The sequence below is a fragment of the Pseudomonas sp. MYb2 genome (assembly GCF_002979955.1).
GTDB lineage: Bacteria > Pseudomonadota > Gammaproteobacteria > Pseudomonadales > Pseudomonadaceae > Aquipseudomonas.
Window position 1 is genome coordinate 1 of record NZ_PCQC01000030.1, and the last position, 54,527, is coordinate 54,527.

Sequence of the window (54,527 nt, forward strand, 5' to 3'; positions counted from 1 at the left end):
CCGGGGTATAGCGCAGTCCGGTAGCGCGCCTGCTTTGGGAGCAGGATGTCAGGAGTTCGAATCCCCTTACCCCGACCATATTAAAAATCCTCGTATCGAAAGATACGGGGATTTTTTTTGTCCTTCGAAAAGACAATTCCCTTCAAGTCATCGTACAACTGGCCGATAGCCCGCTAACACGAGGGGACTGCCATGGCTTCGCCCCTTGAATCTGGCCAATACAAGAATAAGGGCGTGCGTCATGTTGCTTCGTCAGTTGAATATTGCTCCCCGGGCTGCCCTGGGATTCGCCCTGATCGCGGTGTTGGTGGCTTTGCTCGGTGTGTTTGCGCTCGGGCAGATGTCGAGTATTCGCGACAGTGAAGTCGCGGTAGAAAACCAGTGGCTGCCGAGTATTCGTGGCGGCGACGAGATTCGCGAGATCATGCTGCGCATCCGCACCATCTCGCTGCGCATGGCGCTGGATCAGGATCCGGCCAACATTGCGACTTACCGCAGCCAGATGGACACCCGCGACAAGGAGCTGAGCGAGAAAATCGCCGCTTACGACAAACTGGTCAACACCCCGGAAGGCCAGCAGCTATACGACCAGTTCAAGAAAACCTTCGCCGCCTATCGCAGTGGCATCGCTCAATCTTTCACCCTCGCCGAGCAAGGCAAGCGTGATGAGCTGACCAGGTTATTGCTGGTCGACATGAAAACCGTCGTCGATGGTTCCGGCAAACAACTCAACGACCTGGCGGATCTGTTCGCCAAACAGGTCGCTGCCGAGAGCCAGAAGTCCGCTGCGCACTACGAAAACTCGCGGACCATTGTCAGTTTGTTTATTGCTTTAGCCGCGCTGGCCACGGTGGCGCTGGCGATGATGCTCACGCGCAGTATCGTCCGGCCGCTGAGCAGTGCCGTGAGCGCAGCAGAAAGTGTGGCGCAGGGTGATCTGACCCGGCCAATCGAAACCCATGGCAATGATGAAGTCAGTCGCTTGCTCAAAGCCTTGGCGACTATGCAGCAGAACCTGCGTGAGACGCTGCAAGGCATCAGCGGTTCGGCGACGCAATTGGCAACGGCTGCCGATGAGCTCAATGCGGTGACGCTCGACAGCACGCAGGGGCTGCAACAGCAGAACAATGAAATCGAACAAGCCGCCACTGCGGTCAACCAGATGACGGCAGCGGTGGAGGAGGTCGCACGCAATGCGGTATCGACGTCTGACGCAACCCGTCAATCCAGCGAGTCGGCACATCTGGGGCAAGTGCGCGTCAGTGAGACCGCCACGGCCATCAACGCGCTGGCCAGTGACGTGCAACAGACCGGTGAGTTGGTGCAATCACTGGCCAACCAGTCGCAGAACATTGGCAAAGTATTGGACGTGATTCGGGCGATTGCCGAGCAGACCAACCTGCTGGCACTCAACGCAGCGATTGAAGCGGCGCGTGCGGGTGAGAGCGGACGAGGTTTTGCCGTGGTTGCCGATGAAGTGCGGGCGTTGGCTTATCGCACGCAGCAATCGACGCAGGAGATCGAGCAGATGGTCCAGGGCATGCGCAGCGGTTCGAGCCTGGCGCTGGATTCGATGCAGGCCAGTACCGCGCGTGCCACGACCACGCTGGCGCTCGCCGAGCGCGCCGGTGAAGCGCTGCAAACCATTACCGCGTCAGTGCATCAGATCCATGAGCGCAATCTGGTGATCGCCAGTGCCGCCGAAGAGCAGGCGCAAGTAGCCCGGGAAGTGGACCGCAACCTGGTGAACATTCGTGATTTGTCAGTACGTTCTGCCGCCGGTGCCGACCAGACCAGTGCATCCAGCCATGAATTGTCGCAACTGGCCAATGCCTTGCAGGGCATGGTGCGGCGCTTCCAGTTGTAAGCGCCAGACGTGAAAAAGCCGCGTTTCTCTCAGGGGAAGCGCGGCTTGGTTTTTTCTGCTGATCAGGCGCCGTCTTGATCTTTGAGGTGCTCGAACAGTCCTTTGGGCATTTTCTTGCCGTTGGATTCAAAGTTGGCCTTCACGTTGTTGTAGGCCTCTTGTTCGTCGATAAAACCGTCATGGTTGGTGTCGATCCTGTCGAAGTCGGACTTCGGCGCGACTTTGAGGAATTCGGCGCGCGAGACCTTGCCGTCACCGTCGCTGTCAGTCTTGGCCATCGAGGCATCGCCACATTTGCCTTCACCGCATTTGCCTTCCGGCGCTTTCACCGAGGTTTCCGCCGAAGCGACCATGTAGCCCTGCGCCAGTGGTTGAGCGGCAAATACCGAACCGGACAGCATCAGGCCACCAGCCAAGGCTGCGCCGATCAGGCCAATGGAATTTTTACCGAGGGTCGAAGTACGGGACATCTGGATTCTCCTGGGCTGCGCTGTGCAACCACACGTTAAGGGCGAAAGCCTGAGCAGTTGCTGCTCGGGTGTGGCCATTTAGCGGTGGCGGTGTATCGCGACTGTGTCGCGCAGCTGGGGAGTTTGTAAGCGAAGGTTAGATATTACGGACGCAGATACATTACGAGACAGAAACACAAATCAAATGTAGGCCTTCGCCTGCTCGCGATAGCGGTGTATCAGGCAACATCGTTGTCGTTTGACACAACGCTATCGCGAGCAGGCTCACTCCTACAGGTTTTTACATCAATGCAGTTTCAGACGCGGTTCAGTGCCACGGCCAATCTTGCTGCCCAGCATCAGCATCGCCGTGCGGAACGGCCCGTACAGCGCCATCTGGTGCATACGATACAGCGACACGTAAAACATTCGCGCCAGCCAGCCTTCGAGCATCACACTGCCCGTCAGATTACCCATCAAGTTACCCACGGCGGAAAAACGCGACAGTGAGATCAGCGAGCCGTAGTCGGTGTATTTGTACTCCGGCAGGGTCTTGCCATCGATGCGCAGCTTTAGCGACTTGGCCAGCAGCGATGCCTGTTGGTGCGCTGCTTGTGCACGCGGCGGTACGTTGCGATCGGTGCCCGGTTGCGGGCAGGCCGCGCAATCGCCGAAGGCGAAGATGTTTTCATCGCGGGTGGTTTGCAGCGTCGGCAGCACTTGCAGTTGATTGATGCGGTTGGTTTCCAGGCCGTCGATGTCTTTGAGGAAACCTGGCGCGCGGATACCGGCAGCCCAGACTTTGAGGCTCGCCTTGATCTCGTTGCCGTCGGCAGTGATCAGGCTGTCCGCCGTCACTTCGCTGACCGAGGCGTTGGTCATGACATTGACCCCGAGTTTCTCCAGCGTCTTGTGCACTGGCCCGCTGATGCGTTCCGGCAGGGCAGGCAACACCCGAGGCCCGGCTTCGATCAGGGTGATGTGCATGTTTTCCGGTTTGATCCGGTCCAGGCCATACGCCGCCAGCTCATGGGCGGCATTGTGCAGTTCTGCCGCCAGCTCGACGCCCGTCGCGCCAGCACCGACGATCGCTACGCTGATCTGCTCGACGACATCGGTTTGCCCGGCGTGCGCACGCAGATAGTGGTTGAGCAGTTGCTGGTGGAAACGCTCGGCCTGTTTGCGGGTGTCGAGGAACAGGCAGTGCTGCGCCGCGCCCTGAGTGCCGAAATCATTGGTGGTGCTGCCGACGCTGATGACCAGCGAGTCGTACTGCACTTCACGCGCCGGCACCAGTTCTACGCCGTTTTCGTCGTAGGTCGCGGCCAGCTGGATTTTCTTCTGTGCGCGATCGAGCCCGCTCATGCGCCCCAGCTGGAACTCGAAGTGGTTCCATTTAGCCTGGGCAACATAGTTGAGTTCGTCTTCGGAGGAGTTCAGCGATCCGGCGGCCACTTCGTGCAGCAGTGGTTTCCAGATGTGCGTCAGGTTGGCGTCGACCAGCATCACACTGGCGGTGCCACGCTTGCCCAGAGTCTTACCCAGACGGGTAGCCAACTCCAGACCGCCGGCGCCGCCGCCGACAATAACAATACGATGGGACATGGGGATAACTCGCAAGGTTTTTAAAGGAAATCGGTGCGGTTACCCAAGCGAGCGCGAGGCAGCTCATAGCGTCAGGTAACTGATAAATCGGCTCAACAAGCCCAGACCAATGGTCACTGCCAGCACCAGCACGAGGAGCATCCACGGCCGGAAAGGTCGGCGCTCGACTCGGTGTTGGGACAGTTGCAGGTACTCTTCGACATGTTTCTGGTCTTCAGGGTTCAGGCGGCTGGTCATATTTGCCTCGTCAGGTAGACGTTGCTGAATGGGCAGAAGCTACAGCGGTTTTTATCCGGGGTTGAACGCAGCATAGCCGCTGTCCGGAACCGGTTCGACGCTCACGCTATCTTCAAGGCGGATGATCCCGCTTTGTAACACCCGCGCGGTAATTCCGCCATGCCCGCGCACGGCTTGAAAGGTGCCGGGGCCAAGGTTGTTTTGCAAACGTGCGCAAGGCTGACACCAGCCCGTGGTTTCGAATATTGCATGACCGATGCGAAAGCGCCGACCCTTCAGGCTAAACAAATTGATACCGCTGATAACGAGATTGCGCCGCAGATCTTCAGGCCTGACCGGTTGATCGTCCGGACGCCCCATCAAGGCGTTGATGACGGCCAGATGTTCCCACTGAATCAGCGTCACTTGCCGCGCATTGCGCACACCGGGGCGCGCATGATCGCCGGTCAGCCCGGCTTCGAGCCGCGCCTCGACGGCATCCAGCTCGATCATCGGCCCACGGGATTCCGGACGCACGCCGATCCAGCGCACACGGCCGGACTGCGGTACGTCGGCAATCAACTGCTGAAGCGGCGTCACAGGCTGATCCCGACGTCAAAGACGATGCTGCGTCCGAGGTTGCTGCGCAAGAAATCCGGCGCATCCGGATGGGCGAACAGCACGCGGGCGAAGGTCGGGCCGACCAGGGACAGTGAGCGCCAACCCTGACGCAAATATTCGGTGGGCGGCGGGAAGTGACTGTTCAGATCCAGCACTTCGCGCTTGAGACTGGCGAAGGCAATGATGTCCAGCTCGCCCAGATCCATGCCGCGTTCTTTGTAGTTGTGGGCTTTTTTGCGCAAGGTCGGTGCCAGTCGCATGAGGAACTCATTGGCCGGGATGCGCTTGGGCTTGGCTTCTCGGCGCACCAGTTGGCTGAGAGAAAATGCACTGCGGCGACGCTGCAGTTCATCGCGCCATTCGTCATTGAGCCGGCGCCCTTCATCGAGGACGAAGAACACTTCAAAATTGGCCTCGCGAAACAGCACGTCCGGCGGCTCACCGGCCGGTGCGAATTCGTCGACCCGGTAAGGAATGTTCAAGCCTTGCAGCAGGCGCTGGCAAACCCAACGCTCACGCTCCCATTTGCGGGCATTGGACAGGAACGCGTTGGCCTGCTCGGCCGCGATGGTCAGCAGGCGTAAATAATCTGAGTCATCCATAAGCCCAAGCTTAGCGTTCAAATGCGACAAGCAGAAAGCTTTGCTTGGCTGATGTTTACAGATCCCCGCGTCATCGTGCACTTGTAGGAGCTGCCGAAGGCTGCGATCTTTTGATCCTGTTCTTTTTAAAGTCAAAAGATCGCAGCCTGCGGCAGCTCCTACAGGGGATGTGTCGTTGGAAAGGTGAGGGTCATGATTGGAGCTGAACTGCTTTCGATAGCGAGCCTGACGCTCGGCTGGCTGATTTACCTGCCTGTGCTGCTGTGGGCGATCGCGCGTGCGCCGTGGGTCGAGTTGTTCAGCGACAGCCGCCGTCAGCATCTGCTGTTCGGCACGGTGTTCGCCTTGTTTCTGTTGTGGCTGGTGCGCAGGGATTTCGACACCGGCGTGTCGTATCACTTTATCGGCATGACCGCTGTGACCTTGCTGCTGGATTGGCCGCTGGCAATTGTCGCAGGCCTGATTGCACAGATCGGCCTGGTGCTATTGGGTCGTCAGGATCTGCTGGCGGTCGGGGTCAATGGCTCGCTGCTGATCCTGTTACCGGTGTTGATCACTGAATGTGTGGCGATCCTCGTCGAGCGCGCACAGCCACGTAATCCGTTCGTGTACATCTTCTGCTCCGGATTCTTCGCTGCGGCGTTGTCCGCGCTGTTATGTCTAATCTTGAGTCTGACGCTGCTGTGGTACGACGGTCTCTTCGCCATGCCGGAGTGGCTGGAAGACTTCATCGGTTATTTGTGGCTGCTGCTGTTTCCCGAGGCGTTCATCAACGGCATGGTCGTCAGTGCGCTGGTGGTGTTCTGCCCGGAATGGCTGGAGACGTTCAATCGCACGCGCTACCTTTCGGCGCCGTGGAAGGATGACGATCCCAAGTCTTGATCCATATCAAACCCGCCATGCGCGCGAAATTTCATGCTCGCGCAAATCCCTTCAGGAGCGGCGACATGAGTGTGTACGAGTGGGCAAGGCAGGAGACCCGGCAAAGTCTGGAAATGGCGCAGGAGGTGGGCTTTGACCCGGGGTTGAGTTTGCGCGCCTTGCTCAGTGCCGTGGTGCAACAGAGCAAGGCGGTACGCAACGCCGAAGACCTGGCCGACGAGTTGCGCTTTTTGGCGGAAAACCTCGACGACGATCAGGACTACGGCTTTATGCGGCCCTGAAGGGGATCAGTGGCGCGGATCGAAATCGCCGGAAAACAGTTCATCCTCGGCATCAGGTGCGACGGGAATCTTGTGTTCTTCCGACGCCCAGGCGCCGAGGTCGATCAGCTTGCAGCGATCAGAGCAGAACGGACGAAACTTGTTTTCAGGGGTGAATTCAACGGGCGCGCCGCAGGTTGGGCATTCAACGGTTGGGGTCTGGCTCATGCTTGGCCTCCGGATAAAGTCAGGTAAAAGTGATGCAGACGCTTGACCTCACTGTGCAGCCAGGCGAGGTCGCGGTCGTTGACCACCACGTCGTCGGCGCGGCTCACGCGGTCTTCACGGCTCGACTGGGCCTTGAGGATCGCCTGAACCTGCTGTTCGCTGGTCTGGTCACGCTGCAGGGTACGCTCGATCTGCAATTGTTGCGGGGCGTCGATCACCAGGATGCGCTGGGTCATCGCATATTGCCCGGACTCGATCAACAGCGGCGAAACCAGAATCGCGTAGGGCGATTGTGACTGCGCCAGATGATGAGCGATTTCCTCGGCGATCAGCGGATGCAGCAGGGCTTCGAGCCAGCGGCGTTGTTCCGGCACCTCGAAGATCAGTTTGCGCAGGGCGGCGCGATCCAGCGTGCCGTCGGCCTGCAAAACGCCGGGGCCGAAGTGTTCGGCTATTTTTGCCAGCGCCGGGCGACCCGGCTCGACCACCCAGCGCGCCGCATGATCTGCGTCGACCACATGGATGCCGAGGTCGATAAAGTGCTGTGCCGCCGCGCTTTTGCCGCTGCCAATGCCGCCGGTCAGGCCGAGAATCCAGGGTTTTTCCACAGGGGTATTCATTTCAAACCGACAAACTGCCAATAGAAGTCGGTTATTTGACCACCCCAGAGCAAGGCAATCCAGCCGGCAATTGCCAGATAGGGACCGAAAGGGATTGGCGTTGAGGTTTCCTGAGCGCGCAAACGCAACACAATCACCCCGATAATCGCACCCACCAGCGAGGACAGCAGAATCGTCAGCGGCAAAATCTGCCAGCCACCCCAGGCGCCGAACAACGCGAGCAGCTTGAAATCGCCATGACCCATGCCGTCCTTGCCGGTCAACAACTTGAACAGCCAGAACACCGACCACAGCGCCATGTAACCGGCGACTGCGCCCCACAGCGCGTCATGCAACGGCACGAACAGCCCGAAACTGTTGACGATCAGACCCAGCCACAGCAACGGCAGTACCAGCACATCGGGCAGCAATTGATGCTCGATGTCGATCAGGCTCATCGCCAGCAAAGCCCAACTGAGAAAGATCAACAGACCAGCCTGCCAGCCAAAACCGAAATGCCAGGCGATGAATGCCGAGAGCAGGCCGCAGGCCAGTTCGGTCAATGGATACCGTTTGCTGATCGGTGACGCACAGGCTGAGCAACGCCCCCGCAGCGCCAGATAACTGAACAGCGGAATGTTTTCCCAGGCGCGAATTCGATGCGCGCAATGCGGACATTCGGAGTGGGGCAGCATCAGGTTGTAGGTGGGCAGCGGTCGTTCCGCAGGCAAGCCCAGTACGTCGTGGGCCTGCTGGCGCCAATCGCGCTCGAGCATCTTCGGCAGACGCCAGATCAACACGTTGAGGAAGCTGCCCACCACCAGGCCCAGCAGCAGTGCGGTGCAAACGAAGGCCAGCGGATACAGGGCAAACAGTTCGTCGATAGGCATGTCAGATCGCAGAGCCGAGTTGGAAAATCGGCAGGTACATGGCCACCACCAGCCCACCGACGATCACCCCCAGCACGACCATGATGAATGGCTCCATGAGGCTGGTGAGGTTGTCGACCATGTTATCCACTTCCTCTTCGTAAAACCCTGCGACCTTGTCGAGCATTTCGTCCAGTGCGCCGGACTCTTCGCCAATCGCGGTCATCTGCACGGCCATGGTGGGAAAGACCCCGGTGCTGCGCATCGAAAAATTCAACTGCATACCCGTGGAGACGTCCTGGCGGATTCGCAGCACCGCGCGCTTGAACACTACATTGCCAGTGGCGCCGGCCACCGAGTCGAGTGCTTCCACCAGCGGTACACCGGCGGCAAACGTCGTCGACAGGGTTCGCGCGAAACGGGCGACGGCGGATTTGTACATCAGCGTGCCGACCAAGGGCAGTTTCAGCAGCCAGGTGTCGCGACGGTCTCGCAATTCCTGAGATTTTTTCAGAGCGTGGCGGGTGCCGAAAATGGCTGCCACCGATACGCCGAGGATCGCCCACCACCATTGCTGCATGAATTCGGAAAGGCTGATCACCATCAGGGTGAAGGCCGGCAGTTCGGCGCCGAAACCCGAGAAAACCGATTGGAATTGCGGCACCACTTTCACCAGCAGAATCCCAGTCACCACGGCCGCGACCAATACCACGGCAGTCGGGTAGGTCATGGCTTTCTTGATCTTGGCTTTCAGGCGTTCGCTTTTTTCCTTATAGGTCGCGACCCGTTCGAGCAGTGTGTCGAGGGCACCGGACTGCTCGCCGGCATCGACCAGGTTGCAATACAGCTCGTCGAAATATTGCGGCTTCTTGCGCAGGGCCGTGGCGAAGCTGTTACCGGCCGCGACTTCCTGTTTCACTTCGTCCACCAGTTTGCGCATGGCCGGGTTCTCAAAGCCTTCGCCAATGATGTCGAACGACTGCAACAGCGGCACGCCGGCCTTCATCATGGTCGCCATCTGCCGGGTGAACAGGGCGATGTCCTGAGCCTTGATGCGTTTGCCGAAGCTCAGCAAGGAGGCGGACTTCTTGCGCACCTTGCCGGGGTTGATCCCCTGTTTGCGCAGCTGTGCCTTGATCAGTGCGGGGTTTTGCCCGCTCAGTTCTCCCGTGACCTTGCTGCCTTTGCGGTCCATGCCTTCCCAGGTGTAGACGCTGATTTTCGCTGCCTTGACCGCCATGTTCAGTCCTTGGTGACCCGGTTGATTTCTTCAAGGCTGGTGATGCCTTGCATGGCCTTGTGCAACCCTGAGGTGCGCAGGTCGTCGAAGCCGTCGCGGCGCATCTGGCTGTCGATTTCCAGCGAGTTGCCCTCGGCCATGATCAGCCGTTGCAGCTGCGCAGTGTTTTTCACCACTTCATAAATCCCCACGCGTCCCTTATAGCCGCCGTTGCAGTGATCGCAACCGACCGGCTCGTAGATCGTGAAATGACCGATGCGTTCCTCGGGGAAACCTTCTTTGAGCAGGGTTTCGCGCGGAATCTCGATGGGCTTCTTGCAGTGGCTGCACAACTTGCGTGCCAGGCGCTGGGCGATGATCAGGCTCACTGACGTGGCGATGTTGAAACCGGGGATGCCCATGTTGTGCAGGCGTGTGAGTGTTTCCGCCGCGCTGTTGGTGTGCAGGGTCGACAGCACCAGGTGGCCGGTCTGAGCCGCCTTGATGGCGATCTCGGCGGTTTCCAGGTCGCGAATCTCGCCGACCATGATCACGTCCGGGTCCTGCCGTAGAAACGAGCGCAGGGCCTGGGCAAAGTCCAGCCCCTGTTTAGGATTGACGTTGACCTGGTTGATGCCTTCCATGTTGATCTCCACCGGATCTTCGGCGGTGGAAATATTGATATCGACGGTGTTGAGGATATTCAGGCCGGTATACAGCGACACGGTCTTGCCCGACCCGGTGGGGCCGGTGACCAGAATCATCCCTTGCGGCTGCTTGAGTGCCGCCATGTACAGGTCTTTCTGCGCCGGTTCATAGCCGAGCGCGTCGATGCCGATCTGTGCGCTGGACGGGTCGAGAATCCGGATCACGACTTTTTCGCCCCACAAGGTCGGTAGCGTATTGACCCGAAAATCAATTGACTTGCTTTTCGACAAGCGCATCTTGATTCGCCCATCCTGCGGTTTGCGCCGCTCCGAAATATCGAGGCTGGCCATGACTTTCAGGCGTGCGGCAATCCGCCCGGCCAACTGGATCGGCGGCTTTGCCACCTCGCGCAGCATGCCGTCGGTACGCACGCGCACCCGGTAGTTTTTCTCGTAGGGTTCAAAATGCAGGTCGGACGAGCCGCTCTTGATCGCATCGAGCAGCATCTTGTGAACGAAACGCACCACCGGCGCATCATCGGCGTCGAGTCCACCGATAGCCTCCTGTTTGCTGTCATCGATGGCTTCGACATCGAGGCCGTCGAGATCAACGTCGGCCATGTCTTCCAGGCCGCTGGCGTGGGTGTCGAAGAATTTTTCGATGGCATCGGTGAGTTTGTCGTCCTCGACCAGAATGGCCTCGGTACTCAGCCCGGTGCTGAACTGGATATCGTTGATCGCCTGATGATTGCTCGGGTCGGAAATGCCCACGAACAGCTTGTTGCCGCGTCGCCACAAGGGCAGGGCATGGTGCTGGCGCACGAGTTTTTCGCTGACCAGTCCCTTGGGCTGGGTTTCCTTTTCCAGACAATTGAGATCAAGGAACGCCATGCCGAAATGCTCCGAGGCGATTTCGGCCACCTGGGAGCTCTTCACCAGTTTGTTCTGTACCAGATAACTGACCAGCGACAGCCGGTTGCGCTGGGCCTGCTGCCAGGCCTGCTGGGCGCTTTTTTCGGTCAGCAGTTCGGCCTGCACCAATTGCTTGGCCAGACCGCTCAGAGCGATGTCATTCATGGGGATTCCGCACGCTTGCAGTTCATGACTTATAGCCTAGTCAAGTGACAGCGCCAAACACGCCAGGTGCAGGTGACAAAAAGTGTCAGATAGTGCGGTTGCAGGTTGTAGGAAACGGCGCTGCTCGCGTTTCATATCCAATGCACGGGGTCTCGCGTGCATTGGCATGGCCTATGCTGCGTCCTTTTCAGATCATGAGATTTCGACTCATGCATGGAGCGTGTCTATGAAAAAACAACAAGGTTTCACTCTGATCGAGCTGCTGATCGTTGTGGCGATCATCGGGATTCTGGCGACTATCGCCCTGCCGCAGTATTCGAAATATCAGGCGCGTTCGAAGGTAACGGCGGGCCTGGCTGAAATCAGCGCACTCAAGGTGCCGTTTGAAGACACCATCAATCAAGGGACCAATCCTACGCTCGCCATTGTCAAAGGCGACGCGGTAACCACGACTTCCAACTGCTCGTTGTCGGCTTCGGGGACTGCGGCTGATGGGGCGGGATCTATCGTGTGCACGATTGCCAATGCGCCGGCCCCGGTGCTGGGCAAAACGATTACGTTGAGTCGTACCGCCGCCAACGGATGGTCATGTGCAACGACTGTGTCAGCGGACTACTCGCCTAAAGGTTGTACTGCCAGCGGTACATGATCCTCGCTTGCAAACGAATCAATGCCCCGCACTCGCGGGGCATTTTTCATTGCCTGTCACTTCACAAAAGCTTCAATAATTTCAGCGTCTTAGGAACTTTTCAAAAAGCCGCAACTTGCATGTGAATATTCCCAGAGTCATGCATTTTGCATGAATCCGGATTTTTTAATTATTCATAAGCTATTGATTTATAAGTGATTTATGTCTTTGAAAAAGTTGGCACAGCGTTCGCAACTACCTCGGTAACCCTGCTGACAAGTAATCCAGCAGACTTTCCAGAAAAACAGGAGTTACTCGTATGAAGAAGTTCGCTATCACTGCCGCTGCTGCTACCGCGCTGACCCTGACCATGACCGGCGCTTTCGCACAAACCACCCAGGCCACCCAGGCTCCAATGACTCTGGCCGCCGGTGAAGTCACCCAGGCTAAAGAAGCTACTTCCGATACCTGGATCACCACCAAAGTCAAAAGTGACCTGGTGACCGAAAAAGGCATTCCAGGCACCGACATCAAAGTAGAAACCAACAAAGGCGTTGTTTCGCTGTCGTCGACTGTAGCCGTGACCGAGGCTCAGAAAACCACCGCCGTGAACATCACCAAGAAAATCAAAGGCGTCAAAGCGGTCTCCGCTGACGGCCTCAAAGCCGAGTAAGGCATGACTTCTCGCCTGGACCGGGAGAAGGCGCGACAGACGGGCCGAGCCATACGTCTGCCGCAACTTTAGAGTTCATGCGAACGGTCACACGGATGTGACCATTACAGGCCCCGCCACTTGTGGCGGGGCCTGTTCTATTTGCGGGGCAATACAAAACAAATGTAGGAGTGAGCCTGCTCGCGATAGCGGTGTGTCAGCTAATTGAATTGCTGACTGACACACCGCTATCGCGAGCAGGCTCACTCCTACAAGGGGATCGCTGCGGGTCAATTACCGCGTTTGCTGTTGATCTGGCGCAGGCGATTGCCTTCGAAGCGCAGGTATTGGTACATGCCGTTGCTCGGGCCGTAGGTCCACTCCTCGACCTGAAACTCCTCGCGGCGATTGGCGCTGCGCTTGTAGCCCAACACGTCGCGGCTGACCGGCTCACCGCACTTTTGCAGGACCTCGCTGGAGCGGTCGCCAAGGCTGATCAATTGACTGCCGCAGCGCAGCGTATCGGACGCCGAGGCGTGACTGGCCGCGAGCGTCATTGCGAGCAAGGCCAGCCACTGTAGTTTCATCATTCGGCGTCCAGATGCATTTGCGTCACAACGCGGCCGTCGCTCTCGGCCTCACCAAGATTGGCATCGATAAAGTAAACGCGGTCGTCTGCCAGTTGGCCTTTATCGACCAGATAATCCTTGATGCTGCTGGCACGGTCCTGACCCAACTGACGCAGCAGCACATCGCTGCCACTCCAGAACTGGATCACGCCGTCGCGCATCTTCGCTGTGCGTTCTTCCTTGCCCAGCTCCTTCCATTCGGCCGGTGGCTGGGTTTTCAGACGCGTGCGATAGATGCCTTCGAGCAGCGGACCTTTCTCGCTGTCCGGCACTTCGATCAGCGACGCCTGAGCCGGTACTTTGTCGCCACGACGCTGGAGCATCTTGTAGTAGTTGTACTGGTATTCACGCTCCAGACGCTGTTCGGCGAGCAACGGCCCGTCACTGCTTTTGGCGGCGGTGCCTTCGATTTCCAGGCGCAATGCCGGACGTTCCTTCAGCGCTTGAGACAGCTTGACCAACGCGGCTTCGGCGTCCTTGTTCAGCTCACTGGAGCCCGGCGCGAACGACACGGTGCCGAGGTCTTGCGAACCGCCACCACTGACCAGTCCCCCGATCAATTTGAACGGGGCGGCAGCGGCTTTGACGATCAGGTTGCGCAGGGTCTGCCAGACGATCGGCATCACGCTGAACTGCGGATTGTTCAAGTCGCCGGTCACCGGCAGTTCGATGGAAATCTTGCCGTCGACGTCCTTGAGCAGGGCAATCGCCAGTTTCAGCGGCAGGCTCACGGCATCCGGGCTGTCGACTTTTTCGCCGAGTTGCAGTTGTTCGACCACCACTTTGTTTTCAGCTTTGAGCTGACCTTTGGTGATCAGGTAATGCAGGTCGAGATTGAGCCGACCCTTGCGGATCCGGTAACCGGCGAACTTGCCGGAGTAGGGGGTCAGCGTGGTCAGCTCGACGCGTTTGAAACTGGTAGCGATGTCGAGACTGGCCATCGGATCGAAGGGATTTACCGCGCCCTTGATGGTCACTGGCGCATAACGGTCAACCTTGCCTTTGATGTCGACACTGGCCGGTTTCGCCTGGCGACTGTCGATGGTGCCGATCTGGCCGTTGAGCTGCTGCACGGCGGTGGCGAAGTTCGGTGTCAGGCTGAAGTCGGCAAAGTTGGCCGAGCCGTCATTGATCGCGATACCACCGATGTGAATGCCCAGCGGTTTGTCTTTGCTGGCCGGTTTTGCCGCTGCGGTTTTCGCGCCACTGTCGGCGGGCTGCGGGATCAGCAGGTCGTCGATGTTGGTGGTGCGATCGTCGTTGATCATGAATCGCACATAAGGCTGGAACAGGTTGACCTTGTCGATCGACAGACTGTCGCCGTGCTGATAGTTGAGGCCTTCGACCACCACCTGCTGCCACTTGAGGAAGTCGCGGGTTTTCAGGGTGTCGAGGGTGTGCAATTGATCGATCTGCGCCCGTCCGGTCACGCTGAGCGCCAGCGGTTCAGTGCTCTTGAGATTGACCTTCAAGTCACTGCCGAGCATGCCGCTGCGCAGTTCGAGGCGAATGAACGGATTGATGTAGGACTGCGCGACACGCAGGTCGATGTCCTGGGTTTTCACATCGAGCTGAGCATTGACCGGGGCCAGATTGACCGTGCCATCAGCGCTGATCTTGCCTTGTTTGCCCAGCCCGCTGTCGAGCTTGAGCTTGAAGGGCGAGCCGTTGAGGCTGTCGAAACCTTCCAGGTCGACGTTCAGCGGGGTGATATCCAGCGCCACCGGCGGATTCGCCGAACGGTCTGCCAGGTGCACGGTGTAATTGCGCAGTTGCACATCCTTGAGCAGCACTTGCCACGGTTTGCTCGGGGCGTTCGGTTCAGCTTTCGGCGAGTCTGCAGCCGCCGGTGTCGTTGGCGGTTCGGCCGCGGCTTTGGCAGCCGGTTTCGATGGTTGGCTGGCGAACAGTTTCTGCCAGTCCAACTGGCCGTCGGCCTCAAGGGCGGCCCAGGTTTCCAGTTTCTGGCTGCGGATCTTGCCGACCACGACTTGTTGCTTGGCCAGATCCACCGACGTTTCGCTGACGTCCAGACGTTCGAGTTTCGCCAGCGGGCGCCCGTCTGGGGCCTTGATAGCGAAGGGGGCGATGCTCACGGCGACGTTATTGAGCAGCAGTTCGGTTTCTTTCGACAGATTGAGTTTGTATTCAGTGCTGAGGCTGATCACGCCGTCTTCGAGTACCAGCGGCACGGAGTCACGCACGTAGGGCCAAAAGGCTTTCATCTTGCCGTCGGTGACTTTCAGGGTGCCTTCGGAGGTGAACGGGATCAGGCTGAAATTACCGGCCCAGTCGATTCGCCCACCTTGCGGGCCGATGGCGACCAAAGTCATGTCGGCGCTGTCTTCGGGCAGGGTGCTGAGATTCTTCAGCTCGAAATTCAGATCGTCGTAGAGGAACTCGATGGGTTCGCTTGGGCGTACATCCTGAAAATGCACGACGCCGCCGGCCAGTTTGATGTTGTCGATGCGCAGCGGAAACGGTTTGGCGTTCGGGTCGGCCGGTGTTGGCTCGCTGGCCGGCACGTTGAACAGGCCGAGCAGGTTGAGCTTGCCGTCTTTGGCAAAGAGGATTTCACTCTTCGGCTTGTCGAGTTCGATGTCGGACAGGTGCAGCGCTTTTGTCCACAGGCTGTCGATTTGCAGGTCGGCGTACAGGCGTTCGAAACCGACCTGTTCCTTGCCCGGTTCGCCGATGACCAGCCCCCACAGGGTGACTTCAAGGCTGAACGGGTTGAGCTCGATGCGCTGGATATGCGCAGGCACCGTCGCGTAATTGGCCAACTGCTGGTTGGCCACCCGCAGGGCGATGCCCGGCAAAATCAGAAACCCCAGCAGGCTGTAGAGAGCCAGAGCAGTCAACAAGGCGCCAATCGCGCGAATCAATCCTTTGGGCATGTGCGGCTTCATCTGTCTGAATCGGAGTGCCTTGGAGTATGGCACGCGATTCTGGTTCCGAAGTACCTCGCATGGGGCAGGATTGTTCAGATTCTTCTGTAGGAACGCTTTCCATGTGGGAGCGAGCCTGCTCGCGAAGGCGTTCTTTCAGTCACCCTATCTGGTGGCTGATACACCGCTTTCGCGAGCAGGCTCGCTCCCACAATGGAGGGGTGTTAGCCGCGCGAGCGCTTCAGAGCTGCAAGATCAGGGTTTTCAGCGGCGGTTGCTGATCCATCGACGGGAAGTCGGCGCCCGGGGTCATTACGCTCCACTCGCGGACTGGCCGGCCCGCCTTCTCGGCGCAGCGCAACACCTGTTCGCGCCAGTCGTCCATGCTGACTTTCGCCAGATTGTTGCAGCAGATCAGCACGCCGTTGTCGGCAGTGGTCAGCAGGGCCGGTTTGAGCAGGCTCTGATAGTCGCGCAGCAGGTCGACGGTGCCGAACGCGCTCTTGGCCCATGCCGGTGGATCGAGTAGCACCAGATCGTATTGACGCTGATCGAGGCGCTGATAGCTCGGCAGCTTTTGTCCACGGCGCTGACTGATCGGCAAGCCGGCGAGTTGGCGGATGGCCGGGAAGTAATCGGACTGGATAAATTGCATTTCCGGCAATTGCGGGTTGAGCTGACCGTTCTCGCGACCGACCGCCAGATTGCCTTCAGCGAAGTCCAGATTGCACACTTCACTCGCGCCACCGGCGGCTGCGCTGAGGCCGACACCGCAGGTGTAAGCGAACAGGTTGAGCACGGATTTGCCTTTGGCGTGATCCTTGACCCAGCCGCGAGTGTTGCGCAGGTCGAGGAACAGCAGCGGATCCTGCCCGGCATGACGCCCGCGCACGCGGTAATTGAGGCCCCATTCGTGACCGATCAGATCGACCAGCGCAGCGTCGTCGGCCTTGTAGACGCTGTCTTCACGGTCGATACGCGAGTTGCCACGGGAGCGGTCGTTGTAAACCAGCAACGTTTCCAGGCCCAATGTCTGATTGACCATGGCGTGCAGTTGCAGCAGGTCGTCGCGTTCCAGCGTCTGGTGGAAGCTTTGCACCAGCAATTGCGGGCCGTAGCGGTCGATGGTCAGACCGCCGGCGCCTTCCTGGCTGCCATGGAACAAGCGATAGCAATCGGTGCCCTGGCGGTGCAACTCGGCCAGCAGATCCTGGCGTTGATCGAGGGCGGCGCGCAGCGCCTGATTCAAGGAAGACATGCGGGCGCCTTGCTGGAGAGAATTGGGGCGCGGGAGTTTAGCAGCTTGGTGGGCAATCGAGTTGCGCCCTTCGCGAGCAGGCTCGCTCCCACATGGGATCTGTGCTGCAAATCAAATCTCCTGTGGGAGCGAGCCTGCTCGCGAAGGGCTCGACGAAGCTTTCAGTTCAGCAAGCCCATCCGCCGTTTGGCCCGTTGCACCGAGCCATTACGCATCGCCCAGCGCAGCATCGGCACGCTGCGTCTGACGCTGGCGCGAATCAGCTGGCGTTGCAGCGAACTCTGCCGCACATCGAGCATGTCACTGGCCCAGTCCGGCAGCAGATCAATACCGGCCTTCATCATCAAATCGCCAAACGGCCGCGCGAGAACACTCGGTGCCGGCGCGGCGAGCAACAGGCGCAACACCTCACGGCTGCGCTCGTCGCACAGCAGCTGCGGGCGCATCCGTTGCAGATAATCAGCCACGGCCTGCCGCGATTTCGGCGCATCCCGTGCGCCCAGGCGTTCGGCAATCACGGCGATTTCCGCGTAATAACGATCTTGATCGGCCGCCGACAAGTGCGGATTGCGATAGCGCAAATGCGCCGCCAGAAAGTTGCTGACCTCGGCCACATGCACCCACGTCAGCAAATCCGGATCGCTCGCCGCGTAGGGCCGGCCATCCGGTGCGGTGCCCACCACCTGCAAGTGAATGGTGCGGACTTTCTCGATCAACCAGTCGGCGTCTCGTCGCGATCCAAATGTGGTGCCGGAAACAAACTGGCTGGTACGGCGCAAGCGCCCGAGCATGTCTTGACGAAAGTTCGAATGATCCCAAACCCCGGCCAACGCCAGCGGATGCAGCGCTTGCAGCAGCAACGCGCTGATGCCGCCGATCAACATGCTGCTGAAGTCGCCGTGCACTTGCCAACTGACCGAGTCGGGGCCGAACAGGCCGGGATCGCCCTTGGGGTTTTCCAGGTCGAGTTGGCCGAGGGACAGCCCGGTCAGGCTCATGAGTTGCTGTTCGATACGACTGCGGATGAATTCCATGACCACTCAGTGAAGAAAGGCGGGCGCGACCAGTAGACCGCGCCCGGGATGTTACTGATTGAGGCGCTTGTCGATCAGGCCCTGTACCACGCTCGGATCGGCCAGGGTCGAGGTGTCGCCGAGGCTGTCGAGTTCGTTACAGGCGATCTTGCGCAGGATGCGCCGCATGATCTTGCCTGAGCGGGTTTTCGGCAAGGCTGGCGCCCACTGGATCAGGTCCGGTTTGGCGAAGCTGCCGATTTCCTTGCTGACGTGGTCGAGCAATTGTTTCTTCAACTCGTCATTCGATTCGGCGCCGTTCATGGGCGTGACGAAGGCATAGATGCCCTGGCCTTTGACGTCGTGGGGGTAACCGACCACGGCGGCCTCGGCGATGCTGTCGTGCAGGACCAGTGCGCTTTCCACTTCGGCCGTACCGATGCGGTGGCCGGAGACGTTGATCACGTCGTCGATGCGCCCGGTGATCCAGTAATCGCCGTCCTCATCGCGGCGCGCGCCGTCGCCGGTAAAGTAGTAGCCGGGGTAGGGTTTGAAATAGGTATCGACCATTCGCTGCGGGTCGCCATAGACACTGCGGATCTGCGCCGGCCAACTGGATTTGATCGCCAGCACGCCGCTGCCGGCGCCTTTGATTTCCTTGCCGTGTTCATCGAGCAGCACCGGTTGCACGCCGAACAGCGGCTGCGTGGCGCAACCCGGCTTGATCCGTTGTGCGCTGACCAGCGGGCTGAGCATGATGCCGCCGGTTTCGGTCTGCCACCAGGTATCGACGATGGGGCAGCGTTGTTCTCCTACGACGTTGAAATACCATTCCCACGCTTCCGGGTTGATCGGCTCACCGACGCTGCCGAGTAATCTGAGGCTGGCGCGCGACGTTTCCTTCAACGGCTCGGCGCCTTCGCGCATCAATGCGCGCAGGGCGGTGGGGGCGGTGTAGAAGATGTTGACCTTGTGTTTATCGATCACCTGCCAGAAGCGTGAGCTGCTCGGGTAGCTCGGCACGCCTTCGAACATCAGCGTGGTCGCGCCATTGGCCAGCGGGCCGTAGACGATGTAGCTGTGGCCGGTGACCCAGCCGACGTCGGCGGTGCACCAGAACACTTCGCCGTCGCGATAATCGAGTACGTATTTGAAGGTCATCGCCGCTTGCAGCAGATAGCCGCCGGTGGTGTGCAGCACGCCTTTGGGTTTGCCGGTGCTGCCGGAGGTGTAAAGGATGAACAGCGGATCTTCGGCGTCCATCGGCTCCGGCGGGCAATCGTCGCTGACGTCGCGCACGGCCTGGTGATACCAGAGGTCGCGGCCCTCGACCCATTCGACTTTGCCCTGCGTACGCTCGACCACTACAACGGTGCTGACGTCCGGGCAACTCTGCAGGGCTTTGTCGACGTTCTGTTTCAGTGGCACGAACTTGCCGCCGCGCACGCCTTCGTCGGCAGTGATCACGGTGCGGCAGTCGGCGTCTAGAATGCGGTCGCGCAGGGAGTCCGGGGAGAAACCGCCGAACACCACCGAATGGACCGCGCCGATCCGCGAGCAGGCAAGCATCGCGTAAGCGGCTTCGGGGATCATCGGCATGTAGATGCACACCCGGTCGCCTTTCTTCACGCCACGGCTTTTCAGCACATTGGCCAGTCGGCAGACATGGTGGTGAAGTTTTTTGTAAGTGATTTGTGCCGATTCGGCGGGGTCGTCGCCTTCCCAGAGCAGGGCGGTTTGATCGCCGCGTTGTTCGAGATGGCGGTCGATGCAGTTGTAGCTGACATTCAGTTTGCCCCCGGCAAACCAGGCGGCCTCTCCGGTTTTCAGGTCATAGCGCTGAACGGTCTGCCACGGCGTACTCCAGTCGAGGAAGCGCGTGGCCTGTTCGGCCCAAAAGGTGCTGGGGTGTTCAATGGATTCGCGGTACAGGCGCCGATAGTCTTCCTGACTCAATTGCGCAGCCCGGCGGACGGCATCGGCTTTGGGGAACGTGCTGATATCGAACATGACGGTTCCTTATTCTTGTGGTGCGACAAGGATAAAGATGCGCCGATGGGGGCAAGGGTTCAAGGGCGGCAGACGGCTCCCCACCGCGAAGAGCCCCTCACCCTAACCCTCTCCCAAAGGGAGAGGGGACTGACCGAGGTGTTTGGGCTTGATACATCGACCTGAAATTCCTGAGTCGAACTCAAGTAATGAAAAGCGCGAAAATCGGCTCCCTTTCCCCCTCGCCCTTGGGGGAGAGGGCTGGGGTGAGGGGGAAACGATCTGGCTGTCAGCGCGCAATCCACGCCAAACGCCAGACGAAAAAAAGCCCCTGAACTTCAGGGGCTCTCTATCAAGCGACTGATCACCCGCGGTGACGACCGCGGAAGTAGTTGATCAGGCCTTGGGTGGAAGGGTCATCGGCAACGGTTTCATCGCTGCCCACCAGGCGGTTGTAAACGCCTTTGCCCAGTTCCTTGCCCAGTTCCACGCCCCACTGGTCAAAGGCGTTGATGCCCCAGACCACGCTTTGCACGAACACTTTGTGTTCATACATCGCCACCAGTGCGCCGAGACGACGCGGGCTGATGCGCTCGACCACAAGGGTGTTGCTCGGACGGTTGCCCGGGATCACCTTGTGCGGTGCGAGTTTGTGCACCTGCTCTTCGCTCATGCCCTTGTCGCGCAACTCTTGCTCGGCTTCCGGCAAGGTCTTGCCGAGCATCAGCGCCTGGCTTTGCGACAGGCAGTTGGCGTACAGCCACTGATGGTGGTCGGAAACCGGGTTGAAGCTGACGATCGGCACAATGAAGTCGGCCGGGATCAGCTGCGACCCTTGATGCAGCAACTGGTGGTAAGCGTGCTGACCGTTGCAGCCGACGCCGCCCCAGATCACCGGACCGGTATCGGTCGACACTGGCGTGCCGTCCTGACGCACGCTCTTGCCGTTGGATTCCATGTCCAGTTGTTGCAAGTGCTTGGTGATGTTACGCAGGTAGTGGTCGTACGGCAGGATCGCGTGGCTCTGCGCACCCCAGAAGTTACCGTACCAGACACCGAGCAGCGCCAGCAGCACCGGCATGTTCTGTTCGAACGGCGCGGTCTGGAAATGCTGGTCCATGGTGTAGGCACCGGACAGCAGTTCCTTGAAGTTGGACATGCCGATGGCCAGGGCAATCGGCAAACCGATGGCCGACCACAGCGAATAACGACCGCCAACCCAGTCCCACATCGGGAAGATGTTTTCTTCGCGGATACCGAACGCCACGGCTGCCGCGTTGTTGCTCGAGACGGCGATGAAGTGACGATACAGCTCGGCTTCCGAACCGCCCTGCGCCAGGTACCAGGCACGAGCAGCCTGGGCGTTCTTCAGGGTTTCGAGGGTGTTGAACGACTTCGACGAAACGATGAACAGCGTGGTCTCGGCGCGCAGCTTCTGCGTCAGCTCGTGGAATTCGCTGCCGTCGATGTTCGCCAGATAATGGCAACGTACGCCTTTCTGTGCGTACGACAGCAGCGCTTCGGACACCAGCTCCGGGCCGAGGAACGAGCCACCGATGCCGATGTTGACCACGTCGGTGATCGGCTTCTCGGTGTAACCGCGCCACAGACCGTCGTGGATGCGGCCGACCAGATCGGTGATCTGGTTCAACACTTTGTGGACTTCCGGCATCACGTTGACGCCGTTGACCGATAACTTGTCGCCTACCGGGCGGCGCAGGGCGGTATGCAGCGCCGGGCGGCCTTCGGACGAGTTGACGATTTCGCCGTCGAACAGCGCCTTGATTGCGCCCTTGAGATCGACTTCGTTGGCCAGACCCACCAGCAGATTGCGGGTATCGGCGTTGATCAAATTCTTCGAATAGTCGAGAAACAGTCCGCAGCTGCTGAGAGTGAACTGATTGAAGCGCTGCGGATCGGCGTTGAAGGCTTCGCGCATGCTGAAATCCTGCATGGCTTGGCGGTGATCTTTCAACGCTTGCCAGGCGGGCAGAGCGGTAACGTCGTGAGGAGTGCGGTAGTACGCCATCGCTGCGGTTTTCCTTTTTACTTGAACGGCCTTTTAAACACTGAACAGCCACGACACGCCATGTTTGGGCGTGGGGCCAACTGTGTCGCCACGATTTCTGGACACAGGGCGAATACAGTAAACCTCGCGCTGCGTTCTGTCTTGACTTTGTCTGACCAGATCCCTGTACTTTTTTAACATCGAGAGCGGGAACTGGCCGACAAACGGAACGAGGTGATACGCGATCAGGCAACCTGAACCGGGATGGCGTTGCTGGTATGGCTCAGCTCATTGCCCGGTCCCATGTAGAGCATGCGCGGCTTGAAATTGACCAGATCCGCTTCGCTGTAATGGGCGTAGGCGCAGATGATCACCCGATCGCCGACCTTGGCCTTGTGTGCGGCGGCGCCGTTGACCGAGATCATCCGCGAACCCTCTTCGCCACGGATTGCATAGGTGGTGAAACGCTCGCCGTTGTCGACGTTGTAAATCTGGATCTGCTCGTATTCACGGATGCCGGACAAGTCCAGCCACTCGCCATCAATGGCGCACGAGCCTTCGTAGTCGAGCACTGCATGAGTGACTTCGGCGCGGTGCAGTTTGGCCTTGAGCATGATCGCGTGCATGTGCATTTTCCCGGGTTGGAATCAAACGGCGGGCAGTGTGCCCGAAGGCTTTGAGGGCGGCAATATGGCTGGAATGCAATCTTCATGACGCTGAAAAACACTGTAGGAGTGAGCCTGCTCGCGATGGCGGTGTGTCATTCAACACTAATGCTGACTGACACACCGCTATCGCGAGCAGGCTCACTCCTACAGGGGGTATTGCGGTGTCTTTAAACCGGGGTATCGAGATTCAGGTGCAGGTTATCGATCAACCGCGTGGTGCCGAGGAACGCGGCCACCAGAATCACCAGATCGCGATCCTCCGCCGTCGCCGGACGCAAGGTCAGGGCATGACGGATTTCCAGGTAATCCGGACGCAGACCCGCGGCTTCGAGCTGTTGCAGCTGAGCGCTGATCAGCGCCGGAAAGTCGCGTTCGCCTTGCTTGATCGACTCGGCGATGTTGCTCAGGCTGCGATAAACCACCGGGGCCGCCGCACGTTGTTCTTCGCTGAGGAAGCCATTGCGCGACGACAGCGCCAGTCCGTCGGCGGCACGCACGGTCGGCTCGCCGATGATCTGGATCGGCATGTTCAGGTCATGCACCAGCGCGCGGATCACCGCCAGTTGCTGGTAATCCTTCTGGCCGAAAATCGCCAGATCCGGCTGGACCATGTTGAACAGTTTGCTGACCACGGTCGCGACACCTTCGAAGTGCCCCGGACGGCTGGCGCCGCACAGGCCTTCGGAGAGTTGCGGCACGCTGACCCGGGTCTGCCCGGCCATGCCGTCGGGATACATTTCCTCGACAGTCGGCGCGAACAGCAGGGAGCAACCGGCTTCGAGGAGTTTTTCCTGATCCGCCGCCAAGGTGCGCGGGTACTTGTCGAGGTCTTCGCCGGCGCCGAACTGCAGTGGGTTGACGAAAATGCTTGCGACCACAAAATCCACGCGTTGCGTGGCTTTGGTGATCAGCGCGACGTGGCCGCTGTGCAGGTTGCCCATGGTCGGCACAAAGCCGATGCGCTTGCCTTCACTGCGGGCACGGGCCACAGCGGCGCGCAGTTCGCGTACGGTTTTAACGGTGTTCATGCAGAGAATCCGTGTTCGATGCCAGGGAACGTGGTGGCTTTGACTTCGTTGACGTAAGCCTTCAGTGCGGACTGGATGCTGTCCTGACCGTGCATGAAGTTCTTCACGAACTTCGGCACGCGGCCAGTGATCGACAGGCCGAGCATGTCGTGCAGTACCAGCACCTGGCCGTCGGTGGCGTTACCGGCACCGATACCGATCACCGGAATCTTCACGGCCTGGCTGATTTCAGCGGCCAGTTCACTCGGTACGCATTCCAGCAGCAGCATCGCCGCACCGGCCTGTTCCAGCGAGATCGCGTCGGCGCGCATCTGCCGCGCCTGGTTCTCGTTACGGCCCTGCACTTTATAGCCACCGAGAATGTTCACCGCTTGCGGGGTCAGGCCCATGTGCGCGCAAACCGGTACACCGCGCTCGGCGAGCAGACGGATCGACTCGGCCAGCCACAACTGACCTTCGACTTTGATCATGTGCGCGCCGGCCTGCATCAGCATCGCGCTGTTGCTCATGGTTTGTTCGAGGGTGGCGTTGGCCATGAATGGCAGGTCGGCGAGGATCAGGGCATCGGTATTGCCGCGTTTGACGCAAGCGGTGTGGTAGGCCATTTCTGCGGTGGTCACCGGCAAGGTGCTGTCGTGACCTTGCAGGACCATGCCGAGGGAGTCGCCCACCAGCAGCACTTCGACACCGGCCTCGTTGCAGGCGTGAGCGAAGGTCGCGTCATAGCAGGTCAGCATGGTGATCTTTTCACCTTTCTGCTTGAGGCTCTGGAGCGTGGTCAGGGTGATGGCTGGCATGTAAAAAATCCTCGTTCAGGCGCTCTGGAAACTGCTGCGAGTAACGCGCGTGATTCGTCATCTACTCAGGCGCACGCTCTTTTGTCGTGCTTATAAGGCCTGGATTGCGCCCGTATGTGCCGGGTTGGCGGCAGCGGGACGCCTATAGTCGTGATGAGCCAACAGGAAGTCAATTGCGTGTGTTACCGCATTGTTACGAGGGGAGTGTTACCGGCGTTACTGATGCGATTCAGCGGCGCGGCAGGGCTGATTCGCGGGGTTTTTGTCTGACAATAAATCTGAATAGGGCGCAGACCCTGTAGGAGTGAGCCTGCTCGCGATAGCGGTGGATCAGCCAAAAAATCTGTGGCTGACAGAACGCTATCGCGAGCAGGCTCACTCCTACAAAGGGGCGGATTTGCGTCAGGCGTGGGGGAAGCGTTCCAGGCCGACGAACGGGCAGGCTGCCAGCAGTTCGGGGAGGTTTCGGCCGTCGGCAAGGCGCAGATCCTGCGGCGCCAGTTCGGCGAGGGGATAGAGCACGAACGCACGTTCCTGAATCTGGTAATGCGGGACTTGCAGGCGCGGCTCGTCGATCAGTCGATCGCCGAACAGCAGAATGTCCAGATCCAGCGTACGCGGGCCCCAACGCTCCAGGCGTTCACGCCCTTGATCGTTCTCGATCGCTTGCAAGGCATCGAGCAATTCCAGCGGTGCAAGCGAGCTGTCGAGTGCCGCCACCGCGTTGGTGTAACGCGGCTGGCCCGGCAACAGGGAATCACTTTGATAGAAGGCGGAAACGCCAGCAAGCGTGGTCTGCGGCAATTGCCCCAGCGCCTCGACGGCGCTGCGCAATTGTTCGGCAGGGTCAGCGAGGTTGCTGCCCATGCCGATATAGATGCGTTCCATCGCTTATTCGCCCGTGGCGCTCGGGGCGCCGGCGCGTTTGCGCTTGGAGCCACCGCTGCGGCGACGTTTGCGTGGCGCGCCACTGGCGTCATCACCTTTGCCACTGAGGTCGCGGATCATGTCGCGACGCTCGCTGTCGTTGGCGTCCTGATAGTCCGTCCACCATTCGCCGAGGCCATCAGTTTCCTCGCCCGCACTTTCACGCAGCAGGAGGAAGTCGTAACCGGCACGGAAACGCGGGTTGTCCAGCAACAGGTCGGCGCGTTTGCCGCTGCGGCGTGGCAGGCGTTCCTGCATGTCCCAGATCTCGCGGATCGGCATGGTGAAGCGCTTTGGAATCGCGATGCGCTGGCACTGTTCGGCGATCAGCTCGTGCGCACCTTCCTGCATCGCCGGAATCGGCGGCATGCCACGTTCCTGCAGGCGCAACACGCGGGCCGGCAGGGCAGGCCACAGCAGCGCGGCAAACAGGAACGCCGGGGTCACCGGTTTGTTCTGCTTGATGCGCAGGTCGGTGTTGGTCAACGCTTCGCTGATCAGCGTGTGGGTGTATTCCGGGTTGTGTTCCAGCGCATCGGCACTGGCAGGGAAAAGCGGGGCGAACAGTTGCAGATCGACGAGCATTTCGAAGGTGATCGCGGCGTGGCCCGAGAGGAACAGCTTGAGCACTTCTTCGAACAGACGCGCCGACGGGATCTCGCGCAGCATCGGCGCCAGTTCACGGATCGGCTGTACGGTGTGCTTTTCGATGCCGAAGTTGAGCTTGGCGGCGAAACGCACGGCCCGCAGCATGCGCACCGGGTCTTCCTGATAGCGTTGCTTCGGGTCGCCGATCAGGCGGATCAGGTGGTTGCGGATGTCGTGTACGCCGTTGGCGTAATCGAGGATGCGCTCGCTGACCGGATCGTAATACAGGGCGTTGATGGTGAAGTCGCGGCGTTGCGCGTCTTCTTCCAGGGTGCCATAAACGTTGTCGCGCAGAATCCGCCCGCTTTCGTTACGCGAAGACTGGTTGCTGTCTTCGTCGTCTTCGTTGACCGGGTGATTGGCGCGGAATGTCGCGACTTCGATGATTTCGCGACCGAAATGGATATGCACCAGTTTGAAGCGACGGCCGATGATTCGCGCATTGCGGAATTCGGCACGGACTTGCTCGGGGGTGGCGCTGGTGGCGACGTCGAAGTCCTTGGGCGTGATGCCCAGCAGCATGTCACGCACGCAACCGCCGACCAGATAGGCCTGGTAACCGGCACCTTGCAGGCGTTCAACGATATTCACCGCATAGCGGCTGAATTGCGTTTTCTGCAGCGAATGTTGGCCGCTGTTAAGCACTTCAGGGGTGCTGCGGATGTGTTGCGTACGACGCACGGGAGCTCGGAATGACTGGAACAACTTCTTCAGCATGGGATGCACTGTTTGAAGGAATGTTCGGCCATACCAAAGAATGACCGCATGATGGGCGCAGATTCTAGCATTTAGTCGGGGGATGGTGTAGGACACGGCCGATTTGAGCTGCAAGCCGCAGGCTACAGGCATCGCGCGCGATAAAAATGGGGGATTTTGCAGCGGAGGAGAAACTACAAGGGGAGCCGAAGCTCCCCAAGAAGTAGTTGCGTGCTCTTTTTATTATTGATTCGGGCTTCTTGTTTTTGTTGAGTGCCCTCGCCACGAAGTGTTTCCTTCGTGACCCTCCCAATCGGGAGCCAAGAGCAAACGGATTGCTTTGGTCGCTGAATTGCAGTGATCTTACGATCCAACCAGTACAGGCTCTGTCTTAGGACAGTTTTTGTTGTTCTCGGCCTGGTCGTGGGGCAAGCCCCAAATACAACGCCTCTCCAAAAGAATCAGTTAGCTGCGCCTCTCGCCGTCTTGTTTTTATTGTGCGTGAGTCGATTCGTCTTATTTTTATTGTCTTGTGCATTGCTTGTTATTGTTCTTGTACCAAACATATAGCAGGGGTCGTGCCAACTTTTGCGAAGCCCAGTAAAACAAAGGGTTAGGTCGATATAACCGTTTTCTCGGGACGAAAAAAAGCCGGGGTTTCGTTACCGATAACCCCGGCTTCTGTTACGTGAATCGACTGAGGTAACAGTTTTTTCACATCTTCAAGCGTTACCCGCGCACTCGACAGGTAACGTTCAGCTCTCGCTGGCGACCCCGGTCTTGCGCCGCGGGATGCCCAGACGCTGACGGCGTTCCCACAGGCATTTGCGGCTGACGCCCAGTTTGCGCGCCAGTTCGGTCTCGGTCATGTGGTCCTGATGCTCAAGGACGAAGTGCTGGAAGTAGTCTTCCAGCGACAGGTCTTCGGTCGGCTCATGGCTGCTGTTGCTGGCGTTACCCGCCGTTTGTGGCGGCAGGCCGATGAACTCGTCGTCTTCCAGATCGCTCAGCTCGATGTCGATGCCCAGCAGGTCGGCAGAGATCTCCGGGCTTTCGCTGAGAATCACCGCGCGCTCGACTGCGTTCTCCAGCTCACGCACGTTACCCGGCCAGGAATAGTGACGAATCGCCTGTTCGGCATCCGCGGCAAATTTCAGGTCGGTACGGTTGATGCGTGCGCTCTGGCGCGCGAGGAAGGCCGTGGCGATTTCGTTGACATCGGCACCGCGCTCGCGCAGCGCAGGCAGTTTCAGCGCGATCACGTGCAGGCGGTAATAAAGGTCTTCACGGAACTGGCCGATTTTCGCCAGGCTTTTCAAATCCCGGTGAGTCGCCGCGATCAGTCGTACATCGACCTTCTGCGACTGCACCGAACCGACCCGGCGAATCTCGCCTTCCTGCAACACGCGCAGCAGGCGGGCCTGGGCTTCCAGTGGCAGCTCACCGATTTCGTCGAGGAACAACGTGCCGCCGTCCGCCGCTTCGACCAGGCCGGCGCGCCCGGCGCTGGCGCCAGTGAACGCGCCTTTTTCGTGGCCGAACAGTTCGGACTCGATCAGGCTTTCCGGGATGGCCGCGCAGTTCACCGAGATCATCGGTGCCTTGGCGCGTTTCGACAGGTTGTGCAGGGCGCGGGCTACCAGCTCTTTACCGGTGCCGGACTCGCCCTGGATCAACACATTGGAGTCGGTCGGCGCAACTTTGCGGATCTTGCTGTACAGATCCTGCATCGGCGGGCAGGAACCTATGATGCCGATCTCTCCGTTGCTGTTGTCGACCGCGGATTTGCCGCTGCCGTTGGTCGTTTTCACGGCAACGGGCTCGCCGGCAGCAGGGGCTGATTGGCGGTCACGCAGGATCCGCGCGACAGCCTGAAGCATTTCATCGTGGTCGAAAGGCTTGGCGATGTAGTCCACCGCGCCCATCTTCATCGAGTCGACTGCAGAACGCAGGCTGGCGTAACTGGTCATGATCAGCACTGGCGTGCCCTGGCCGAGCTTGATCAGCTCGGTGCCCGGCGCGCCCGGCAAACGCAGATCGCTGACGATCAGATCGAACGTAGGAATGGTGAAGCGTTCTTGTGCTTCCTGCACTGAACCGGCTTCGCTGACCTGGTACTGGTTGCGTTCCAGCAGGCGGCGCAAGGCGGAGCGGATAATTGTTTCGTCTTCGACGATCAAAATGTGCGGCATTGATTCGATACTCTCGACGGTCTCAGTTCACAGCGGACGTCGCTTCGACATGACGCGGTAAGGTCACCCGGATACGGGTGCCGCGTTGGCTTTGTACATCAGCCGGGCTGTCGATGGTGATTTGTCCATAATGCTCTTCAACGATGGAATAGACCAGTGCAAGGCCCAGACCGGTGCCTTCGCCAGGATCCTTGGTGGTGAAGAAGGGTTCGAACAATCTATCCATGATGTTCTTCGGAATACCGCTGCCTTCGTCTTCGACGATCAGATCGACCGTGTGTTCGCCGGCTTCGCTCTTGACCCGTACCGCACTGTGCGGCGGCGAGGCGTCGCGGGCGTTGGAGAGCAGATTGATCAAGACCTGGGCGAGTCGCTGCGGGTCGCCTTCGACCCAGTGATCGGGGTCGCACAGGTTGTAGAACTGCACTTCGAAATTGCGTCGGTTCAGCGCCAGCAGCCCGATGGCGTCCTGTGCCACTTCCGCCAGACAAACGGGCTCGTCGCTGTGCTGATGGCTGCCGGCGTGGGCGAAACTCATCAACGACTGCACGATGCGCGATATGCGTTTGGTCTGTTCGAGAATCTGCCCGCTGATTTCCGTCAGCTCGTCGTCTTCTTCGCGTTCCTCGCGCAGGTTCTGCGCCAGACAGGCGATGCCGGTGACCGGGTTGCCGATTTCGTGGGCCACACCCGCCGCGAGGCGACCGATGCTGGCCAGACGTTCGGAGTGCACCAGTTTGTCTTCGAGCATCTGCGTTTCGGTCAGATCCTCGACCAGCAACACCAAACCGCTGTTGCCCGGCGCCAACGGCTCATCGATAGCGGCTTTGTGCAGGTTCAGCCAGCGGGTCTGACCGTCGAGGGCCAGATGCTGTTTGTGCAAATGTTCGTCGGGCAGGTTGATGAAACCCTGGAGCAATTCTTTCCACGGCTCGCCAATGGTGCTCAGGCGCGAACCGACCACGCGCTGCGCGGCGATCCCGGTGAGTTCTTCCATGGCCTTGTTCCACATCAGGATCTCTTGATCCTTGGCCAGCGAGCAGACGCCCATCGGCAGTTCCTGCAGGGTCTGGCGGTGGTAGCGGCGCAGGGCATCGAGTTCGGCGGCCAGACCGGTGAGGCGCGAGTGATAATCCTCGAGGCGGCTTTCGATGAAGTGAATGTCTTCGGTCACATAGTTTTCGCCGCCAGCCTTGTACGGCAGGAAGGTTTCAACCATGTCCTGCGCGACGCTCGGGCCCATCAGGCCGGAGAGGTTGGCTTCGATGCGGTCACGCAAACGGCGCAAGGCGTAAGGGCGGCGTTCGTCGAAGGGCAGGTAAAGGTCACGCAGCGCTTGTTCGACTTCTTTTTGCGCAGCCTTGGCGCCCAGCGGTTTCGCCAACTGTGTGGCGAATTCCTGCGGGGAGGCGGCGTGCAGTTCGCGGCGTTGCGGGCGACGGACGTTGTCCACCGCGCAGGCCTCGGCGGCGCTGGCTTCTTCCGGACTGGCATTGGTGAACAGCGAGATCAGGGTGAACATCAGCACGTTGGCGGCGAGCGAGGCGATGGCCGCCATGTGCCAACTGGTGTCGTCGAGCACGTAAATCATGTTCAACAGCGGAATGTAGAAACCCTGCAGATTGCCGACCAGCGGCAGCAGCATGGTCACCACCCAGACCAGAATCCCCGCCAGCAGACCGGCAATGAAGCCACGACGGTTAGCAGTCGGCCAATACAATACCGACAACACGCCCGGCAGGAATTGCAGGGTCGCGACAAACGCGACGATGCCGAGGTTGGCCAGATCCTGCTCGGCGCCGAGCATCAGGTAGAAGCCGAAGCCGGCCATGATGATCGCGACGATCAGCGCCCGACGGGTCCACTTCAGCCAGCGGTAGATATTGCCTTCAGCCGGCGGCTGATAGAGCGGCAGAACCAAGTGGTTCAGTGCCATCCCTGACAGCGCCAGGGTGGTGACTATGATCAGGCCGCTGGCCGCCGACAGACCGCCGACATAGGCGAGCAACGCCAGCGGTTTGCTGTTGGCGGCGATACCGATACCAAGGGTGAAATATTCCGGATTGGTCGTGGCACCGAGCTTCAGGCCGGCCCAGAGAATCAGCGGCACTGCCAGACTCATCAGCAGCAGGAACAGCGGTAAGCCCCAGCTCGCACTGACCAGCGAGCGCGGATTTAGGTTTTCGGTAAAGGTCATGTGATACATGTGCGGCATCACGATCGCCGAGGCGAAGAACACCAGCAGCAGTGTCCGCCAAGGGCCTTCCTGCAATGGTGTATGCAGGGCGGCGAGGGCGGTCTGGTTTTGCAGCAGCCACAGTTCAAGCTGTTGCGGGCCGTCGAACACGCCGTACAGCGCATACAGGCCGACGCCGCCGAGGGCGATCAGTTTGATCACCGATTCGAAGGCAATCGCGAACACCAGGCCTTCGTGTTTCTCGCGGGTAGCGATGTGGCGTGAGCCGAAAAAAATCGTGAACAGAATGATCAGCGCGCAGAACGCCAATGCCACGCGGCTCTGAATCGGCTCGCCAGTCAGAATGCCAATGGAGTCGGCCACCGCCTGAATCTGCAACGCCAGCAGCGGCAGTACACCAATCAGCATGAAAATCGTTGTCAGTGCACCGGCCCAGGTACTGCGAAAACGGAACGCGAACAGATCGGCCAGCGACGACAGTTGATAGGTGCGGGTAATTTTCAGGATCGGATAGAGCAACACCGGCGCCAGCAGAAACGCGCCGGACACGCCGAGGTAGCTGGACAGAAAGCCATAACCGTACTGATACGCGAGGCCGACCGTGCCGTAGAACGCCCAGGCACTGGCGTAAACCCCCAGCGACAAGGTGTAGGTCAACGGGTGGCGAATGATTGCCCGCGGGATCATGCCCCGTTCGCTGATCCAGGCAACGCCGAACAGCACCGCCAGGTACGCGGCGCTGATCAGGATCATCTGGGTCAGGCTAAAGCTCATCGGCATCTTTTTGGCTCTGCAGGATGAAGGTCACGACAATCAGGATCAGCCAAAGCAGATAGGGGCGATACCAGGCGCCCGTAGCGTCGATCCACCAATCCATGATGGCGGGGGAAAACAGATAGATCCCCACGACTAAAAGCAGGACCAAGCGATAGATGTACATCCCGGCCTCTCTTTTTTATGCGCGTGCCCGAAAACGTGCGGCGATGGTAACGGATGGGCGCGCGACTGCAAGTGTCGTCATAGCAGTTGCGCCTCGGGCAGGGTCAGTGTGCGCGGTATCTTCGTCGCATCCCAATGCTTGCTGCCCCAACTGAGCAGTTCTTGCGGCGAGGCGTGCGCCAGTTCGGCACCGGGGTTTTGCCCCAGGGCGCGCAGGGCTCGCAGCAACAACGGCGTGGCTTGATCAGCCTGCAGCGGTGGCGAACGGTAGGACTTGCCGAGCTTGTTACCGTCCGGTTGGGTAATCAGCGGCAGGTGCAGATAACGCGGTTGGCGCAGGCCGAGCAGTTCTTGCAGATACAGCTGACGCGGAGTCGAGTCGAGCAGATCGGCGCCGCGCACAATGTCGGTGATGCCTTGCCACGCATCATCGAGCACCACGGCCAGTTGATAGGCGTAGAGCCCGTCGCGCCGGCGGATGACGAAATCGCCGACATCGCGCCCCAGATGCTGGCGGTATTCACCCTGCACGCGGTCGATGAAGTGGTATTCCAGTTCCGGCACGCGCAGGCGGATGGCGGCGTCTTGCTGGTCGTGGCCGAGATTGCGGCACAGGCCCGGATAAATGCCGTTGTACGCTTCGAGCTGTTTGCGCGAGCAGGTGCAGGCGTATGCGAGACCGTGATTGAACAGGCTGTTGAGAACGTCGGCGTAGGCGTCGTGCCGATCACTCTGCCGGACCATGTCGCCGTCCCATTCGAAGCCATAGCTTTCCAGCGCCTTGAGGATTGCCGCTTGCGCACCGGGCTCTTCACGGGGCGGATCGAGATCTTCCATGCGCACCAGCCAGCGACCGCCGACCGAGCGCGCGTCGAGGTAGGAGGCGAGGGCGGCAACCAGCGAACCGAAGTGCAAGTGGCCACTGGGGGTTGGGGCGAAGCGGCCGATGTGGGCGGGGGATGTTTTGGCAGTCATGAAGACGAAACTACTTTTCAGGCTATACGCAGGTCAACTTGTAGGAGTGAGCCTGCTCGCGATAACGGTGTGACATTCAACACCGATATTGACTGACCCACCGCTATCGCGAGCAGGCTCATTCCTACAAAAGGCAAAGGCAAAGGCAAAAGGCAGAAACAAAAACGGAGCGTTCGCACGCTCCGTTTTTCGTTCAGGTCGAGATTACTTGCCGACCTGCTTTTCCTTGATCTCAGCCAGGTTCTTGCAGTCGACGCACATGTCGGCGGTAGGACGGGCTTCAAGGCGCTTGACGCCAATCTCGATGCCGCACGAATCGCACCAGCCGTATTCGCCGTCTTCGATCAGTTGCAGTGTCTTGTCGATCTTCTTGATCAGCTTGCGCTCGCGATCACGGGCACGCAGTTCAAGGGCGAACTCTTCTTCCTGACTGGCACGGTCGGCCGGGTCGGGAAAGTTGGCCGCTTCGTCCTTCATGTGATCAACAGTTCGGTCGACTTCCTGCATCAAGTCCAGTTTCCACTTGGTCAGGATCTTGGTGAAGTGCGCGCGCATGGGTTTGCCCATGTACTCTTCGTCTTTGGCCTGAACGTAAGGTTCGAAGCCACTGATCGCCGTTTGCTGCTGTTGCTTTGCTTGGGTGGGCATGAAATGGACCGCCTCTACTCTTGTAATCCATTGCGCAGGATTGCTCCATCACCGACACCTGCCGGCCCTGCGGCTGCAAGCGGGCGAACTTACCAGATCAAATCGGCCTGCGCTACTCCCGGATGTCGAGGCCCCGGCGGGTGGCGCTTGCAAATGTTTGGCAAGCCGTGTCTGGTGGTGTTGAAGACCTGTTCAATCACTGATTTTAGTCAATCCTGGAGCGTACGCTCATATCGTTACAGTCCAGCGTTCTTGAGGCTGTGACCGCTACGGGTTCTCGCTCGTTCCGGCAGATGGGTAGAATCGTCTCTTTTTCCCTGCCGAAGGAAAACCAATGGCTCAGCCTTACAGTGCGCGCAGTCGTGCGATCGAACCGTTCCATGTGATGGCGCTGCTGGCGCGAGCCAATGAATTACAGGCTGAAGGCCACGACGTGATCCATCTGGAAATCGGCGAGCCGGACTTCACTACGGCCGAGCCGATCATCCGTGCCGGGCAAGCGGCGCTGACGGCAGGCAAGACCCGTTACACCGCTGCGCGCGGCATTCCCGAGCTGCGCGAAGCCATTGCCGGGTTTTATCAATCGCGATATGGCCTGAACATCGATCCGCGGCGGATTCTGATCACCCCGGGTGGCTCCGGTGCGCTGTTGCTGGCCAGTGCGTTGCTGGTCGATCCCGGGAAACACTGGCTCTTGGCGGATCCCGGTTATCCGTGCAACCGCCATTTCCTGCGTTTGGTCGAAGGCGCGGCGCAGCTTGTCCCTGTAGGGCCGGACGTGCGTTATCAACTGACCCCGGATCTGGTCGAGCGTCATTGGGATCACGATAGCGTCGGTGCACTGGTCGCCTCGCCGGCCAACCCGACCGGCACGATTCTGACTCGCGATGAGCTGGCCGGGTTATCTACAGCCATCAAGGCCAGACACGGCCATCTGGTGGTGGACGAGATCTATCACGGCCTGACGTACGGCACCGATGCTGCCAGCGTGCTGGAAGTCGATGACAGTGCGTTTGTGTTGAACAGCTTTTCCAAGTATTTCGGCATGACCGGTTGGCGCCTCGGCTGGCTGGTGGCGCCGGAGGCGGCGGTCAGCGAGCTGGAAAAGCTGGCGCAGAATCTCTACATCAGTGCGCCGAGCATGGCGCAACACGCGGCGCTGGCCTGTTTTGAACCCGATACCATCGCCATTCTGGAAGAGCGCCGCGCCGAATTCGGTCGTCGTCGCGATTTCCTCCTGCCGGCGTTGCGCGAGTTGGGATTCAACATTGCCGTGGAGCCTGAGGGCGCGTTCTATTTGTACGCCGATATCAGCCAGTTCGGCGGTGATGCATTCGCGTTCTGTCGTCATTTCCTCGAAACCGAACATGTCGCGTTCACGCCGGGGCTGGATTTTGGTCGCTATCAGGCCAGTCACCATGTGCGTTTTGCCTACACGCAAAACCTTCCTCGCTTACAGGAAGCGGTGGAGCGTATCGCGCGTGGCCTGAAGAGTTGGCAAGGCTGATGCGCTTTTATCCGGAACTTGAAGAAGCGCGGCTGATCCGTCGCTACAAGCGTTTTCTCGCCGATATCGAAACCGTTAGCGGCGAGTTGCTGACCATTCACTGCCCGAACACCGGTTCGATGCTCAATTGTCAGGTCGAGGGCGGGCAGGTCTGGTTCAGCCGCTCCAATGACCCGAAACGCAAATTGCCCGGCACTTGGGAAATCGGCGAAACCCCGCAGGGCCGCTTGTTTTGCGTAAACACCGGGCGCGCCAACGGGCTGGTCGAAGAAGCCTTGCAGGCGGGCGTGATCACCGAGTTGAACGGTTTCACTGCGTTGAAACGCGAAGTGGCGTACGGCCAGGAAAAAAGCCGCATCGATTTTCGCCTCGAATACCCGAGCGGCCCGGCTTACGTCGAGGTGAAAAGCGTCACCTTGGGCTTCGATGGCACGGCGGTGGCGGCGTTTCCTGATGCCGTGACCCAGCGTGGCGCCAAGCACCTGCGCGAATTAGCGCATCTGGCGCGGGACGGCATTCGCGCGGTGCAGTTGTACTGCGTGAATCTGACCGGGATCGAAGCGGTGCGTCCTGCCGAAGAAATTGATTCGGCTTATGCCCAGGCGCTGCGCGAAGCGGTGGCATGTGGTGTTGAAGTGCTGGCGTACGGCGTTCGCTTGAACCACGAAGAAATGGTCATCGATCGCCGTCTCGATGTATTGCTCAACGGTTAAACATCGATCCACAGGCCTTGCGCGTCTTCGCGGCAAGGGATGGCGGTGAGTGCTTGCCCGGCGCAGGGCCCGGCCACGCATTCACCGTCCTCGATGAGAAACAGTGCGCCGTGGGTGGCGCACTGGATCAGGCTGTTGCTCGGGTCGAGAAACTGGTCGGGGTGCCATTCCAGCCCGACGCCACGGTGCGGGCAGCGATTCAGATAAACGTAGGCCTGGCCGCTGCGGCGCACGGCAAACAGCTTTTTTCCGTCGACTTCAAACCCACGGCTGGCGGCTTCGGCGAGCTCGGCGCCCGCGCAGAGAAACTTCATGACTATCCTCTACTGTCCGCTCGTGTCTGGATATGTCCGAGCTTGACGTTTAAATGCAAACAATTATCAAATGGCGGCCTTCGTCCGCAGGGCGGCTGGCAGGGTCGAGGATACTTGGCCTGTTATCCGGATGCCCGGGAAAAACGTCTTTCAAGGAAGCTGTGTATGCGCCTGAGTACCCGCGTTGTCGTGCTGTGTGCCGGACTGTTCGTCAGCCATCAGGCTGCAGCGGCCGATTTGCCGCAACGATGGGTCAGCGCTGGCGGCGCGTTGTCGGAGTGGGTCGCGGCATTGGGGGGCGAGTCAAAACTGGTCGGCGTCGATACCACCAGCCAACATCCTGAATCCTTGAAGGCGCTGCCGAGCATTGGTTATCAGCGCAGTCTTTCGGCAGAAGGTATTCTCAGCCTGCGTCCGGACATCCTCATCGGCACCGAAGAAATGGGCCCGCCACCCGTGCTTGCGCAGGTGAAAGCGGCCAAGGTTCAAGTCGAATTGTTTTCGGCTCAACCGGATTTGCCGACGCTGGAGAACAACCTCACACATCTGGGCCGGTTGCTTGGCGCTGAAGCGCAGGCAACGCAGTTGTTGCAAAGTTATCAACAGCAACTCGATGCGCAGAAAGCACGAGTCACTGACACGCAATCCAAGCAGAAAGCACCCGGCGTACTGTTGCTGCTCGGCCACGCGGGCGGCAAGCCGTTGATCGCCGGCAAGGACACTGCCGCCGACTGGCTGCTGCAGCAGGCGGGCGGGCATAACCTGGCGACGCACACCGGTTACAAGCCGTTTTCCGTGGAATCCCTCGCCAGCCTCGATCCTGAAGTGCTGGTGTTCGCTGATCGTGCGCTGACCGGTGAGGCGGCGAAAGCAGCGCTGTTCAAGGAAAACCCGATTCTCAATTCAAGCCGTGCGGCCAAGGCCGGGCGCGTGCTGGAGCTGGATCCGACGCTGCTCGTCGGTGGGCTCGGACCGCGTCTGCCAGCCGCACTGAAAACCCTGTCTGACGGTTTCTACCCGGCCAAGAGCGGCCAATGACCACATTGGTAAAACCCCGTGGCTTGTTTATTGGCCTGACGCTTCTGTGTTTGCTGGCGATCTGGCTGTCATTGGCACTGGGGCCGGTGAGCCTGCCGCTATTCGATACCTTGCGCGCGGCGTTGCGCATGCTCGGCGTGCCGCTGGCGCCGGACGGTCTGGAGCAGGCTGAACTGATTCTGGGGCAGATTCGTCTGCCGCGTACTTTGCTTGGATTGGCGGTCGGCGGCGTGCTGGCCTTGTCCGGCGTGGCGATGCAGGGCTTGTTTCGTAATCCGCTGGCGGATCCGGGGCTGGTTGGGGTTTCCAGTGGCGCGGCGTTGGGCGCGGCGATTGCGATTGTCGGCGGCTCTTTTTTCGGTGGTTTGCCGGAGTGGTTCGGGCCTTATCTGTTGTCGGTGTGCGCGTTTCTTGGCGGGCTTGGCGTCACGGCGCTGGTTTATCGCCTCGGTCGCCGCAACGGTCAGACTAACGTTGCAACCATGCTGCTGGCGGGCATCGCCCTGACCGCGCTGGCCAGTTCGGCGGTCGGCCTGTTCACTTATCTGGCCGACGACGCGACCCTGCGTACGCTGACGTTCTGGAACCTCGGCAGCCTCAATGGCGCCAGTTACTCGCGGCTTTGGCCGTTGCTTATCATCAGCGCCGGTGTTGCGTTATGGTTGCCGCGTCGGGCCAAGGCGCTGAATGCGCTGCTGCTCGGGGAATCCGAGGCAGGGCATTTGGGCATTGATGTCGAGCGGCTCAAACGTGAACTGGTGTTCTGTACGGCGCTGGGTGTTGGCGCAGCGGTGGCAGCGGCGGGCATGATCGGTTTCGTCGGGTTGGTGGTGCCGCACCTGGTGCGTCTGCTCGCAGGGCCGGATCACAAAGTGTTACTGCCGGCGTCGGTGCTGGCGGGCGCGAGCCTGTTGTTGCTGGCCGATCTGGCGGCGCGATTGGCCCTGGCGCCAGCGGAGTTGCCGATCGGTATCGTTACGGCGTTTATCGGCGCGCCGTTCTTTCTCTATCTGCTGCTGCGAGGGCGTGCCTGATGCTGCGTGCGCACAATCTACAGATCCTGCGCGGCCGCAAAACGGTACTCAGCGGATTGACCCTGCAACTTGAACCGGGCGAAGTGCTCGGTGTGTTGGGGCCGAACGGTGCCGGCAAAAGTACATTGCTGGGCGCTCTCTGCGGTGAACTGACCGCCATTGAAGGCGGGGTTTCTCTCGATGGTGAGGCGTTGGCGCGTTGGACGGGCACGCAACGCGCCCAGCGTCTGGCGGTGCTGCCGCAGGTCTCGACTCTGGATTTTGCCTTTCGCGTTGAGGAAGTGGTCGGTATGGGCCGCTTGCCCTATCAAAGCGGCCAGGTGCGCGATGACGAAATTATTGCGGCGGCGCTGGCGGCAGCGGATGCCGGGCATCTGAGCGGGCGCAGTTATCTGGCGTTGTCCGGCGGTGAACGTCAGCGTGTGCATCTGGCGCGAGTGCTGGCACAACTCTGGCCGGGGCAGGCGGGGCAGACATTGTTGCTCGATGAGCCAACGTCAATGCTCGATCCGCTGCATCAGCACACCACCTTGCAAGCGGTGCGTGAGTTTGCCGACCGTGGCGCAGCGGTATTGGTGATCCTGCATGATCTGAATCTGGCGGCGCGCTATTGTGATCGCATTCTGCTGCTTGAAGGCGGGCGTCCGGTGGCTCTGGATACGCCGGAGCAAGTGCTGCGGCCGGATACGCTGAAAGCTGTGTTCGGTCTTGAAGTCTTGGTGCAACCGCACCCGGAGCGTGGGCATCCGCTGATCATCGCCCGCTGATCCTGTCATCGAGGTGATTGCATGCGTGGCTTGTGGCTATTAGCAGTGGTGTGGCTCGCGGGGTGTCAGCATGTGGTTGCGCCACCGCCGATCAGTGGCGAGATTCGCGATTTGCGCAATGGCGAGGTGCTGACGGCGCAGCAACTGGTCAATCGGCTTGCTGCGCCTGAGCAAGTGATCATCGGTGAGCAGCATGACAATGCCGATCATCACGCCGCGCAGCTGTGGTTGTTGCAGTCCCTCGGTGAGCGACGGCCGCAAGGGAGTCTATTACTGGAAATGCTCACGCCGGATCAGCAGCCCAAAGTCGATGCCCTGCGCCAGCCTGCTTCGCCACCCGCCGATCTTCCTGTTGCATTGGCCTGGCAGGATGGCTGGGACTGGAATCTTTATGGCCCGATTGTGCGCTTCGCCCTCGCGCAGCCTTATCCCCTGCTGGCGGCTAATCTCGAAACCAGCGAAATCCGCGCTTTCTATCGCAATGCTTCAGCTGTGAGCGGTGCGCGCACTAATGCGGCGTCGGTGAAAAAAACGCTGCTGGAACAGATCAGTGATTCCCACTGTGGCTTGCTGCCAGAATCACAGATGCCGGCGATGCTCGCCGTTCAGCAACAACGTGATCGGCGTATGGCCGAGCGCCTGTTGGCTGCAGCGAAACCTTCTTTGTTACTGGCCGGGGCGTGGCATGCGCGCAAGGACGTCGGTGTGCCGTTGCATATTGTGGATTTGGGCGACACTGAAGCACCCGCGGTTTTGATATTGGCAGAGCAGGGCGGCGAGGTAACAGCCGCGATGGCCGATTACGTTTGGTACACAGCCGCCACGCCAAAGCAGGATTATTGCGAACAGATGCGCAAACAATTCGGCAAATGACTTTTCCACAGGCAAAAAAAGACCCGGTAAAAACCGGGTCAAATAACCGTGATTAGCCTGATGAGGAGATAATCTGAGAGTCCGAACCAAGGGCTTTTCAGAATATCGACTGATCTCGCGACCAGTTGTGATAATCATAGCGATTCTCATTACGGAGTCAACAACTGATTCTGCATTTATTTGATTTAGTCGATGAAATGGCCGGAACACCCCGAAAACAAAGGCTTCGCGCTAACCTTCGGTTCTCGTCAATTGAGTGAGCTGGGTGTTCAGTTGGCCAATGCGCCGCGCCATGCTCTCGATCAAGCTATGCGCGATCTTCGGATTGGATCGAGTCATGCTTAAAAACTGGTCGCCGGGAATCAGCATCACGGTGCTCGGATCGCGAGTGATCACCGTGGCATTGCGCGGTTCGCCAGTGAACACTGCCATGGCGCCAAAAATTTCGTCCTTGGGCACATCGCCCACCTTTTGCCCATCGACGAATGCCTCGGCATGTCCGTCGATGATCACAAAGACGTGATCGGCGACGTCGCCCTGATGGATCAGGACTTCACCTGCCTCGACCCGTTTGAAGCCGTTGGTGCTGCGAAACTCTCGCGGCTTCAACTCTGCCACTGCGTGAGCGAGGATTGCCATTTGCCCCAGCAGGTATGCGAGAAATTGATCTGCTCGGGAAGCATCGGCATACAGATGCTGGAAAAGCGCGTGGCGATTATAGGGTTGCAAGCGCAATGGCCCGTCACTGCAAAAGCGGCAGTCGCCCCACTCTTCACCTTGCTGAAGGCCGATCAAATCACCTTCCTGCCAGTAAAACAGTGGGCGCGCGCCGATGCAGCCGTTGATCACGCCTTCGCTGAGCAGAAAAAGCTGATCATCTGGCAACTGCGCGAGCAAATCATCCGTTGCCTGCAGTTCGACAATCGCTCCACAGGGGGCCAGGCCTTCGAGCCACTGCCCAGGCAAACTCTGCAAGCGATTGATCAGTGCGTCGGCGTGTGCCGATTGGTCCCCCAGTAAATACATGGCGGTCAGCGCCCGTTCAGTTCTTGTGACGCGAGGAAATGGCCTCGAGCTGCTTGTTCAGGGCGTCCTTGCGCTCGGCGGGAATGTCGTTCCAGTGCACATCCATCAGCGCGCCTTCGATCGCATACAACAACACCTTCGATGCGCGAAACCCGCGGGTACGCACGGCCCGGTAGGCGTCCACCGCGCCCAGGCGACGCAAGTCCGAGGCGCTGTGGATGCCCACGGCATGCAGCCATTGCGCCGACGTCTTGCCAAGATTCTTCAGGTGTTGCAGTTCATCATTCATCAAGCCTCCTTGCGACGGCCGAATGGTGCGTGGGCGAGCTTCTCAGGAGTGTAGCCATCAGTAGGAAAAGCGTGGTTCTTTGGTCGGATTCGACGCAAATGCTTCTAAGAAAAGAAGTTTGAAAGGCCTGCGAGCGCAGAAAGGAGGGAGAAAACACACATATCAATGTAGGAGTGAGCCTGCTCGCGATAGCGGACTGGCAGTGCACGCATGTGTTGAATGTTAAACCGCTATCGCGAGCAGGCTCACTCCTACAGGGAAGGCGCTGGATGGTTATTTCAGCGAGTGCGATAACGCAAACGCGTACCGAAATTCATCGACATCAGAATCTCGTCGGCGCTCAGCTCAGGGGGAAAGTACGCCCCGGAAATCTGCGCGTGGGCCAGGCTCGCACCTTCCAGCGATGCATTACGGAAATCGATGCCACGCAAATCGGCGGAACGGAAGTACGCGTCCCGGAAATCCACGCCATCGGCGTTCAGTTCACGCAGATCAAGACCACGGAAGTCGCCGCCGACCATGTCGATCGGGCCGTCTTGCGGTCGTTCCTTGTTGAAACCTGTGATGTCGTCTTTGTGCAGCAAGGCGTATAGCGGGGTGTCGAGAAGTTTCGGCTGGCTCATGTCATATCACCGTTGGTTTTATGACGCCAGTATAGTGCCACTATTTGACGGCCGTGAAGCAAGCGAGGGCTTCACGACCGAAATAGTTTCTTACAAGCCTGGCAGGCGCTGACGGATCTGCGCGACCACGGTGTCCAGCGTGCCGGATTCATTGGTCTGCACGCGTTTGCTGCGCAGGATTTCTTCTGGTGTCAGCGCTTCGCGGTTGGCTTGCTGTGCTTCGATCACCGCGAGGGTGGCGTCGGACGGATCCTTCTGGTCGGCCTGACGAATCGCCAGCCAGCTCTCGATGACCGCTTGCGGCGCGTTGCAGTCGAGGATCAGGAACGGCGTACCGGTGGCTTCAGCGATTTTCGCCGCGTTGTCGCGCTGCTCACGCTTCAAGTAAGTGGCGTCAATCACTACCGGGAAACCGGCGTGCAGGATCACTTCAGCGATTTCATGCAAGCGTGCGTAGGTCGCGGCGCTGGCGTCAGCGCTGTAAATGCCGGCCTGTACATTGTTGTCGACGGTTTGCTCACCGAACAAACGCTTGCGTTCAACATCGGAGCGCAGGCGAATCGCGCCCAGCGCTTCGACCAGACGCATGGCTACATGGCTCTTGCCGACAGCGGATACGCCGTGGGTGATTGCCATGAAGCGCGAAGGAATGGTGCTGTAGCTTTCGGCCAGGTTGGCGTAGTTGCGGTACTGGCGCAGAGTGGTGGCGCGCTGCACCGGGGTCGCGTCCGCCGGCATGCTGAACAGGGCAACCTTGGCGCGAACCAGGGCACGGTAGGCTTTATAAAAGTTCAGCACTTCCAGACCTTGATAGTCGCCGGTCAGCTCCAGGTACTGGCTGATGAAACGGCGGGCCAGGGATTTCAGGCCGCGGTCTTCCAGGTCCATCGCGAGGAAACCGGTGTCGGCCCAAACGTCGGTGAAGCGGAACGGTTCGTTGAACTCGATGCAGTCGAAGATCACTACTTTGCCGTCGATGACCGTGGCGTTACCCAAGTGGATATCGCCGTGGCATTCACGTGTGAAACCTTCGGTCTTGCGCTGAGCGAACAACGGCTTGAGACGTTCGAAGCTGCTTTCGGCCCAGGCTTTCAAAGCCTCGAGTTGCAGCAGATCGTTCTTGTCGCTGAGGAACGGCAGGATCTGCTCGAAGTTTTGCGACACCGGCGCCATCACGCTGTCCGGGGTGCCTGCGTCGTGCTCAGCCGGGACTTTCGGCGCACTCAGGTGGAAACGCGCGATCTGCTCGGCCATCTCATCGATGTGCTGGGTGGTCAGCTCGCCGTTGGCTTGCAGGGTGCTGAGCATGCCGGTCTGCGGGAATTGGCGCATTTTCAGCACATATTCGATGGCCGGGCCGTCGCCGCCCAGTTGCGGTGCTTCGACGCTACCGGTCACTGGCAACACTTCCAGATACAAATCGTCGGTCAGGCGCTGGTTCAAGCGCAGCTCTTCAGCGCAGAAATGTGCGCGTGAATCGAGGCCGGTGAAGTCGAGGAAGCCGAAATTGACCGGCTTCTTCACTTTATAAGCAAAGGGACCGGTGAGGATCACCCAAGAGATATGGGTTTCGATGACCTGGAACCCTTCGACGGGGTGCGGGTAGAGGGCCGGGTTTTGCAGGGCAGCGATCAGTGACTGGCTCACGGGCGATCCTTCAGAGACTGGGGGGAAATTCGATGCGGCCATTATGGCCGCTCGCCAGCCTGACGCAAACCTCGGAGCGCTCCTGTTGAGGATGAATAAAGTGCGTATAATCCGCCGCCATGACTCGAACCCGATCTCCCCGTACCAAGAAAAAACCACCCTCCAAGGGCCTGAACCCGTGGTTGAGCTGGGCCATTAAACTCAGTCTGGTCGGCCTTGTGGTGCTGGCTGGCTTCGCCGTTTACCTCGATGCCGTGGTTCAGGAGAAGTTCTCCGGCAAGCGCTGGACCATCCCGGCCAAGGTGTACGCGCGCCCGCTCGAGCTGTTCGTCGGACAAAAGCTCAGCAAGGACGATTTCCTGACCGAACTCGATGCCCTCGGCTATCGCCGCGAAGCCGTGAGCAACGGCCCCGGTGCCGCAGCGGTCAATGGCAATACAGTCGATCTGAACACCCGTGGCTTCCAGTTCTATGAAGGCCTGGAAAAACCGCAGCCAGTGCGCGTGCGTTTCTCCGGCGACTATGTCGCTGAACTGTCGGCAACCAACGGTTCGAAACTCTCCGTGGTGCGCCTTGAACCGCTGATGATCGGCGGCATTTATCCGAAAAATCTTGAAGACCGCATTCTGATCAAGCTCGATCAGGTGCCGCCCTATCTGCTCGAAACCCTGGTCGCTGTCGAAGACCGCGATTACTACAGCCACTGGGGCGTGTCGCCGAAGTCGATTGCCCGTGCTATCTGGGTCAACACCTCTGGCGGCAAGATGACCCAGGGCGGCAGTACGCTGACCCAGCAGTTGGTAAAAAATTTCTACCTGACCAGCGAACGCAGCCTGACCCGCAAGCTCACCGAAGCAATGATGGCGATGCTGCTGGAGCTGCATTACGACAAGAAGGAAATCCTTGAGGCCTACCTCAACGAAGTCTTCGTCGGGCAGGATGGTCAGCGTGCGGTGCACGGTTTCGGTCTGGCCAGCCAGTTCTTCTTCGGTCAGCCACTGTCCGAGTTGAAGCTGCATCAGGTTGCATTGCTGGTCGGCATGGTCAAAGGCCCGTCCTACTACAACCCGCGTCGTAATCCTGAGCGTGCGCTGGAACGACGTAACCTGGTGCTCGACGTGCTTGAGCAGCAGGGCGTGGCGACTGCAGAGCAGGTCGAAGCGGCGAAGAAAATGCCGCTGGGCGTGACCACCCGCGGCAAGTTGGCCGACAGCTCGTTCCCGGGCTTCATCGATCTGGTCAAGCGTCAGCTGCGTGAAGACTATCGCGACGAAGACTTGACCGAGGAAGGCCTGCGCATCTTCACCAGTTTCGACCCGATCCTGCAGATGAAAGCCGAGGCTTCGGTCAACGACACCTTTAAACGTCTGGCCGGGCGCAAGGGCTCCGACGATGTCGAAGCGGCGATGGTCGTGACCAACCCGGAAACCGGCGAAGTCCAGGCGATGATCGGCAGCCGTCAAGCCAGTTATGCCGGGTTCAACCGCGCACTGGATGCGGTGCGGCCCATCGGTTCGTTGATCAAGCCGGCGGTTTATCTGACTGCGCTGGAAAAGCCGAGCCAGTACACCCTGACCAGTTGGCTGTCGGATGATCCGTTGTCGGTCAAAGGTGCGAACGGTCAGGTGTGGAAGCCGCAGAACTATGATCGCCGATCCCACGGCACCGTGTTCCTCTATCAGGGCCTTGCGCATTCCTACAACCTCTCGACTTCGCGCCTGGGTCTGGAAGTGGGCGTGCCGAACGTGCTCAAGACCTTGGGTCGCCTTGGTGTGACACGCGAATTTCCTGCGTTCCCGTCGATGTTGCTCGGTGCTGGCGGCATGACCCCGATCGAAGTCGCGACCATGTATCAGACCCTCGCCAATGGTGGTTTCAACACGCCGATGCGCGGGATTCGCAGCGTACTGACCGCCGAGGGCGAACCGCTCAAGCGTTATCCGTTCCAGATCGAACAGCGTTTCGATCCGGCGTCCATTTATCTGATCCAGAACGCCATGCAGCGAGTGATGCGTGAAGGTACCGGCAGCTCCGTTTATAACGTGCTGCCCAAGACCCTGACGCTGGCGGGCAAGACCGGTACCAGTAACGATTCCCGCGACAGCTGGTTCGCCGGCTTCAGTCAGGATGTGCTGGCGGTGGTCTGGCTGGGGCGCGACGATAATGGCAAGACACCGTTCACCGGTGCGACCGGTGCGCTGCAGGTGTGGACCAGTTTCATGCGCAAGGCCGATCCGCTGCCGCTGGACATGCCGCAGCCGGACAACGTCGTGCAGGCGTGGGTCGATTCGCGTACCGGGCAGGGCTCCGATGCCAACTGCCCGGGGGCGGTGCAGATGCCGTATATTCGCGGCAGCGAACCGCCACCCGGCGCCGCGTGTGCGAGCGAAACGCCTGCATCCGGCGAGTCGGTGATGGATTGGGTCAAGGGCTGGATGAATTAAGCAAAGAGGGTTTCAAGTGAACAAGTGGTTGATTCCAGCGGTGACTGCCGTGGCTTTGCTCAGCGGCTGCTCTTCCGTACAGCGTGGTTCGATCCCGGTGGTTGATTCCGGTACTGCGGTGTCCAACAGCGAGCGTATGTCGGCCAATGGCGGTTTCCGTCAGACGACGGTCAAGCGTCCTGTGCAGGGCCAGGCTCAGGCTATTCCCCAAGGCGATACTGGTGTGGTGGTGATGGTGCCGGGCGGCGGCGCTGCCGTGTCGACACCGATCAGCTCTTCGCCAATCGTGCCGGGCCCCGCGTCCGGTGGTATCACGTCGGGGCCTTACACGCCTTCGCCGGTTGAGTCGGCGCCGGTCAATTCCGGCAGCTATAGCATGCCTTCGACGCCGAGCGGTATTCCATCCGCCAGCAGCGGCGGTGGCTTGTCGGCGGACGAGCAGTTGGACGGTCCGGTACTCGCCTTGCTGACCACCGCTCAGCAGCAACAGGCCGGAGGCGATCTCAATGGAGCGTCTTCCAGCCTGGAGCGTGCACAGCGTGTCGCTCCGCGTGAGCCGCAAGTGCTTTATCGTCTGGCGCAGGTGCGCATGGCTCAAGGTGACGCGCCGCAAGCCGAGCAATTCGCTCGCCGTGCGCTGACCATGGCCAGCGGTCGCCCGGACCTGCAGGCCAATCTGTGGGAAGTCATCGCCCAAGCCCGCGAGAAGCAAGGCGATTCCGCCGGCGCCACTTTGGCCCGACAGAAGGCCAAGGTCTCGCTGTGATGGATGCTCGTTTCCCGAAAATCGCCGACCAGTTGCTACTGATCGAGCGAGAACTGCGCACTCAAGGCTGGTGGGACGAAGTTCAGCCGTCGGCGGAAGCGCTGAGCAGTGTCGAGCCGTTTTCGGTCGACACGCTGGACTTCGAACAGTGGCTGCAATGGATCTTCCTGCCGCGCATGAAGATGATTCTTGAGCAGGATCTGCCGTTGCCGAATGCCTCAGGCATTCAGGAAATGGCCGAAATGGTCTTCGCCCAGCGCAACCTGGGTGGCAAGGATCGTCAGTTGCAGGTGCTGCTCAAAGAGTTTGACCTGCTGATCACTGCCTCGCGCTAAACCGATCCTTTCCGGGCTGGCACCGCCTCAATCCTTTTTACGGCGGACACCGGATAACTGTAGGAGCTGCCGTAGGCTGCGATCTTTTGATCCTGTTTTTAAAGCAAGATCAACAGATCGCAGCCTGCGGCAGCTCCTACAGGTGTCTACTCGCAATTCTGTGCGATTTGTTTCTGCGCTTCCACGATGCGCTCCTGCCGCTGCGCATCGTCCAGCCGGCGCAACTGTCCCTCCACTTCCTCCCTTAACCGCGGGTTGTTCTGCAATTGCGCCAGGTTCGTGCGTGCCTGCTCGCAAAACTGCTTGAGCTGCATCTGCTGATCGGCGATCTGTTTCTTGACCTTGTCGTCGATAGCCTTTTGATCGCCGAGTGCCCCACTGCCCGGCATTGCCGCCGGTTTCGGTGGAGGCGAAGAGGGCGTCTGCAAGGTCGTCGACGGCTGACCCGGTGGCGGCTGCGCATCAAAATGGGTCACCCCTTGAGCGTCGACCCATTTGTAGATTTGAGCGGCCATACACCACGGGCTGAGGCCGATCAGCAGAGTAAGGAGGAGCGTTCGCATGCTGAATCCTTGGCAAAAGTGCGCAATTGACACTAACAGAGTAGCGGTTTTCAGGTTTTTTCTTGCGTTCTCATGTGCTTACCCACAATTAACCACACAGACGACTTGACTTGGAGAGGGCGAAACAGAAGAATCCAAAGTCCGCTGTAGAGGGACTGCCAGAAGCAGACCCACTCGGTAGATCATGAGGCGCACATCCGCGCCGACCTGTTACACCCGCAACGCGTTACCTCGCGCTGGGTGGGAAAGGCCCGCAACACTGGGACGATCCCAATACTTGCTCAGTCAGTGCTGACGTAGTCGGCGACCACCGTCGCTCATGCTCTGCCGAGAAGTAAACCTATTAAGACCCGCCCCTTTTTTGTGGACGGTATTCTGGCGTTTTAGAGGTGAACAACGTGGAGCTTTTATCTGGCGGTGAGATGCTTGTCCGCTTTTTGCGTGACGAAGGCGTCAAATATATCTACGGGTACCCGGGTGGTGCTCTCCTGCATGTTTACGATGCCCTGTTCAAAGAACCGGAAGTGAATCACATCCTGGTTCGTCACGAACAAGCGGCGACCCATATGGCTGACGGCTACGCCCGTGCCACCGGTAAAGCCGGCGTGGTATTGGTGACGTCCGGTCCAGGCGCCACAAACGCCATCACCGGTATCGCCACGGCCTATATGGATTCGATTCCAATGGTGATCATTTCCGGTCAGGTGCCAAGCACCATGGTCGGCACCGACGCGTTCCAGGAAACCGACATGATCGGTATCTCCCGGCCGATCGTGAAGCACAGCTTCATGATCAAGCACGCTTCGGAAATCCCGGAAGTCATGAAGAAGGCCTTCTACCTGGCGCAATCCGGTCGTCCGGGCCCGGTCGTGGTCGACATCCCGAAAGACATGACCAACCCGGCTGAGAAGTTCGAATACGTCTTCCCGAAAAAAGCCAAGCTGCGCTCCTACAGCCCGGCCGTTCGCGGTCACTCCGGGCAAATCCGCAAGGCGGCAGAAATGCTCCTGGCGGCCAAACGCCCAGTGCTCTATTCGGGTGGCGGCGTCATCCTCGGCAACGGTTCCGCACCGCTGACCGAACTGGCAAAAATGCTCAACCTGCCCGTGACCAACACCTTGATGGGCCTGGGTGGTTTCCCAGGCACTGATCGTCAGTTCATCGGCATGCTCGGCATGCACGGCAGTTACACCGCCAACCTGGCGATGCATCACGCTGACGTGATCCTGGCGGTCGGCGCGCGTTTCGACGATCGCGTGATCAACGGCCCGGCGAAGTTCTGCCCGAATGCCAAGATCATCCATATCGACATCGATCCGGCTTCGATTTCCAAGACCATCAAGGCCGACGTGCCAATCGTGGGTCCGGTCGAGAGCGTCCTGACCGAAATGGTCGCGATCCTCAAGGAAATCGGCGAGACCCCGAACAAGGAGTCCGTGGCCAGTTGGTGGAAGCAGGTTGATGAATGGCGTGGTGATCGCGGCCTGTTCCCTTACGAAAAGGGCGACGGCAGCCTGATCAAGCCGCAAACCGTGATCGAAACCCTCTGCGAAGTGACCAAGGGCGATGCCTTTATCACCTCCGACGTGGGCCAGCACCAGATGTTCGCGGCGCAGTACTACACGTTCAACAAGCCGAATCGCTGGATCAACTCCGGCGGTCTGGGCACCATGGGCTTCGGTTTCCCGGCGGCCATGGGCATCAAGTTGAGCTTCCCGGATGACGACGTTGCCTGCGTGACCGGCGAAGGCAGCATCCAGATGAACATCCAGGAACTGTCGACCTGCCTGCAATATGGCTTGCCGGTGAAAATCGTCATCCTGAACAACGGTGTTCTGGGGATGGTTCGTCAGTGGCAAGACATGAGCTACGGCAGCCGTCACTCGCACTCCTACATGGAATCGCTGCCTGACTTCGTCAAGCTGGCTGAAGCCTACGGCCACGTCGGCGTACGCATCACCGAATCGAAAGATTTGAAGTCGAAGATGGCAGAAGCGTTCGCCATGAAGGATCGCCTGGTGATCATCGACGTTTCGGTCGACACCAGCGAGCACGTCTATCCGATGCAGATCAAAGACGGCTCGATGCGCGATATGTGGCTGAGCAAGACGGAGCGTACTTAATCATGCGGCACATTATTTCCTTGCTTCTGGAAAACGAACCCGGCGCTTTGTCTCGCGTAGTCGGCCTGTTCTCGCAGCGCAACTACAACATCGAAAGCCTGACCGTGGCCCCGACCGAAGACCCGACCCTGTCGCGTCTGACGCTGACCACCGTGGGCCACGATGAAGTCATCGAGCAGATCACCAAAAACCTGAACAAGCTGATCGAAGTGGTCAAGCTGGTGGACCTGTCGGAAAGTGCTCACATCGAGCGCGAACTGATGTTGGTCAAGGTCAAGGCCACTGGCGCCCAGCGCGCCGAGATCAAACGCACCACCGATATTTACCGTGGACAGATCGTCGACGTCAGTGCCAGCGTGTATACCGTTCAATTGACCGGTACCAGCGACAAGCTCGACAGCTTCATTCAGTCCATCGGCACCGCATCGATTCTGGAAACCGTCCGTAGCGGCGTGACCGGCATTGCCCGCGGCGACAAAGTACTCAGCATCTAAACCAAATTAGCGAATGGCCTGAACGGCCTGGATATATAGGGGAAATTCATGAAAGTTTTCTACGATAAAGACTGCGACCTGTCGATCATCCAGGGCAAGAAAGTTGCCATCATCGGTTACGGTTCCCAGGGCCACGCCCAAGCGTGCAACCTGAAAGATTCCGGTGTCGACGTTACCGTTGGTCTGCGTAAAGGTTCGGCCACTGTTGCCAAAGCTGAAGCTCACGGCCTGAAAGTGACCGACGTTGCTTCCGCTGTTGCGGCTGCCGACCTGGTCATGATCCTGACCCCGGACGAGTTCCAGTCCTCGCTGTACAAGAACGAAATCGAGCCGAACATCAAGAAAGGCGCCACCCTGGCCTTCTCCCACGGCTTCGCGATCCACTACAACCAGGTTGTTCCGCGTGCCGACCTCGACGTGATCATGATCGCGCCGAAAGCTCCGGGCCACACCGTGCGTTCCGAGTTCGTGAAGGGCGGTGGTATCCCTGACCTGATCGCGATCTACCAGGACGCCTCGGGCAACGCCAAAAACGTTGCACTGTCCTACGCTGCTGGCGTTGGTGGCGGTCGTACCGGCATCATCGAAACCACCTTCAAGGACGAGACCGAAACCGACCTGTTCGGCGAACAAGCCGTTCTGTGCGGCGGTACCGTTGAACTGGTCAAAGCCGGTTTCGAAACCCTGGTTGAAGCTGGCTACGCGCCGGAAATGGCCTACTTCGAATGCCTGCACGAACTGAAACTGATCGTTGACCTCATGTACGAAGGCGGTATCGCCAACATGAACTATTCGATCTCCAACAACGCCGAATACGGCGAGTACGTGACTGGCCCGGAAGTGATCAACGCCGAGTCCCGTCAGGCCATGCGCAACGCTCTGAAACGTATTCAGGACGGCGAATACGCCAAAATGTTCATCAGCGAAGGCGCAACCGGCTACCCTTCGATGACCGCCAAGCGTCGTAACAACGCCGCTCACGGCATCGAAGTCATCGGTGAGCAACTGCGCTCCATGATGCCGTGGATCGGTGCCAACAAGATCGTCGACAAAGCCAAAAACTAAGTCGTCATTCTTGTACGGAAAACGCGGCCTCGGCCGCGTTTTTTCGTTTGAGCCGGTGGTTCTGGTATAAAGCTGCAGCGTTTGTGGCCGAACTGTCGTCCTCAAGCACCTGTCGAAATTTCTCCAAACCGTTGCAAGGTAATGTCCATGAGCGAACGTCCCGAAGAGCCGAACAAGGCTTCTGACGCCGAAAGCCTGCTGCCCATCGATGAACACATCGAAGAAGGGCACGACGCAGAAGGTCGTAAAGTCCGGCATCGTGGTATCTATCTGCTGCCGAATCTGTTCACCACTGCGAACCTGTTCGCAGGGTTTTACTCCATCATCAACTCGATGAGCGCCCAGGCTGCTCTAAGCGCTGGCGACTCGGCCAATGCGAGCAAGTATTTCGCGTTCGCCGCGATCGCGATCTTCGTCGCCATGGTGCTCGACGGTCTCGACGGTCGCGTGGCGCGCATGACCAACACGCAAAGTGCCTTCGGCGCCGAGTACGACTCGCTGTCGGACATGGTCGCGTTCGGTGTTGCCCCAGCGCTGCTGGCGTTCGGCTGGGCGTTGGGCGACATGGGCAAGGTTGGCTGGATGGTCGCCTTCATCTATGTAGCGGGCGCGGCGTTGCGTCTGGCGCGCTTCAATACTCAGGTGGGGACGGCTGACAAGCGCTATTTCATCGGTCTGGCCAGTCCGGCAGCAGCCGGTGTGGTTGCGGGTATTGTCTGGGCGTTCAGCGATTACGGCATTCAGGGTTCGAAGATGTCATTCCTGGTCGCACTGATGGTTGCGGCGGCCGGCATGCTGATGGTCAGCAACATCAAGTACAACAGCTTCAAGGAGCTGGACCTGAAGGGGCGCGTGCCGTTTGTGGCGATTCTTGCGGTGGTGTTGGTGTTCGCTGTGGTGTTCAGCGATCCGCCGCGCATTCTGCTGCTGGTGTTCCTCGCTTACGCGGCTTCTGGCCCGGTGCAGTACCTGTTGCATCTTCGTCGGCACAAAAAAGCCGAGTGATGTAATTTCCCGCATACTCCGCAGTCTATGGGTGCATCAGTCCTCCAAAGCTGCGGAGTTGCCATGTTGATCAAAGTCCCCAAAGCGTCCGACTGCCATGAGTCGGATGTCACGCCTGAAGCCATTTATCTCTCTCGCCGCCAATTATTGGGGGCCACTGCTGCCGGTATCGCCGTCAGTAGCCTGCCGCGCTGGGCCAGTGCCGACGATGCCGCTCGGTACGCCGATGTCGAGCCGGGCAAGGCACCTGCCTGGTTTAACGACAAGCTGTCCTCTACTAAATGGGGGGCGGTCAACGTCAAGGATGAGGCTATCACGCCTTATAAAGACGCCACCCATTACAACAACTTCTATGAGTTCGGAACCGACAAGGGTGATCCGGCGGCGAATGCTGGCTCGCTGAAAACCGAACCATGGAGCGTAGTGATCGACGGGGAGGTGGGTAAGCCGGGGCGTTATGCGCTGGAAGATTTCATGAAACCGTACCAGTTGGAGGAGCGTATCTATCGCCTGCGTTGTGTCGAGGCGTGGTCGATGGTTATTCCCTGGATCGGCTTTCCGATTTCGGCGTTGCTAAAGCAGGTCGAGCCAACGTCCAATGCAAAATACATCCGGTTTGAAACCTTGCAGGATCCCAAGAGCATGCCTGGCCAGCGTTCTGGCTTTGCCTTGATCGATTGGCCTTATGTAGAAGGTCTGCGACTGGATGAGGCGATGAATCCCTTGGCGATTCTGGCGGTAGGCATGTATGGCCGCGAGCTGCCGAATCAGAATGGCGCGCCGCTGCGCTTGGTCGTGCCGTGGAAGTATGGCTTCAAGAGCGTCAAATCCATTGTGCGTATCAGTCTGGTCAGCGAGCAGCCGAAGACAACCTGGCAAAGCATCGCGGCAGATGAATACGGCTTCTATGCGAATGTGAACCCGACGGTTGATCACCCACGCTGGACGCAGGCGCGCGAGCGGCGTCTGCCGAACAGTCTGTTCAAGCCAAATGTGCGTGATACGCAAATGTTCAACGGCTATTCGGATGAGGTCGCTTCTTTATATACAGGGCTCGATCTGCGGAAGAACTACTGATGCGCTTTCCGTTCTGGCGTATAGGCGTTTTCATTGCGGCGGCTGTCTGGCCGATGCTGTGGTTGTATCAGGCGCTTGAAGATTTGCTTGGACCGGATCCCGGCAAGGTGTTGGTGGATCGACTGGGGTTGGGGACGCTGGTACTGCTGTTGATCACCCTGAGCATGACGCCTCTGCAAAAACTTACCGGGTGGGCCGGGTGGATTGCTGTGCGCCGGCAATTGGGGCTTTGGTGTTTTGCCTACGTGGTTCTGCATCTGTGCAGCTATATGGCATTTATTCTGGGTTTCGACTGGTCGCAACTGGCGGTCGAGTTGCGCAAGCGGCCGTACATAATAGTAGGGGCGTTGGGGTTTCTCGGATTGCTGGCGTTGGCGGTCACGTCCAATCGCTACAGTCAACGTCGTTTGGGTTCGCGCTGGAAGAAGTTGCATCGGCTGGTGTACGTGATTTTGGGCCTGGGTTTGCTGCATATGTTGTGGATCGTGCGCGCCGATCTTGAGGAGTGGGCAATCTATGCCTTTATAGGTGCGGTGCTTCTGGTGCTGCGTATTCCCCCAGTCATGCGTCGGATCCCGCGTTTACCGACTAAAAAGCAGGTTTTGCAAGAAAAGCGAAATTAACGGTTGACGGCAGATCCCAGACGTCTATAATTCGCCCCACTTCCGGCGCAGTCGAAACGGAAAACTCCTTGAGATTCAATGAGTTATGTAGGTTTCGGCAGCAGGTTGCTTCAGTTCATCGAAGCCAAAAGGAAGTTGAAAAAGAGGTGTTGACAGCAGCGTGTAACGCTGTAGAATTCGCCTCCCGCTGCAGAGAGATCTGAAGCGCAAGTGGTTGAAGTTGTTGAAGAATTCTTCGAAAGCTTCTGAAAATAATCACTTGACAGCAAATGAGGCTGCT

The 54,527-nt window shown here is 59.2% G+C and carries 52 protein-coding genes, 1 tRNA gene and 1 pseudogene; 22 read left to right on the top strand and 32 right to left on the bottom strand.

The window, feature by feature from the left end; all coding sequences use genetic code 11:
* The first annotated feature begins 1 nt into the window (after window position 1).
* The 3 genes and pseudogenes from CQ009_RS28675 to CQ009_RS30590 all read left to right on the top strand — a co-directional run bounded on the left by CQ009_RS28675 (window position 2) and on the right by CQ009_RS30590 (window position 1,867).
* Window positions 2–78: transfer RNA gene (locus CQ009_RS28675), tRNA-Pro, on the top strand.
* Window positions 79–241: 163 nt separating this feature from the next.
* A pseudogene (locus CQ009_RS30585) lies at window positions 242–1,012 on the top strand (MCP four helix bundle domain-containing protein); the annotation flags it as partial.
* Window positions 1,004–1,867 (top strand): methyl-accepting chemotaxis protein, encoded by an 864-nt coding sequence (locus CQ009_RS30590; RefSeq protein ID WP_371920188.1) that lies wholly within the window; start codon window positions 1,004–1,006, stop codon window positions 1,865–1,867. The pseudogene CQ009_RS30585 and the gene CQ009_RS30590, both read left to right, overlap by 9 nt.
* A gap of 62 nt (window positions 1,868–1,929) precedes the next feature.
* Here CQ009_RS30590 and CQ009_RS28685 read toward each other — a convergent pair whose 3' ends face one another.
* The 5 genes from CQ009_RS28685 to CQ009_RS28705 all read right to left on the bottom strand — a co-directional run bounded on the left by CQ009_RS28685 (window position 1,930) and on the right by CQ009_RS28705 (window position 5,360).
* A complete protein-coding gene (locus tag CQ009_RS28685) occupies window positions 1,930–2,337 on the bottom strand; it encodes a hypothetical protein (RefSeq protein WP_105709389.1) in 408 nt (135 codons plus the stop codon).
* Window positions 2,338–2,622: 285 nt separating this feature from the next.
* Window positions 2,623–3,921 carry an NAD(P)/FAD-dependent oxidoreductase gene (locus CQ009_RS28690; RefSeq protein ID WP_105709390.1) on the bottom strand — a complete coding sequence of 433 codons (1,299 nt, stop codon included), beginning with the start codon at window positions 3,919–3,921 and terminating at the stop codon, window positions 2,623–2,625.
* A gap of 63 nt (window positions 3,922–3,984) precedes the next feature.
* Window positions 3,985–4,158 carry a DUF3094 domain-containing protein gene (locus tag CQ009_RS28695; protein ID WP_007909875.1) on the bottom strand — a complete coding sequence of 58 codons (174 nt, stop codon included), beginning with the start codon at window positions 4,156–4,158 and terminating at the stop codon, window positions 3,985–3,987.
* A gap of 51 nt (window positions 4,159–4,209) precedes the next feature.
* Window positions 4,210–4,737, bottom strand: a complete 528-nt coding sequence (locus tag CQ009_RS28700; RefSeq protein WP_105709391.1) for an MOSC domain-containing protein — start codon at window positions 4,735–4,737, stop codon at window positions 4,210–4,212.
* Complete coding sequence (locus CQ009_RS28705) at window positions 4,734–5,360, bottom strand: DUF1780 domain-containing protein (RefSeq protein ID WP_064392452.1); 627 nt, start codon at window positions 5,358–5,360, stop codon at window positions 4,734–4,736. Before CQ009_RS28705 ends, CQ009_RS28700 begins: the two co-directional genes overlap by 4 nt.
* A 192-nt stretch (window positions 5,361–5,552) precedes the next feature.
* Between CQ009_RS28705 and CQ009_RS28710 the strand changes: the two genes are divergently transcribed.
* Together CQ009_RS28710 and CQ009_RS28715 are read left to right on the top strand one after the other, a co-directional pair.
* Window positions 5,553–6,242, top strand: a complete 690-nt coding sequence (locus CQ009_RS28710) for an energy-coupling factor ABC transporter permease (protein WP_064392454.1) — start codon at window positions 5,553–5,555, stop codon at window positions 6,240–6,242.
* 65 nt (window positions 6,243–6,307) lie between these two features.
* Window positions 6,308–6,523, top strand: a complete 216-nt coding sequence (locus CQ009_RS28715) for a hypothetical protein (RefSeq protein ID WP_007959584.1) — start codon at window positions 6,308–6,310, stop codon at window positions 6,521–6,523.
* A 6-nt stretch (window positions 6,524–6,529) separates the two neighbouring features.
* On the opposite strand, the gene yacG is transcribed toward CQ009_RS28715, so the two are convergent.
* Genes yacG through pilB form a run of 5 tightly spaced genes read right to left on the bottom strand, consistent with a single transcriptional unit; the run spans window position 6,530 to window position 11,141 of the window.
* Window positions 6,530–6,730: a DNA gyrase inhibitor YacG gene (gene yacG / locus CQ009_RS28720; protein WP_064392456.1), complete on the bottom strand. Its 201-nt coding sequence runs from the start codon at window positions 6,728–6,730 to the stop codon at window positions 6,530–6,532.
* A complete protein-coding gene (coaE, locus tag CQ009_RS28725; RefSeq protein ID WP_105709392.1) occupies window positions 6,727–7,350 on the bottom strand; it encodes a dephospho-CoA kinase in 624 nt (207 codons plus the stop codon). Before coaE ends, yacG begins: the two co-directional genes overlap by 4 nt.
* On the bottom strand, window positions 7,347–8,219 hold the full coding sequence (locus CQ009_RS28730) for an A24 family peptidase (protein ID WP_064392459.1): 873 nt from the start codon (window positions 8,217–8,219) through the stop codon (window positions 7,347–7,349). Before CQ009_RS28730 ends, coaE begins: the two co-directional genes overlap by 4 nt.
* 1 nt (window position 8,220) lies before the next feature.
* Window positions 8,221–9,438 carry a type II secretion system F family protein gene (locus CQ009_RS28735; RefSeq protein ID WP_105709393.1) on the bottom strand — a complete coding sequence of 406 codons (1,218 nt, stop codon included), beginning with the start codon at window positions 9,436–9,438 and terminating at the stop codon, window positions 8,221–8,223.
* Window positions 9,439–9,440: 2 nt separating this feature from the next.
* Window positions 9,441–11,141: a type IV-A pilus assembly ATPase PilB gene (gene pilB, locus CQ009_RS28740; RefSeq protein ID WP_105709394.1), complete on the bottom strand. Its 1,701-nt coding sequence runs from the start codon at window positions 11,139–11,141 to the stop codon at window positions 9,441–9,443.
* A gap of 226 nt (window positions 11,142–11,367) precedes the next feature.
* On the opposite strand from pilB, the gene CQ009_RS28745 reads away from it, so the two are divergent.
* Complete coding sequence (locus CQ009_RS28745) at window positions 11,368–11,790, top strand: pilin (RefSeq protein WP_064392462.1); 423 nt, start codon at window positions 11,368–11,370, stop codon at window positions 11,788–11,790.
* 298 nt (window positions 11,791–12,088) lie between these two features.
* Window positions 12,089–12,442: a BON domain-containing protein gene (locus CQ009_RS28750; protein WP_064392464.1), complete on the top strand. Its 354-nt coding sequence runs from the start codon at window positions 12,089–12,091 to the stop codon at window positions 12,440–12,442.
* Window positions 12,443–12,711: 269 nt separating this feature from the next.
* Here the strand turns inward: CQ009_RS28750 and CQ009_RS28755 are convergent, their stop codons facing one another.
* The 16 genes from CQ009_RS28755 to dksA all read right to left on the bottom strand — a co-directional run bounded on the left by CQ009_RS28755 (window position 12,712) and on the right by dksA (window position 33,921).
* On the bottom strand, window positions 12,712–13,008 hold the full coding sequence (locus tag CQ009_RS28755; protein ID WP_007909909.1) for a DUF2845 domain-containing protein: 297 nt from the start codon (window positions 13,006–13,008) through the stop codon (window positions 12,712–12,714).
* The gene (locus CQ009_RS28760) at window positions 13,008–15,959 is read right to left on the bottom strand and encodes a DUF748 domain-containing protein (protein ID WP_105709395.1); all 2,952 of its coding nucleotides are present in this window, start codon (window positions 15,957–15,959) and stop codon (window positions 13,008–13,010) included. Before CQ009_RS28760 ends, CQ009_RS28755 begins: the two co-directional genes overlap by 1 nt.
* Window positions 15,960–16,179: 220 nt before the next feature.
* Window positions 16,180–17,196, bottom strand: coding sequence for a class I SAM-dependent rRNA methyltransferase (locus CQ009_RS28770; protein ID WP_105709396.1), 1,017 nt, complete (start codon window positions 17,194–17,196; stop codon window positions 16,180–16,182).
* 161 nt (window positions 17,197–17,357) lie between these two features.
* Window positions 17,358–18,230, bottom strand: coding sequence for an oxygenase MpaB family protein (locus tag CQ009_RS28775; protein WP_105709397.1), 873 nt, complete (start codon window positions 18,228–18,230; stop codon window positions 17,358–17,360).
* 51 nt (window positions 18,231–18,281) lie between these two features.
* On the bottom strand, window positions 18,282–20,219 hold the full coding sequence (gene acs / locus CQ009_RS28780; RefSeq protein ID WP_105709398.1) for an acetate--CoA ligase: 1,938 nt from the start codon (window positions 20,217–20,219) through the stop codon (window positions 18,282–18,284).
* 343 nt (window positions 20,220–20,562) lie between these two features.
* Window positions 20,563–22,227 (bottom strand): glucose-6-phosphate isomerase, encoded by a 1,665-nt coding sequence (gene pgi, locus CQ009_RS28785; RefSeq protein ID WP_105709399.1) that lies wholly within the window; start codon window positions 22,225–22,227, stop codon window positions 20,563–20,565.
* 224 nt (window positions 22,228–22,451) lie between these two features.
* Complete coding sequence (panD, locus tag CQ009_RS28790; protein ID WP_064392475.1) at window positions 22,452–22,832, bottom strand: aspartate 1-decarboxylase; 381 nt, start codon at window positions 22,830–22,832, stop codon at window positions 22,452–22,454.
* Window positions 22,833–23,041: 209 nt separating this feature from the next.
* Window positions 23,042–23,902 carry a pantoate--beta-alanine ligase gene (gene panC, locus CQ009_RS28795; protein WP_064392476.1) on the bottom strand — a complete coding sequence of 287 codons (861 nt, stop codon included), beginning with the start codon at window positions 23,900–23,902 and terminating at the stop codon, window positions 23,042–23,044.
* Window positions 23,899–24,699, bottom strand: coding sequence for a 3-methyl-2-oxobutanoate hydroxymethyltransferase (gene panB / locus CQ009_RS28800; protein WP_016983495.1), 801 nt, complete (start codon window positions 24,697–24,699; stop codon window positions 23,899–23,901). The genes panC and panB overlap by 4 nt, the downstream gene beginning before the upstream one ends.
* 402 nt (window positions 24,700–25,101) lie before the next feature.
* Window positions 25,102–25,587, bottom strand: coding sequence for a 2-amino-4-hydroxy-6-hydroxymethyldihydropteridine diphosphokinase (gene folK, locus CQ009_RS28805; protein ID WP_064392478.1), 486 nt, complete (start codon window positions 25,585–25,587; stop codon window positions 25,102–25,104).
* A gap of 3 nt (window positions 25,588–25,590) precedes the next feature.
* Window positions 25,591–26,991, bottom strand: coding sequence for a polynucleotide adenylyltransferase PcnB (locus CQ009_RS28810; RefSeq protein ID WP_064392480.1), 1,401 nt, complete (start codon window positions 26,989–26,991; stop codon window positions 25,591–25,593).
* A gap of 734 nt (window positions 26,992–27,725) precedes the next feature.
* Entirely contained in the window at window positions 27,726–29,162 is a 1,437-nt protein-coding gene (locus tag CQ009_RS28820; protein WP_064392482.1) for a sigma-54 dependent transcriptional regulator, read from the bottom strand.
* Window positions 29,163–29,184: 22 nt separating this feature from the next.
* Window positions 29,185–32,139, bottom strand: coding sequence for a sensor histidine kinase (locus CQ009_RS28825; RefSeq protein WP_161806676.1), 2,955 nt, complete (start codon window positions 32,137–32,139; stop codon window positions 29,185–29,187).
* Entirely contained in the window at window positions 32,123–32,299 is a 177-nt protein-coding gene (locus CQ009_RS28830; protein WP_003176118.1) for a hypothetical protein, read from the bottom strand. Before CQ009_RS28830 ends, CQ009_RS28825 begins: the two co-directional genes overlap by 17 nt.
* Before the next feature lie 77 nt (window positions 32,300–32,376).
* On the bottom strand, window positions 32,377–33,273 hold the full coding sequence (gene gluQRS, locus CQ009_RS28835; RefSeq protein WP_105709400.1) for a tRNA glutamyl-Q(34) synthetase GluQRS: 897 nt from the start codon (window positions 33,271–33,273) through the stop codon (window positions 32,377–32,379).
* 204 nt (window positions 33,274–33,477) lie between these two features.
* Window positions 33,478–33,921: an RNA polymerase-binding protein DksA gene (gene dksA / locus CQ009_RS28840; protein ID WP_007909922.1), complete on the bottom strand. Its 444-nt coding sequence runs from the start codon at window positions 33,919–33,921 to the stop codon at window positions 33,478–33,480.
* A 334-nt stretch (window positions 33,922–34,255) separates the two neighbouring features.
* Here dksA and CQ009_RS28845 point away from each other — a divergent pair, with 334 nt between their 5' ends.
* Complete coding sequence (locus CQ009_RS28845) at window positions 34,256–35,428, top strand: pyridoxal phosphate-dependent aminotransferase (RefSeq protein WP_105709401.1); 1,173 nt, start codon at window positions 34,256–34,258, stop codon at window positions 35,426–35,428.
* Window positions 35,428–36,141 (top strand): DNA/RNA nuclease SfsA, encoded by a 714-nt coding sequence (gene sfsA, locus CQ009_RS28850; protein ID WP_105709402.1) that lies wholly within the window; start codon window positions 35,428–35,430, stop codon window positions 36,139–36,141. Before CQ009_RS28845 ends, sfsA begins: the two co-directional genes overlap by 1 nt.
* On the opposite strand, the gene CQ009_RS28855 is transcribed toward sfsA, so the two are convergent.
* A complete protein-coding gene (locus CQ009_RS28855; protein WP_064392493.1) occupies window positions 36,138–36,455 on the bottom strand; it encodes a Rieske (2Fe-2S) protein in 318 nt (105 codons plus the stop codon). The genes sfsA and CQ009_RS28855 overlap by 4 nt on opposite strands.
* 165 nt (window positions 36,456–36,620) lie before the next feature.
* Here CQ009_RS28855 and CQ009_RS28860 point away from each other — a divergent pair, with 165 nt between their 5' ends.
* From CQ009_RS28860 to CQ009_RS28875, 4 genes are read left to right on the top strand one after another with little or no spacing between them, the layout of a single operon-like run.
* Window positions 36,621–37,493, top strand: coding sequence for a hemin ABC transporter substrate-binding protein (locus CQ009_RS28860; RefSeq protein WP_105709403.1), 873 nt, complete (start codon window positions 36,621–36,623; stop codon window positions 37,491–37,493).
* A gap of 50 nt (window positions 37,494–37,543) precedes the next feature.
* Window positions 37,544–38,527 (top strand): iron ABC transporter permease, encoded by a 984-nt coding sequence (locus tag CQ009_RS28865; RefSeq protein ID WP_177431023.1) that lies wholly within the window; start codon window positions 37,544–37,546, stop codon window positions 38,525–38,527.
* A complete protein-coding gene (locus tag CQ009_RS28870) occupies window positions 38,527–39,294 on the top strand; it encodes a heme ABC transporter ATP-binding protein (protein ID WP_105709405.1) in 768 nt (255 codons plus the stop codon). The genes CQ009_RS28865 and CQ009_RS28870 overlap by 1 nt, the downstream gene beginning before the upstream one ends.
* Window positions 39,295–39,315: 21 nt before the next feature.
* The gene (locus tag CQ009_RS28875) at window positions 39,316–40,167 is read left to right on the top strand and encodes a ChaN family lipoprotein (protein WP_105709406.1); all 852 of its coding nucleotides are present in this window, start codon (window positions 39,316–39,318) and stop codon (window positions 40,165–40,167) included.
* A 231-nt stretch (window positions 40,168–40,398) separates the two neighbouring features.
* On the opposite strand, the gene CQ009_RS28880 is transcribed toward CQ009_RS28875, so the two are convergent.
* From CQ009_RS28880 to CQ009_RS28895, 4 genes are all read right to left on the bottom strand, one after another.
* Window positions 40,399–41,193, bottom strand: a complete 795-nt coding sequence (locus CQ009_RS28880; RefSeq protein ID WP_105709407.1) for a Crp/Fnr family transcriptional regulator — start codon at window positions 41,191–41,193, stop codon at window positions 40,399–40,401.
* Window positions 41,194–41,209: 16 nt separating this feature from the next.
* Window positions 41,210–41,482 carry a TfoX/Sxy family protein gene (locus CQ009_RS28885; protein WP_003228231.1) on the bottom strand — a complete coding sequence of 91 codons (273 nt, stop codon included), beginning with the start codon at window positions 41,480–41,482 and terminating at the stop codon, window positions 41,210–41,212.
* A gap of 278 nt (window positions 41,483–41,760) precedes the next feature.
* Window positions 41,761–42,105 carry a pentapeptide repeat-containing protein gene (locus CQ009_RS28890; protein ID WP_007909940.1) on the bottom strand — a complete coding sequence of 115 codons (345 nt, stop codon included), beginning with the start codon at window positions 42,103–42,105 and terminating at the stop codon, window positions 41,761–41,763.
* A 90-nt stretch (window positions 42,106–42,195) separates the two neighbouring features.
* Window positions 42,196–43,752, bottom strand: coding sequence for a bifunctional aminoglycoside phosphotransferase/ATP-binding protein (locus CQ009_RS28895; protein ID WP_064392507.1), 1,557 nt, complete (start codon window positions 43,750–43,752; stop codon window positions 42,196–42,198).
* 119 nt (window positions 43,753–43,871) lie between these two features.
* Between CQ009_RS28895 and mrcB the strand changes: the two genes are divergently transcribed.
* The 3 genes from mrcB to CQ009_RS28910 are packed head-to-tail and all read left to right on the top strand — an operon-like array spanning window position 43,872 to window position 47,297.
* On the top strand, window positions 43,872–46,196 hold the full coding sequence (mrcB, locus tag CQ009_RS28900; RefSeq protein ID WP_105709408.1) for a penicillin-binding protein 1B: 2,325 nt from the start codon (window positions 43,872–43,874) through the stop codon (window positions 46,194–46,196).
* A gap of 16 nt (window positions 46,197–46,212) precedes the next feature.
* Complete coding sequence (locus tag CQ009_RS28905) at window positions 46,213–46,962, top strand: tetratricopeptide repeat protein (protein ID WP_105709409.1); 750 nt, start codon at window positions 46,213–46,215, stop codon at window positions 46,960–46,962.
* On the top strand, window positions 46,962–47,297 hold the full coding sequence (locus tag CQ009_RS28910; protein WP_053123861.1) for a YqcC family protein: 336 nt from the start codon (window positions 46,962–46,964) through the stop codon (window positions 47,295–47,297). The genes CQ009_RS28905 and CQ009_RS28910 overlap by 1 nt, the downstream gene beginning before the upstream one ends.
* Window positions 47,298–47,443: 146 nt before the next feature.
* On the opposite strand, the gene CQ009_RS28915 is transcribed toward CQ009_RS28910, so the two are convergent.
* Window positions 47,444–47,860: a DUF4124 domain-containing protein gene (locus tag CQ009_RS28915; RefSeq protein WP_105709410.1), complete on the bottom strand. Its 417-nt coding sequence runs from the start codon at window positions 47,858–47,860 to the stop codon at window positions 47,444–47,446.
* Window positions 47,861–48,258: 398 nt separating this feature from the next.
* On the opposite strand from CQ009_RS28915, the gene CQ009_RS28920 reads away from it, so the two are divergent.
* The 6 genes from CQ009_RS28920 to msrQ all read left to right on the top strand — a co-directional run bounded on the left by CQ009_RS28920 (window position 48,259) and on the right by msrQ (window position 54,247).
* Window positions 48,259–49,983, top strand: a complete 1,725-nt coding sequence (locus CQ009_RS28920) for an acetolactate synthase 3 large subunit (RefSeq protein ID WP_064392524.1) — start codon at window positions 48,259–48,261, stop codon at window positions 49,981–49,983.
* 2 nt (window positions 49,984–49,985) lie between these two features.
* The gene (gene ilvN / locus CQ009_RS28925; RefSeq protein ID WP_003176102.1) at window positions 49,986–50,477 is read left to right on the top strand and encodes an acetolactate synthase small subunit; all 492 of its coding nucleotides are present in this window, start codon (window positions 49,986–49,988) and stop codon (window positions 50,475–50,477) included.
* 48 nt (window positions 50,478–50,525) lie between these two features.
* A complete protein-coding gene (gene ilvC / locus CQ009_RS28930) occupies window positions 50,526–51,542 on the top strand; it encodes a ketol-acid reductoisomerase (RefSeq protein ID WP_007909969.1) in 1,017 nt (338 codons plus the stop codon).
* Between the two features lie 147 nt (window positions 51,543–51,689).
* On the top strand, window positions 51,690–52,547 hold the full coding sequence (gene pssA, locus CQ009_RS28935; RefSeq protein WP_016983477.1) for a CDP-diacylglycerol--serine O-phosphatidyltransferase: 858 nt from the start codon (window positions 51,690–51,692) through the stop codon (window positions 52,545–52,547).
* A gap of 63 nt (window positions 52,548–52,610) precedes the next feature.
* Window positions 52,611–53,624 (top strand): protein-methionine-sulfoxide reductase catalytic subunit MsrP, encoded by a 1,014-nt coding sequence (gene msrP / locus CQ009_RS28940; RefSeq protein WP_105709411.1) that lies wholly within the window; start codon window positions 52,611–52,613, stop codon window positions 53,622–53,624.
* The gene (msrQ, locus tag CQ009_RS28945; protein ID WP_105709412.1) at window positions 53,624–54,247 is read left to right on the top strand and encodes a protein-methionine-sulfoxide reductase heme-binding subunit MsrQ; all 624 of its coding nucleotides are present in this window, start codon (window positions 53,624–53,626) and stop codon (window positions 54,245–54,247) included. The genes msrP and msrQ overlap by 1 nt, the downstream gene beginning before the upstream one ends.
* Window positions 54,248–54,527 lie beyond the last annotated feature (280 nt).

Excerpts from the sequence above, each read along its gene's own strand:
- ilvN (WP_003176102.1), top strand. The coding sequence starts at position 49,986 with ATGCGGCACATTATTTCCTTGCTTCTGGAAAACGAACCCGGCGCTTTG.
- dksA (WP_007909922.1), bottom strand. The coding sequence starts at position 33,921 with ATGCCCACCCAAGCAAAGCAACAGCAGCAAACGGCGATCAGTGGCTTC.
- acs (WP_105709398.1), bottom strand. The coding sequence starts at position 20,219 with ATGTTCGATATCAGCACGTTCCCCAAAGCCGATGCCGTCCGCCGGGCT.
- CQ009_RS28750 (WP_064392464.1), top strand. The coding sequence starts at position 12,089 with ATGAAGAAGTTCGCTATCACTGCCGCTGCTGCTACCGCGCTGACCCTG.
- CQ009_RS28745 (WP_064392462.1), top strand. The coding sequence starts at position 11,368 with ATGAAAAAACAACAAGGTTTCACTCTGATCGAGCTGCTGATCGTTGTG.
- CQ009_RS28830 (WP_003176118.1), bottom strand. The coding sequence starts at position 32,299 with ATGTACATCTATCGCTTGGTCCTGCTTTTAGTCGTGGGGATCTATCTG.
- yacG (WP_064392456.1), bottom strand. The coding sequence starts at position 6,730 with ATGAGCCAGACCCCAACCGTTGAATGCCCAACCTGCGGCGCGCCCGTT.
- CQ009_RS28705 (WP_064392452.1), bottom strand. The coding sequence starts at position 5,360 with ATGGATGACTCAGATTATTTACGCCTGCTGACCATCGCGGCCGAGCAG.
- mrcB (WP_105709408.1), top strand. The coding sequence starts at position 43,872 with ATGACTCGAACCCGATCTCCCCGTACCAAGAAAAAACCACCCTCCAAG.
- CQ009_RS28715 (WP_007959584.1), top strand. The coding sequence starts at position 6,308 with ATGAGTGTGTACGAGTGGGCAAGGCAGGAGACCCGGCAAAGTCTGGAA.
- CQ009_RS28820 (WP_064392482.1), bottom strand. The coding sequence starts at position 29,162 with ATGCCGCACATTTTGATCGTCGAAGACGAAACAATTATCCGCTCCGCC.
- msrP (WP_105709411.1), top strand. The coding sequence starts at position 52,611 with ATGTTGATCAAAGTCCCCAAAGCGTCCGACTGCCATGAGTCGGATGTC.
- CQ009_RS28915 (WP_105709410.1), bottom strand. The coding sequence starts at position 47,860 with ATGCGAACGCTCCTCCTTACTCTGCTGATCGGCCTCAGCCCGTGGTGT.
- CQ009_RS28860 (WP_105709403.1), top strand. The coding sequence starts at position 36,621 with ATGCGCCTGAGTACCCGCGTTGTCGTGCTGTGTGCCGGACTGTTCGTC.
- panC (WP_064392476.1), bottom strand. The coding sequence starts at position 23,902 with ATGAACACCGTTAAAACCGTACGCGAACTGCGCGCCGCTGTGGCCCGT.
- coaE (WP_105709392.1), bottom strand. The coding sequence starts at position 7,350 with ATGAATACCCCTGTGGAAAAACCCTGGATTCTCGGCCTGACCGGCGGC.
- pgi (WP_105709399.1), bottom strand. The coding sequence starts at position 22,227 with ATGGCGTACTACCGCACTCCTCACGACGTTACCGCTCTGCCCGCCTGG.
- CQ009_RS28695 (WP_007909875.1), bottom strand. The coding sequence starts at position 4,158 with ATGACCAGCCGCCTGAACCCTGAAGACCAGAAACATGTCGAAGAGTAC.
- ilvC (WP_007909969.1), top strand. The coding sequence starts at position 50,526 with ATGAAAGTTTTCTACGATAAAGACTGCGACCTGTCGATCATCCAGGGC.
- CQ009_RS28770 (WP_105709396.1), bottom strand. The coding sequence starts at position 17,196 with ATGTCTTCCTTGAATCAGGCGCTGCGCGCCGCCCTCGATCAACGCCAG.
- CQ009_RS28735 (WP_105709393.1), bottom strand. The coding sequence starts at position 9,438 with ATGGCGGTCAAGGCAGCGAAAATCAGCGTCTACACCTGGGAAGGCATG.
- pilB (WP_105709394.1), bottom strand. The coding sequence starts at position 11,141 with ATGAATGACATCGCTCTGAGCGGTCTGGCCAAGCAATTGGTGCAGGCC.
- CQ009_RS28910 (WP_053123861.1), top strand. The coding sequence starts at position 46,962 with ATGGATGCTCGTTTCCCGAAAATCGCCGACCAGTTGCTACTGATCGAG.
- CQ009_RS30590 (WP_371920188.1), top strand. The coding sequence starts at position 1,004 with ATGCAGCAGAACCTGCGTGAGACGCTGCAAGGCATCAGCGGTTCGGCG.
- panB (WP_016983495.1), bottom strand. The coding sequence starts at position 24,699 with ATGCCAGCCATCACCCTGACCACGCTCCAGAGCCTCAAGCAGAAAGGT.
- CQ009_RS28855 (WP_064392493.1), bottom strand. The coding sequence starts at position 36,455 with ATGAAGTTTCTCTGCGCGGGCGCCGAGCTCGCCGAAGCCGCCAGCCGT.
- CQ009_RS28690 (WP_105709390.1), bottom strand. The coding sequence starts at position 3,921 with ATGTCCCATCGTATTGTTATTGTCGGCGGCGGCGCCGGCGGTCTGGAG.
- gluQRS (WP_105709400.1), bottom strand. The coding sequence starts at position 33,273 with ATGACTGCCAAAACATCCCCCGCCCACATCGGCCGCTTCGCCCCAACC.
- CQ009_RS28870 (WP_105709405.1), top strand. The coding sequence starts at position 38,527 with ATGCTGCGTGCGCACAATCTACAGATCCTGCGCGGCCGCAAAACGGTA.
- sfsA (WP_105709402.1), top strand. The coding sequence starts at position 35,428 with ATGCGCTTTTATCCGGAACTTGAAGAAGCGCGGCTGATCCGTCGCTAC.
- pssA (WP_016983477.1), top strand. The coding sequence starts at position 51,690 with ATGAGCGAACGTCCCGAAGAGCCGAACAAGGCTTCTGACGCCGAAAGC.
- CQ009_RS28880 (WP_105709407.1), bottom strand. The coding sequence starts at position 41,193 with ATGTATTTACTGGGGGACCAATCGGCACACGCCGACGCACTGATCAAT.
- CQ009_RS28890 (WP_007909940.1), bottom strand. The coding sequence starts at position 42,105 with ATGAGCCAGCCGAAACTTCTCGACACCCCGCTATACGCCTTGCTGCAC.
- CQ009_RS28810 (WP_064392480.1), bottom strand. The coding sequence starts at position 26,991 with ATGCTGAAGAAGTTGTTCCAGTCATTCCGAGCTCCCGTGCGTCGTACG.
- CQ009_RS28875 (WP_105709406.1), top strand. The coding sequence starts at position 39,316 with ATGCGTGGCTTGTGGCTATTAGCAGTGGTGTGGCTCGCGGGGTGTCAG.
- folK (WP_064392478.1), bottom strand. The coding sequence starts at position 25,587 with ATGGAACGCATCTATATCGGCATGGGCAGCAACCTCGCTGACCCTGCC.
- CQ009_RS28730 (WP_064392459.1), bottom strand. The coding sequence starts at position 8,219 with ATGCCTATCGACGAACTGTTTGCCCTGTATCCGCTGGCCTTCGTTTGC.
- CQ009_RS28845 (WP_105709401.1), top strand. The coding sequence starts at position 34,256 with ATGGCTCAGCCTTACAGTGCGCGCAGTCGTGCGATCGAACCGTTCCAT.
- CQ009_RS28760 (WP_105709395.1), bottom strand. The coding sequence starts at position 15,959 with ATGAAGCCGCACATGCCCAAAGGATTGATTCGCGCGATTGGCGCCTTG.
- CQ009_RS28755 (WP_007909909.1), bottom strand. The coding sequence starts at position 13,008 with ATGAAACTACAGTGGCTGGCCTTGCTCGCAATGACGCTCGCGGCCAGT.
- CQ009_RS28685 (WP_105709389.1), bottom strand. The coding sequence starts at position 2,337 with ATGTCCCGTACTTCGACCCTCGGTAAAAATTCCATTGGCCTGATCGGC.
- CQ009_RS28885 (WP_003228231.1), bottom strand. The coding sequence starts at position 41,482 with ATGAATGATGAACTGCAACACCTGAAGAATCTTGGCAAGACGTCGGCG.
- CQ009_RS28775 (WP_105709397.1), bottom strand. The coding sequence starts at position 18,230 with ATGGAATTCATCCGCAGTCGTATCGAACAGCAACTCATGAGCCTGACC.
- msrQ (WP_105709412.1), top strand. The coding sequence starts at position 53,624 with ATGCGCTTTCCGTTCTGGCGTATAGGCGTTTTCATTGCGGCGGCTGTC.
- CQ009_RS28710 (WP_064392454.1), top strand. The coding sequence starts at position 5,553 with ATGATTGGAGCTGAACTGCTTTCGATAGCGAGCCTGACGCTCGGCTGG.
- panD (WP_064392475.1), bottom strand. The coding sequence starts at position 22,832 with ATGCACGCGATCATGCTCAAGGCCAAACTGCACCGCGCCGAAGTCACT.
- CQ009_RS28825 (WP_161806676.1), bottom strand. The coding sequence starts at position 32,139 with ATGCCGATGAGCTTTAGCCTGACCCAGATGATCCTGATCAGCGCCGCG.